The sequence below is a fragment of the Pseudomonas sp. B20 genome (assembly GCF_020515755.1).
GTDB lineage: Bacteria > Pseudomonadota > Gammaproteobacteria > Pseudomonadales > Pseudomonadaceae > Aquipseudomonas > Aquipseudomonas syringae.
Genome location: NZ_JAHPJG010000007.1, coordinates 57,672 through 113,367, shown reverse-complemented (window position 1 = coordinate 113,367; position 55,696 = coordinate 57,672). Strand labels below are relative to the sequence as shown.

Below are 55,696 nucleotides of genomic sequence, written 5' to 3'. Positions count from 1 at the left end.
CGCAGGGTCGATTCGACACAGACATTGGTGGCGATGCCGGTGAACACCAGGTTGCGAATGCCGCGGCTGCGCAGCACGCTGTCGAAGCTGGAATTGAAGAAACCGCTGTAGCGGATTTTCGGCACCACGATATCGCCAGGCTGTGGCGTCAGCTCGTCGACCAGCTGGTAGTCCCAACCACCCTTGGCCAGCAGCTGCCCTTCGAGTTCAGGGCGCTTGCGCATGGTTTTCAGGGCATTGGACTTGTGCCAATTCGGTGAACCGGGGCCACCGGCCTCGACGTAAGCCGGGTCCCAGCCATTCTGGAAAAAAATCACCGGAATGCCCGCCGCACGCGCTGCGGCACAGGCCTTGTTGATATTGGCGATGACCGGCCCGGTGCTGCTCACATCGAACCCGGCGAGGTCCAGATACCCGCCGAGCGACGCGTAGGCGTTCTGCATGTCGACCACCACCAGCGCGGTTTCGCCGGGTTTCATGCGCAGCGGCTCGGGACGGGCGGGCAGCTCGCGAGCGGGCTGCACATCCGGCAGGTCAACGCCTGCGACGGTTGTCGGGGTTGCCATCAGACCACCTCCTTGAGTTGCGCGATGTGCTTGCGGCTGGTCATCAATGGCTGGATCTTCTCGCCGAAATCTTCGACGCCTTTGACGAAATCATCGAACGTCAGCATCACGCCTTGAGTCCCCGGCACACTGGCGACCTCGTCGAGCATTCTTGCCACTGTGGCCCACGACCCCACCAGCGTGCCCATGTTGATGTTGACTGCTGAGGTCGGGTCGGCCATCTGCCGCAGGTTGGAGCCTGCGCTTTTATCTGCCGAGCCTTTTTCGCTCAGCCAGGCGATGGCTTCTTCATCGGCACCGTCCTTGATGTGCTCCCAGCGAGCGCGTGCAGCTTCGTCGGTGTCGTCGGCGATGATCATGAACAGCACGCAGGAAGTGACGTTGCGGCCGGTCTTTTCGTTGGCTTCGAGCAGTTTCTGTGCGGTTGGCGCAAAGGCTGTGGGGGTGTTGACGCCTTTGCCGAAGCAGAAGTTGTAGTCGGCGTATTGCGCCGAGAACGCCATGCCCGCTTCACTTTGACCGGCGCAGATCAGCTTCATGTCGGCCTGTGGGCGAGGGCTGACGCGGCAGTCCTGCATGCTGAAATGTTCGCCCTTGAAGTCGCTGCTGCCGGTGGCCCACAGGTCGCGCAGAACCTGAGCGTACTCGGCCAGGTATTCGTAGCGGGTGTGGAAGAACTCGTCGCCCGGCCACAGCCCCATCTGCTCGTATTCCGGCTTCTGCCAGCCGGTGACGAGGTTGATCCCGAAGCGGCCATTGGAGATCGAATCGATGGTCGAGGCCATGCGCGCGGCAATGGCGGGCGGGATGGTCAGGGTGGCAACGGTGGCGAACAGCTGGATCCGGCTGGTGACTGCGGCCAGGCCGGCCATCAGCGTGAACGACTCCAGGTTGTGTTCCCAGAACTGCGTCTTGCCGCCGAAGCCACGCAGTTTGATCATCGACAGCGCAAAGTCGAAGCCGTAGCCCTCGGCCTTCTGCACGATCTGTTTGTTCAGCTCGAAGGTCGGCATGTACTGCGGAGCATTGCTGGAAATCAGCCAGCCGTTATTGCCGATGGGGATGAAGATACCAATGTCCATATGAGGCCTCTCTGCGTGGGTCGATACGTGCCAAAGCGCGACTGGCGGCACTTGAATCGTCTTTCAATCGTCTCTCGATCACCTTTTGCATTAAGCGGGCCAGAAAATTTTGTTGTTTTTATTCAAAGGCTTGAAAGTTTTCATGGTTTATTTCAGACCATTTGGTCTGAATCAGAGCACTTGGTTTGTGCAGGGCGCACGCAGATGGGGCAGGGCGGACGGCGCAGGCTATCCGTATCGACAAAACAGCTGCGCCCGTTAAGATGCCCGCTCATTTCGGCATCACTGGATGGATGTGCGTGAACAAGAAACCTCCCCTGGCTGACCCGGCGAACAAACGCGTACGCAAGGCCAAGCCAGAGACCGTGGTCAAGACGACCCGCGAACCCAGTGCGACGTCCCTGAAGCGGCGCATGCGCCTGATGGAAGGCAAGCGCACGCTGATTCTCGATGCGGCGCTGGAGATATTCTCTCGCTATGGCGTGCACGGCAGCAGCCTGGATCAGGTCGCGAGCCTGGCGGACGTCTCCAAGACCAACCTGCTGTATTACTTCAGCAGCAAGGACGACCTGTACCTGAATGTGCTGCGTCAGTTGCTCGAGGTATGGCTGAGCCCGCTGTTGCACTTCACCGCCGACAAGGACCCGGTGCAGGCGATCAGCGCCTACATCAAGGCCAAGCTGGAGATGTCCCGCGATCACCCGGCCGAATCACGGCTGTTCTGCATGGAAGTGATGCAGGGCGCACCGCTGATTCAGGGCGAGTTGCAGCACCCGTTGCGTGACACGGTGCAGGCCAAGGTGGCGGTGATTCAGCACTGGATCGACAGCGGCCAGTTGGCCCCCATCAACCCGCACCACCTGATTTTCACCCTGTGGGCGACCACCCAGCATTACGCCGACTTCCGCACTCAGGTCGAGGCCGTGACCGGCAAGACCCTGGATGATCCGGCGTTTTTCGAAGAGGTGCTGGCGAGCCTGCGCAGCATGGTTCTGGACGGGATCCTGCCGCGCAAGGCGTGACCGGGCTTCGCCTGACCTGACCCGCGCACCCCGCTCGCGCAGTGCGCGGGCGTCCTGCACAAACCAAGTGCTCCGATTCAGACCATTTGATCTGTTTTATTCGGCTCGATGGCGTCAGGTCGTTGTTCCATAGCGCTTTTCCTGTAATGGCATGGATGCTGCTAATGCCTGCCTGTGCGGTCCTCATGGCCATTACCCTCAGGAAAACGTCTATGTACAAGAAACTGTTGCCCGGGACATTGTGTGCGGCCGTAGCGTTGGGAGCGGTCAGCCTTGCTCAGGCTGAAGGATTGACCCTCGAAGGGAAGCCGAAAATCGCCATGGTGTATATCAGCCCGCGCAATGATGGCGGCTGGACTCAGGCCTTCGACGAAGCGCGCGTGAAGCTGGAAAAGGATCTGGACACAAAAATCCAGTACGTCGAGAGCGTGCCCGAGAACGCTGCAGCCATTACGCCGGTGGTCGACCGACTCATCGCACGCGGTGCCAACATCATCGTCGGCACTGCATTCGGTTACTCCGACACCTTTCTTGCACTGGCCAGGAAATACCCGAAAGTCGCGTTCCTGAATGGCTCGGGTACTACCAATGCGCCCAACCTCGAATCGTTTTACGGGCGTACCTACGAAAGCCAGTACCTGTGCGGCATGGCCGCAGGTGCGGCCTCGAAGACCGGCAAGCTGGGGTTTGTCGCCGCCAACCCGTTCGGCCAGGTCAACTGGACCATCAACGCCTACGAGCTGGGCGCCCGGCAGATCAATCCGAAGGCCACCGTCAACGTGGTCTATACCGGTGCATGGAACGACCCGGTCAAGGAACGCGCAGCGACCATGGCGCTGATCGACAACGGTGCCGATGTGGTCGGTCAGCACGTCGACAGCCCGACACCGCAGATCGTCGCACAGGAGCGCGGCATTCACGGCACCGGCCACCATCGCGACCTGAGCGAGTTCGCCCCCAAGGCGACGGTCTGCTCGTCGCTGTGGGTCTGGGATCGCTTCCTCGGGCCGGAGCTGAAGAAAATCATTGCCGGCAACTGGACGCCGCCCGCCAACGGCGCGCTGCTCTCGATGCAGCAGGGCGGCACCGATATCAAGCTGACTGCCGACACGATCATTTCCGATGCGGACCGCAAGAAGATCGAGGCCGAGCGCGCCGAGCTGCTGGCCGGCCGGAAAATCATCTACAGCGGCCCGCTGGCCGATCGTGATGGCAAGGAGCGAGTGGCGGCCGGTCAGCAGTTGTCTGACCCGGACCTGTGGAAAATGGACTGGTTCGTCGAAGGCGTGAAGACTCAGCAATGAGTCAGGTCAATGCGCTGCAACTCACCGGCATCAGCAAGTCGTTCGATGGCTTCAAGGCGCTGATCGATGCCGACTTCACCGCCTGTTGGGGTGAAGTGCATGCCCTGCTGGGCGAGAACGGTGCAGGCAAGTCCTCGCTGATGAATATCGCCGCCGGGCTGTACGCACCGGAAACCGGCACTCTGCTGCTGGACGATAACCCGGTTCAGCTTCAGGGGCCGAGGGACGCCAGCCGTTACCGGATCGGCATGGTCCACCAGCACTTCAAGCTGGTGAAGCCGTTCACAGTGGCGCAGAACATTCTCCTGGCACTGCCCGAGCAACCCGGCGAAGGCAGTTATCGCAAGCGTCTGCGTGCGCTGGAACAGGAGATCGTCGGCAAGGCCGAGGCGCTGGGGTTTGCGATTGACCCGGCGCGCACCGTCGACAGCCTGTCGGTCGCCGAGCAGCAGCGCGTCGAGATTCTCAAGGTGCTGCTGGCCGGCGCGCGGATTCTGATCCTCGACGAGCCCACGGCAGTGCTGACCGACCAGGAAGCCGAGCGTCTGCTGCTGACTGTTCAGGCATTCGCCCGGCAAGGCGCGGCGGTGGTTCTGGTCACTCACAAGATGGCTGACGTCAAACGCTATGCCGACCGGGTAACCGTGATGCGTGGCGGGCGCACCGTGCAGACCCTGGACCCGCAGAAGGTGAGTGTCGAGCAACTGGTGCAGCTCACGGTAGGTGAATCGGTGCCGGTTGCCGAGCATCAACCAGCGACACCCGGCGAGGTGCGTTTGCAGGTCAAGGACTTGCGCAGCGTCGGCAGCAGCGCGCTCAACGGCGTCAACCTGAGCCTGCACGCCGGGCAGATTTACGGCATCGCAGGCGTGGGTGGCAACGGTCAGGCCGAGCTGGCCAACGCCCTGATGGGGCTGCCGCAAGCCACTGAGGGTGAAATCCACATGGCCGGGTTTGGCGATTTGCGCGGCGCGTCGGCCGACCAGCGTCGGCAGTTGCGCATTGCCTCGATCCCGGCCGACCGCTACGGCGCAGCGCTGGCCGGGTCGTTGTCGGTGGCCGAGAACTTTGCCATCGGCAATATTCACAGCGGGCAATACGGCTCTTTCTGGCGCCTCGGCTACAAGCGTCTGAAACAGGATGCGCAGCGCGCCGTAGCGGACTTCGACGTACAGGGCGTGCGCTCTCTCGATCAGAAAGCTGCGCTGTTGTCGGGAGGCAATGCCCAGAAGCTGGTGATCGCCCGCGAATTCAGCCGCGATCCGCAATTGGTGCTGGTGCACAGCCCGAGTCGGGGCCTGGATGTGCGTGCCACCCAGGCGGTGCATGCCCGTTTGCGGGCGGCCCGGGACGCGGGTGCTGCGGTGCTGGTGATCAGCGAGGATCTGGACGAAGTATTGGCCCTGGCTGACCGTGTCGGCGTGATGAACGGCGGGCGCATCGTCGCCGAGTTCGCGCACCCTGCTGACCGGCAAGCCATCGGCAAAGCGATGGTGAGCCATGACTGAATCAGTACAACCGATGAAATCCGCACGGCAACCCTTGTTGGCGCGGCGCTACACCCTGGAGCTTCGTCAGCAGACCGGCTGGCTGTTGCAGGCGCTGATCATTGCCCTGGCGCTGCTGATCGGGCTGGCGATCTGCACTGTGATGCTGATTCTTGCCGGCGTGCCTGCCGACGAGCTGCTCAACGAGTTCGTCGTGCAGACAGTGTTCGATGCACAAAACTTCAAGGCAGTGTTGTTTCAGGCATCGCCGATGATCATGGTCGGGCTCGCCGGGTGCATGGCGTTTCGGGCGCGTTTCTGGAACCTGGGTCTGGAAGGCCAGATGATCTGGGGCGCGATTGGCGCCACGGCGATCTCGCTGTTTCAGGTGGGCCCGGAGGCGTTGCGTCTGCCGCTGATGATGGCGGCAGCCGTTATCTGCGGATTGTTGTGGAGCCTGGGGCCGGTGCTGCTGAAGCTCAAGTGGCAGGTCAACGAGATCATCTCGACGCTGATGCTCAATTACATCGCCGCCAATTTCCTCCTGCACCTGGTGTACGGCAGTTGGAAGGACCCGCGCGACAACTTTCCCTATTCTCCCGCGTTTCAGAGCTTCGAGCGGCTGCCCGACCTGTTTGCCGGGTATAACGCGGCGATCCCTCTGGCGCTGCTGGTCACCGGTCTGACCCTGTGGTTCGTCGGTGTTTCGCGGGCCGGGTTGTACCTGCGCTTCGTCGATGCCAACCCGAAAGTCGCCGGGGCGGTGGGCGTGCCGGTGCGCAAGATGATCATCGGCACCGTGCTGCTATCGGGCGCGCTGGCGGGGCTTGCAGGTTTTGTCGTGACCTCGGGACAGGAAGGGCGCCTTACTCAGTCGTTCTATCAGGGCTATGGGTTTTCCGGGATTCTGATCGCCTTTCTGGCCCGCAACAATCCAGTGGCCGCAACCGTGGTCGCGCTGCTGATCGCCATGCTGTTCGTGGCCGGACGCAACCTGCAGGTGTTCTATCAGATTCCGTTTTCGATGGTGCAACTGATCCAGGCGATTCTGGTGATCTGCGTCGCGTCGTCGGACTTTTTCATCCGCCATCGCCTGCGGCGCATCCAGGCAGGAGAACGTTGATGGAGCTTATTTCCCACTGGCTGGGCAGCGCACCGGATTTTGCCGTGCCGTTCGCCCTGGCAGCGCTGGGCCTGATCCTCATCGAGCGCAGCGGTGTACTGGCGCTGGGCGTCGAAGGGCTGATGCTGGTCGGCGCACTGGCGGGCATCGGCATGCAGTTGAGCCTCGCCTCGCCTGGCCTTTCGCTGCTGGCGTCGATGGCGGCGGCAGGTCTGGTGTCGTTGCTGTTTGCGCTGATGGTGCTGGTGCTGCGGATCAATCAGGTGATCGCCGGGCTGGCGCTGGTGTTCTTTTGTCAGGGCTTGACCGGGCTGCTGGGCACTCTGCTGGGCTGGACCAACCGCCCGGTCAGCGGCTTGCAGGCGGTCGAGCTGTGGCCGTTGTCCGAGCTGCCTGTGGTGGGCCGGGTCTTTGTGCAGAACCCGCTGGTGTACCTGACCGTGGTGATTTTCATCGCGGTGGTCTGGCTGCTCGATCGCACGCGCACCGGGCTGCGTCTGCGCGCGGTAGGCGAGAACCCGCAGGCCGCCGATGCCGCAGGCATTTCCGTGCTCGGTTACCGCCTGGCGGCGATTGTCGCCGGTTCCGCGTTGATGGGGCTGGCCGGCGGTTTCATCGCTGTGCTCAGCACCAAGATGTGGATCGCCGACATGACCGGCGGGCGCGGCTGGATCGCGGTTTCGCTGGTGATCTTTGCGCGCTGGTCGCCTTGGCGTGCGCTGGCCGGCGCCTTGCTGTTCGGCGGCATCGAGGCGCTGATTCCGCAATTGGCGGCAACCGGCGTGCGCCTGCCTCAGTATTTCGTTTTGATGACGCCCTATGCGGTAACCCTGTTGGTCATGGTCTGGGTGGCGAGCGGCAAGCGGCAATCGAGCAGCCAGCCCGGTGCGCTGGGCGAACCCTACATTCGCGAGGAGCGCCGCTGAGCGCAGAAGCCCGTAATACGGGCGGTTCAGCACGGGTTAAGGAATTTTTGATAGCGTGTATGCTCTAATCCGGTTACCAGCGTTCGTCAAAACCAGGAGCTCCTGAATGTTTACCTCGCGTCGTTTGATCATTGTCGCCACCGCCGTAGCCATGCTTTCCGGCTGTGCAACATCCAATCCCTATGACAATCAAGGCCAGGCGCAAAGCTCCGGTGGTATGAGCAAGACGGCCAAGTACGGCGGACTCGGCGCATTGGCCGGTGCGGTAGCCGGCGCTGCCATCGATCACAATAACCGTGGCAAGGGTGCCCTGATCGGCGCTGCAGTGGCGGGTGCCGCATCGGCAGGTTATGGCTACTACGCAGACAAGCAGGAAGCTGCGCTGCGCGAGAGCATGGCCAACACCGGTGTCGAGGTGCAACGTCAGGGTGACCAGATCAAACTGATCATGCCGGGTAACATCACGTTCGCGACGGACTCTTCGGCCATTGCCAGCAGCTTCTATTCGCCGCTCAACAACCTGGCCAGCTCGCTCAAGCAGTTCAACCAGAACAACATTGAGATCGTCGGTTACACCGACAGCACCGGCAGCCGCCAGCACAACATGGACCTGTCGCAACAGCGCGCCCAGAGCGTCGCGACGTACCTGACCTCGCAAGGCGTCGATCAAGCGCACCTGTCAGTGCGCGGTGCAGGTCCTGATCAACCGATTGCCAGCAACGCCGATGTCAACGGCCGCGCCCAGAACCGCCGCGTCGAGGTCAACCTCAAGCCGATTCCGGGTCAGCAGTACTGATCGATGCCGCTCCGCTCGCAGACGGGTTAAATGCGGGCAAAGTGGGAGCGAGCTTGCTCGCGAAGGCGATGGCCTCTTCGCGAGCAAGCTCGCTCCCATGAGTCAATATCAATGCCGCGCTGGATACTGCTCATGCAGGCTGTCCAGAAGCCGGTCTTTCTCTTCCCAGAGCGTATTGATCCACTGCTGGAATTCCAGGCGGTATTCGCCGTCCTGGTCGTAATTCTTGCCGAGAAACTGCTGCGGGATTTTGATCTCTTCGAAGTGCGCAACCACTTCCCTCACATTACCGCACAGCAGATCCCAGTAACCGGGTTGTCCGCCAGGGTAGTGGATGGTCACGTTGATGATCGATTCCAGCTGTTCGCCCATTGCATCGAGCACGAAGGCAATGCCGCCAGCCTTGGGTTTGAGCAGGTGGCGGAACGGCGAATTCTGTTGCGCGTGTTTGCCGGCGGTGAAGCGCGTGCCTTCGGCGAAGTTGAAAATCCCCACCGGGTTATGGCGAAACTTGGCGCAGGTGCGGCGCGTGGTTTCCAGGTCCTTGCCTTTCTTTTCCGGGTGTTTGGCAAGGTACGCCTTCGAGTAGCGCTTCATGAATGGAAAGCCCAGCGCCCACCACGCCAGACCGATCACCGGAACCCAGATTAACTCCTGCTTGAGGAAAAACTTCAAGGGGCGAATACGTCGGTTGAGCACGTACTGCAGGACCATGATGTCGACCCAGCTCTGGTGATTGCTGGTAACCAGATACGAGTGCTGGTAATCCAGCCCTTCCAGACCGCTCAGGTGCCAGCGGGTGTGGCACAGCAGTCTGATCCAGGCATTGTTGTTGCCGATCCAGGTTTCATGGATGTGGCTCATCAGCCAGTCGGTGAAACGCTGTGCCGCAGAGAAGGGCAGGCAGATCTTGAGGATCGTGACCGCGAACAGCACCGTGCAGCAGACGATGGTGTTCAGCGCCAGCAGCAGCGAGGCAATGACGCCGCGTAACGGGGCAGGCAGGAAATCCATGAGGAAGATGGCTCCGCAAGTTATCGGAAGCCGCAGACTGCTCTGCGGCACTCGGGTCAGGTATCAGGACAGCGTGTCGGCCTGTATGGCTGTCAGCGCGATGGTGTAGACAATGTCGTCGACCTGCGCGCCGCGCGGCAGATCGTTCACCGGCTTGCGCAGGCCTTGCAGCATCGGGCCGAGGCTTACACAGTCGGCACTGCGTTGCACCGCCTTGTACGTGGTATTGCCGGTGTTCAGGTCCGGGAACACGAACACGTTGGCGCGTCCTGCGACCGCGCTGTCCGGAGCCAGCTGCCGGGCGACCTGTTCGTTGGCGGCCGCATCATACTGCAGCGGCCCGTCGATCAATAGATCGCGGCGGGTTTCGCGTGCCAGCTGCGTCGCTTCGCGGACCTTCTCGACTTCTTCGCCGCTGGCCGAGTTGCCGCTGGAATAGCTGATCATCGCCACACGGGGAGAGATGCCGAACGCAGTGGCCGAATCGGCGCTCTGCAAGGCAATCTCGGACAGCTCGCTGGCACTCGGATGCGGGTTCATGATGCAGTCGCCATACATCAGCACCTGCTCGGGAAAGAGCATGAAGAACACGGAAGACACCAGCGTGCAGCCTGGCGCGGTCTTGATCAGTTGCAGGGCCGGGCGGATGGTGTTGGCGGTGGAGTGAATGACGCCGGACACCAGCCCGTCGACCTCGTCCAGCGCCAGCATCACCGTACCGATGACCACCGGGTCTTCGAGCTGTTGCTCGGCCATGGGCGCGTTCAGGCTTTTGCTTTTGCGCAGTTCTACCATCGGTGCAACGTAGCGTTCGCGAATCAGGTCCGGGTCAAGAATTTCCAGCCCCTGCGGCAGCTCGATGCCGTGCGCCTGCGCAACGGCGTGCACTTCCTCGGGCCTGGCCAGCAACACGCAACGCGCGATACCGCGTGCCTGGCAGATGGCGGCAGCCTGAATGGTCAGCGGCTCGTTGCCTTCAGGCAGCACGATGCGCTTGTTGGCCGCCTGCGCGCGCTGGATCAACTGATAGCGAAACACCGCGGGCGACAGGCGCAGCTCACGCGGTGTGCCGCAGCGCTGGTGCAGCCAGTTGGCGTCCAGATGACTGGCAACGAAATCGGTGATGTTTTCCGCGCGCTCGCGGTCATCGATGGGGATTTCCTTGTTCAACTGATTCAGGCGATTTGCCGTGTCATACGAGCCGCTGCTGACCGACAGCACCGGCAGCCCCGCCTGCAGTGCGCCGCGGCACAGCTCCATGATGCGTGGGTCGGGCACGGTATCGCTGGTCAGCAGGAGGCCGGCCAGCGGCACGCCGTTTATGGCTGCAAGGCTCACCGCCAGGATGATGTCGTCGCGGTCGCCCGGCGTCACCACCAGCACCCCTGGCTTGAGCAGCGGAACCGTGTTGAGCACGGTCCGCGCACAAATGATGATTCTGGTCATGCGGCGCTGATCATAGTCGCCTGCGTTCAGCACCTGCGCGCCGAGCAGCTCGGCCACATCGCGGGTACGCGGTGCGTTGAGTTCGGCGCGATATGGAATGCAGCCCAGCAGGCGAAAGTCGCCACTGCGCAGCAACGGCGAGTGTTCTTTCAGGCGCGAGGCGAAGACTTCCATGCTCTCTTCGGTGCGCACCTTGTTGAGTATCACGCCCAGCACCTTGGGATCCTTGGGGCCGCCAAACAGCTGGGCCTGCAATTCGACCCTGCCCGACAGATCGGCGAGCACTTCGTTTTCCGGGGCAGAGACCAGAATGACTTCGGCGTCCAGGCTCTTGGCCAAATGCAGATTGACCCGCGCGGCGTAGCTCGCGCTGCGGGTCGGGACCATGCCTTCGACGACCAGCACGTCCTTGCCGACCGCTGCCTGCTGATAAAGATTGATGATCTCTTCGAGCAGTTCATCCAGTTGACCATCACCGAGCATGCGCTCGACATGCGCCAGTCCTAGAGGCTTGGGCGGCTTGAGGCCGTGGGTGCGAGCCATCAGCTCGGTCGAGCGCTCGGGGCCCAGATCGCCGGGGTGTGGCTGGGCGATCGGTTTGAAAAAGCCTACTTTCAAGCCGGCGCGCTCCAGCGTGCGCACCAGTCCCAGGCTGATGGAGGTCAACCCCACGCCAAAGTCAGTGGGGGCGATAAAAAAAGTCTGCATACTGGCTTCTCGATTGAGCAGTGCAAGGGGTCGCAGCACATAGGGAACCGCCGCCGACCGAAAAAGTCCGGAAACCGTCTAACGCGATTTCTCTGCGGCAAGACTATCGTTATCTGTGGCATTCGCACACCAGCCGCAACAAAAGGCCTGACCTCTCATCTGACTGCGTTGCAGCGGGTCCAGCACCCAGGGGCGTGACTGCCACGGAGGGTCATGACGCAGGTGCTGGGTATGGCCGCACGACAGCAGCGCAAACCAGTGACCGTGCTCGTCCTGTCTCAAATCGATAACGATTGAACCTTTCAAAGCGGGCCGTCCGTCAGAGTTGCGTTCGCTTTCGGGCGATTGCTTGGTTAAACTTGCCCGTTCTTCAATCTTAAGCAAAAGGTCTTGTCCCCATGCCGATCGCCGCCAATAAGGCTGTCTCCATTGACTATACCCTGACCAACGACGCTGGTGAGGTCATCGACAGTTCTACCGGTGCTGCGCCGCTGGTTTACCTGCACGGTGCAGGCAACATCATCCCGGGCCTGGAAAAGGCACTGGAAGGCAAGGAAGTAGGCGACCAGCTGAACGTTGCCGTCGAGCCCGAAGACGCCTACGGTGAGTACTCGGCCGAACTGGTCAGCACCCTGAGCAGCAGCATGTTCGAAGGCGTCGACAAGCTCGAAGTCGGCATGCAGTTTCACGCTTCCGGTCCGGATGGCGGCATGCAGATCGTGACCATCCGTGATCTGGAAGGCGACGATGTCACCGTTGACGGCAACCATCCGCTCGCGGGTCAGCGCCTGAACTTCGACGTGAAGGTTGTGGCCATCCGTGATGCCAGTGAAGAAGAAATGGCTCACGGTCATGTTCATGGTGAAGGCGGTCATCAACACTGATTTGTGCTGCTAAGCTCAGGCACTGAAAAGGCGCCCTGGCTGTTCTGCGATGACGACTTTCGTTACGCGTGCGGTCACGGTGCCTTTTTTCGGGTTGTAGCCTGGGGCGACTTGTTTCAAAAGGGGTTCTCATGAGTGCTTTTCACGACATCAAATTGAAAGCGCTGGGTGGCCAGGAATTGCCGCTGGCGAATTTCAGGAACAAAGTGGTTCTGGTGGTCAACGTCGCGTCCAAATGCGGGCTGACACCGCAGTACGCAGCACTTGAAAACCTCTATCAGCAGTACAAGGACAAGGGCCTTGAGATACTGGGTCTGCCGTGCAACCAGTTTGCCGGGCAGGAACCAGGTACCGAGCAAGAGATCGCCGAGTTTTGCCAACTCAACTATGGCGTGACCTTTACGCTGGGTGAAAAACTCGACGTCAACGGCCCCAACCGTCACTCGCTTTACCGTTTGCTGGCGGGCGAGGGTGCCGAGTTCCCCGGGGATATCACCTGGAACTTCGAAAAGTTTCTGGTCGGCAAGAACGGTGGTGTAAGCGCACGTTTTTCTCCGCGTACCACTCCGGATGATCCTGCCGTTATCCAGGCCATTGAAAAGGCCCTGGCGCAAAACTGATCGTATAGCCGGGGTAGCATTTCGCGTTCGCCCGGCTTTCTTGCGCGCTCGTCGCTTCTGAACTCAAATCAGTCAGATCAATAGTACTGGGCCAGCGCTGACGCCCGGCGATATTCTGCGCGTCTGATGGCAATCGACCATTTCACAGGAGTTGCGCATGTCGGCAGAAGCCTTGTTCACGCCTTTCCGTCTGGGCAGTCTGGAGCTGTCGTCGCGTGTGGTCATGGCCCCCATGACCCGCTCGTTCTCGCCAGGGCACGTGCCCAACTCGAAGGTCGTTGAGTACTACCGGCGGCGCGCTGCGGCAGGCGTCGGGCTGATTATCACCGAAGGTACTACGGTCAATCACAAGGCCTCCAACGGCTATCCGAACGTCCCGCAGTTTTTCGGTGAAGCGCCACTGGCCGGTTGGCGCAAGGTGGTCGAGGCAGTACATGCGGAGGGCGGCAGCATCGTCCCGCAACTCTGGCACGTCGGCGCAGTTCGTCGTCCTGGCACCGAGCCGGACGGCAGCGTGCCTGCCTACGGGCCGATGGAGAAGGTCAAGGACGGTCAGGTGCTGGTGCATGGCATGAGCAAGCAGGACATCGACGAGGTCGTTGCGGCCTTTGCCCAGGCTGCCGCCGATGCCAGGGCGATTGGCATGGACGGTGTCGAAATTCATGGGGCTCACGGTTACCTGGTCGATCAGTTCTTTTGGGAGGGCAGCAATCAGCGCAGTGACGAGTACGGCGGCAGCCTCGCCAACCGCTCACGTTTTGCCCTCGAACTGATCAAGGCCGTGCGCGCCGCAGTGGGCCCGGACTACCCGATCATTTTCCGTTTCTCACAATGGAAACAGCAGGATTACACCGCGCGCCTGGTGCAAACGCCCGAGGCGCTGGGCGAGTTCCTGCAGCCTCTGGCCGACGCTGGCGTGGATATCTTTCATTGCTCTACCCGGCGTTTCTGGGAGCCTGAGTTCGATGGCTCCGACCTGAACCTGGCGGGCTGGACGCGCAAGCTGACCGGCAAACCGACCATCACAGTCGGCAGCGTCGGACTGGACGGTGAGTTCCTGCAATTCATGGTCAACACCGACAAGGTCGCTCAACCGGCCAGCCTGGAAAATCTGCTGAAGCGGCTGGGCAACGACGAGTTCGATCTGGTGGCGGTGGGGCGCGCACTACTGGTCGATCCGGATTGGGCACTGAAAGTGCGCGAGGGCCGCGAGCAGGACATCCTGCCTTTCAGTCGAGACGCACTGGCGACACTGGCCTGATCTTCTTGCTGGCGACCGGCCTGATCTCTTTGACGCTCGCAGCGTTCTGGCTCGGGCAGGCCTCGCGCAATTGACGTTCGAACTGATCGATGACCGCTGTCCAGCCCTGGCGGCTGGCATGTTGCCGGGCATTGAGGCGCACGCGGCGCAGTGTCTCATTGTCTTCCAGCAACCAGCGCGCCGAGTCGATGAACGCCGCCTCATCCCCCGGCATGGCCAACGCACCGTTGTGGCCGTGGCGGATATGCTGCCCGGCTGCGGCTTCATCGTAGGCGACCACGCCCAGGCCTGAGGCGAGTGCTTCGAGAACCACATTGCCGAAGGTTTCGGTGAGGCTGGGGAACAGAAACATATCGGCCGAGGCATAGTGCGTCGCCAGCACCTCGCCGCGCTGGGTGCCGCAGAAAATCGCATCCGGAATTTGCTGCTCCAGCTGCGGGCGTTGAGGTCCGTCGCCAACCACCACCAGTTTCAGATTACGTTGCGGGTAACTGTCCTTGAGCGCCTCGAAGCAGGCTTTGAGCAGGCTCAGGTTTTTTTCGGGGGCAAGGCGGCCAACATGCAGGACCGCGACATCATCGGCTTGCAGACCCCAGCTCTCGCGCAGAGGCTGCGAGCGTCTGGACGGGCTGAACAGTTGACTGTCGACGCCTCGCGACAACAGCTCGATCCTCTCAAAGCCACGCCGCTCCAGCTCGACCTTCTGACTGATGCTCGGCACCAGCGTCATGCGCGACCGGTTGTGGAACCAGCGCAGGTAGTGCGTCAGCAAACGGGTGATGAAACCCATGCCGTACTGCTGCGTGTACTGCGGGAAGTTGGTATGGAAGCCACTGATCACCGCAATCCCCAAACGCCGCGCTGCGCGCAGTGCCGAGAGCCCCAGCGGACCTTCCGTGGCGATGTACAGCACATCCGGCCGACGCCGTTGCCAGCGCCGCAGCAGCTTGTGCATCGAAGACTGACCCCACTGCAACCCCGGGTAACCCGGTATCGGCCAGCCCCGGCAGAGCAGCAGATCCTCTGCAGTGCCCGCGCCGATCTCGTCGTTCTGACGTGGCCGGACCAGCTCGACCCGATGCCCACGCAACCGCAACCCTTCACACAGCCGCCCCAGGGTATTGGCGACGCCGTTGATCTCGGGAGTAAAGGTTTCAGTGATCAGGGTGACATTAAGAATTTGGCTCATGAGAGCAGTGTCGACTGATTACATTTCGGTTATGTGGCGGTTATGTGATGGATTGGTGATAGGGCGTCGGTAAGGTGAGCAAGTTGGCGTGAGACTGCGCGGAATAGTTAATAGGTAAACGCATAGGCTGTACAACCCAACGGGGTGACATTAGGAAATGGCACAGTATTGTCGGTATGGGTCATTTGAAAGTCACTCGCGCACGTTCCATTGCCGCTGGCATAGGCACGAAGTCTTTATCCTCCACAATGGATCTGCGTTGTTCGATAGTCATGCTATCCATGAAGCGATTTGAGCGGGGGATTGCCGAGCTGCCGAGTGTTGCGGGTAATGCGACTGGAGGTTTTTTCTCCGTCTGTGTGATGGCAGCGTTCAACAGGCTTGCAAACTGACCTGAGCGGTTTTCCGGTAGTCTTTCGAGGGATGCCGGTCGGTAGGAGGAGAGTTGTTCTGCGGCAGATTCTGTTTTTATTTCCATAGCGATTACTCCTGTTTTTTTCAATCAGGAGAGCAAGGATAATGCCATATTTAATGTATTGGTTGTTCCTACGCCGTTGCAGTCTTGTATTAGAGGTCGGGAAGATATGTCCTACACAATATTCCTGCGTGTAATGTTTTTTCATATCTCGGCAAGCAGTGTCTGGTTGCGGCAAGTCGTTGCCGTTACACGGAATGGAGTTCTATAAGCTACTTGTAAGAATGCTGATATATCGCTGTAAGCAGTTTCCCTTTTAATGCTGAAGTGCCGAACAGATAACTCGTTATCTGTTCGGCACGCTCTCAGGCGGAGTCGTCACTCAGCCGGTCAAGCAGGGCACTCAGCCCAGATCACGAACCAGTTGGCCGATCACTTCGCCTACTTTGGCCAGATCCGGTGCCGCCAGACGATGTTCATCGGCATACGAATACGCCACGGTGAACAGGCCGGCGGTGCGGGTGGAATAAGCAGGGGCGTCTTTTTCGAAAACACGGTTCGCGGCTTCGGCAGTCAGCGACGTGGAGCTGATGACGATGCGTTCTTCGGGGTCGTTCACGCCGTTGATGTACACGTTGTCCGGGTTGATCGACCATTCGGCCAGTTCACTGACCAGAAAGGCGCGGATCTTTTCCTGAACGGTTGCGTTGTCAGCGGCCAGTGCAGCAGGATTTACTTGAGCATTCATGATTTAACTTCCTTGTTAAGTTCATGTGTCGCCTGGTTTCATGGAAGGTGGCTTCACATGAACGGATTGATTGAGGCCCCATTTAGCCCCAGCTGGCAGGGTGAGTTGCGGTGCATATTTATATGCGTGTGATTTTTTTCTTCGCGTGTGCCGAACCGCATGGCACGGTCCGGCAGGTTGGTATTCAGCCGCGTGCGTGGGTCACCGGCAACGCATCCGCGCCACGCTCGCGCACCCAGAACAGCGTTGCCCCGGCCACTGCAGCAGGCATCATCAGCAGGTTGACCACCGGGATCAGCAAGGCAACGTAGACGATGCCGCCGAAGCTCAGGCTCTGCCAGCGTTTGCTCTTCAGCCAGCCGAGCATTTCGTTCCAGCCCAGTTTGTGGTTGTCAGCAGGGTAGTCGATGTACTGGATCGCCATCATCCACACCCCGAACAATAGCCACAGCGGGGCGGCGATGATGTTGGCGACCGGGATGAACGACAGGATGAACAGGCCGAGCATGCGCGGCAGCATGTAGCCCAGCTTGCGCGCTTCGCGGGCCAGGGTGCGGGGCACCATGGCGACCAGTTCGGCCCAGCTGAAATCGGGCGATTCGTCTACACCGCGAACCACGGCTTCGACCTTTTCGGACAGAAACCCGTTGAACGGTGCGGCGATGATGTTGGCGACCACGGTGAAGGTGAAAAACACCATCAGCAGCACCAGCGCCACGAACAGTGGCCATAGGATATAGCTGAGAAAGCTCAGCCAGTGGGGCAGGGTCGGCATGAAGGTGTCGACCCACAGCTCGAACTGATGCACCGCCAGATAGATCAGGCCGCAGAACAACACCACATTGATGCTCAGTGGCAGTAGAACGAACAAGCGCAAGCCAGGGCTGAGGACCAGTTTCAGGCCCTCTCTCAGGTATTGCGGGCCGGTAAGGGCGGGAGCGGGCATGGGAGTCTCCGAGTGCTTGAAAGGCGTGACCTTACCGGCTTTGTGATGGCCATGAAAGAGCAGAGCGCCGACGGTTTTTGAGCATGCCAGACTTGTGGCGTATCCTTGGCGAAGGAAGACCATCCGGATGGCTCGCCACCCATGCGCCGCTTTCAAGCGCCTGCGCTATAGAAGTGACCTATAGGGTGGATTGTGAAACGATATTTCCTTAACCTCTGCGGCCCCGATAGGCTGTTCCGCAATTTAAGACCTGTCCTTCAGGTCAGAATTTTCAGGACCTGCCGAACCAAACGACGCTTCCCCAAGCGTTTCGGTGGTCCTTTTTATCCAGCCGTCCCGACCGCGGCGTAAACGGTCGGTCGATAGGAGTGTGTCATGTCAGACGTACGTCATTCCCGAGTGATCATTCTCGGTTCCGGCCCTGCCGGTTACAGCGCTGCGGTCTACGCCGCTCGCGCCAACCTCAAGCCCCTGCTGATCACCGGCATGCAGGCTGGCGGCCAATTGACCACGACTACAGAAGTTGATAACTGGCCAGGCGACCCGCACGGCCTGACCGGTCCTGCCCTGATGGAACGCATGCGTGAGCATGCCGAGCGTTTCGAGACTGAAATCGTCTTCGACCACATCAATTCCGTTGATCTGGCCGGCAAGCCGTTCAGCCTGCAGGGCGATAGCGCAACCTACACCTGCGACGCCCTGATCATTGCCACCGGCGCCAGTGCTCGCTACCTGGGCCTGCCTTCGGAAGAAGCGTTCATGGGCAAGGGTGTCTCTGCCTGCGCAACCTGCGACGGTTTCTTCTATCGCAACCGTGAAGTCGCGGTGGTCGGTGGTGGTAACACGGCGGTGGAAGAGGCGCTGTATCTGGCCAACATCGCCAGCAAGGTGACCCTGGTTCACCGTCGCGAAACCTTCCGTGCCGAGAAGATCCTGATCGACAAGCTGCACGCACGTGTCGCCGAAGGCAAGATCGAACTCAAGCTCAATGCCACGCTGGACGAAGTGCTGGGTGACAACATGGGTGTGACCGGTGCGCGTCTGAAGAACAATGACGGCAGCAGCAGCGAGTTGAAAGTCGACGGTGTGTTCATCGCGATCGGCCACACACCAAACACCTCGTTGTTCGACGGTCAGCTGGCGTTGAAAGACGGTTACATGGTTGTGCAGGGTGGCCGTGAAGGCAACGCCACGGCGACCAGCGTCGAAGGCGTATTCGCTGCCGGTGACGTGGCTGACCACGTGTATCGACAGGCCATTACTTCGGCTGGTGCAGGCTGCATGGCGGCACTGGACGTCGAGCGCTACCTGGACGGGCTGGCTGACGTATCGTTCTGATTTGCTCTCGTGCCCAAGCGCTCAGCGCTATACACAAATCTCATGGGAGAGATTCGCATTGCTCGCGAAGAGGTCAGTACATCCCCCAGAAACAGGGTGTTTGAACCGATGCCTTCGTGAGCAAGCTCACTCCCACAGTGGGCTGTACTCTGCCTCATGCTGTGTTTAACCCCGTTTTCCGGGCTTACCAGGACGTGTGTATAGCGTGGAGTGCCCAGGTATGGGCACTAGAACGATGTGATTTCAACCCAGCCGATCAAGCCTTGCGCTTGAGCGGCTCGCCTTCAAACTTCACACCCGCCAGACCCTTCGCGATCAGCGCACGGATATTGCCGTGGTCGCTGCCTTCAGGCGTGGCTTGTACCGAGCGGTAATGCTCGCCGAACGCCAGCAGTGCCTCTTCGTCAGTCAGGCCTTCCAGTAATGCCAGGCCCAGGGTTTTGCACGACCCTTCGTTTTGCCCGGCAGCATTGTCGACGTCGCCGTTTCTGAAGGCCTGAGGCTGGTAGTCGTAGCCTTCGGCGATGAACGCCAGGGTATCGGCAAACGCATGCTCGCCGCTGCGCAGGCTGGCGCGCAGGGAATTCAGATCAGTCATGTTGTTTGGTTTCCTTGACGAACGCCGCCTGTTGTTCGGCGTTCGCTTCTTTCTGGTAGCGGGCTTTCCACTCGTTGTACGGCATGCCATAAACCACTTCACGCGCATCATCGAGGCTGAGGTCGATCTGCTTTTCGTCAGCGGCGGCCTTGTACCACTTGGACAGGCAGTTGCGGCAGAAGCCGGACAGGTTCATCAGGTCGATGTTCTGGACATCCTTGCGGCTGTCCAGATGCGCGACCAGTCGGCGGAAGGCTGCAGCTTCGAGTTCGAGGCGTTTTTGCTCGGTCATGACGGGCTCTTTTCAGTAGACGGTTGGCGTCATGATAAGAGTTTCAGCGTTGACCGGCGAGCGTGATCGACACCGATTCGGCAAAGCGCAGGGCATGCGGCTTGTCGACTTCCACCTCAGCGTAGGTCACCGCCTCGTGGCTCATCACCAGATCCAGCACTTCCTGGGTCAGCCGTTCCAGCAGGGCAAAGCGATTGCCCTCGACATGCTGGATGATGGCCTTGGTGATGGTGCGATAGTTGAGGGCATGCTCGATGTCGTTATCCCGAACGGCTTCCTGAGCGGCGTAGAGAATCGTCAGGTTGATCAGCACGTCCTGTTTGTTGAGGATTTCGTCCTCGTTGATGCCGATGAACGTGCGCAAGCGCAGGTCCTTGATCCGGATGCGCGCGGTGCCAGGTTCGAGTCTTGCCATTATTGTCTGCTCCGTCCGATCAATTGCAGAAACTCCATGCGCGTGGTGCTCGAGTCCCGGAAGGCGCCCAGCATCACTGACGTGTTCATGGTCGAATTCTGCTTTTCGACGCCGCGCATCATCATGCACATGTGCTGGGCTTCGATGACCACGGCGACGCCGGCGGCTCCGGTGACTTTCTGAATTGCATCGGCAATCTGCTTGGTCAGGTTTTCCTGAATCTGCAGACGTCGGGCAAACATGTCGACGATGCGTGCAATCTTCGACAGGCCCAGCACTTTGCCGGTCGGAATGTACGCCACATGTGCCTTGCCTATGAACGGCAGCAGGTGGTGCTCGCAAAGCGAGTACAACTCGATGTTCTGGACGATGACCATCTCATCGTTGTCGGAGGCGAACAGGGCGCCATTGACGATCTCTTCGACACTCTGGGTGTAGCCGTGACACAGATACTGCATGGCTTTGGAAGCGCGTTTCGGCGTGTCCAGAAGACCTTCGCGGTCTGGATCTTCACCAAGGCCGAGCAGAATGTCTCGATAGTGCTGGGGCAGGGACGAACTCATCAGAATGATCCTCGGGGCGGCTTACTTGACGTGCCGTCCGCCGTTTACGGTCAGTGTTGTGCCGGTGACATAGGTGCTGTCCAGAAGATAACGCAGGCTCTGGTAGATCACCTCTGCACCTGGCTCTATGCCCAGGGCCGACTTGGCCAGGGCGTTGGCGCGGTAGGCCGCATCATCCTTGGGTTGAAACATCAACAGCGCCGGTGCTATGCCGTTGACTTTGACAAGCGGGGCGAACCTGGCGGCGAAGGACAGCGTCAGGCTTTCCAGGCCGGCCTTGGTTGCGCAGTAGGCGATGTGCTTGCTGCTGCCCTTGCGGGTCACGTCGTCGCTGATATGCACGATGTCAGCGACCTCACTGGCGGTCAGCAACGACTCGCAATGCAGATTGATCAGGTAGGGCGCCAGCATGTGCACGCTGAACATGCGGGTGAAGTTGTCGGCTTCATCGCCCGGTGTTTCTGCCAGCCACTCGGAAGCGTTGTGGACAATGGCCCGCAGGCTCGAGGTCTGGGTTTTCAACAGCTCGACAAAGGCCATGATCCCGGCCTCACAGGAAAAATCCCCGTGGATGGCCACTGCTCCAGCCTGGCGCAGCTCCGTCACACTTTCGTGCTCGGTGCGATAACTGATGATCACCCGCTGCCCGTGTTCCAGCAGACGCAAGGCGCAATGCAGGCCCACGCGCTGGCTGGCGCCAGTGATCAGGATCGGTGCAGAAGACATTGCCATCGACAGCTCACGTATCGGTTATCCGTAGTGGACGGGGATTGTACGGTCGATTGTTTCTTCCGGTTTACAGGCAAAGTTATACCAGAGAATTTTTTTGTACAACCCTGGACATCATGAAACTCGCCGACGCAGTGCTCGCAGGCGCTGAGCACAGGGAGGCTGCGGAGACGAGCGGGGCTGGGAAGCGACCAAGACCTGTACCGAGGTGTAAAGGTGTACAGGTCTTTATGAGCTTAACGAGGGGAAGGTGATTGCGTCGGGCGTGCCGGTGCAGGCGTGCTCTGCAGCCAGGGTGCCAGCAGGCGCGTGGACAGCGGGATGAACAGGTAGACCATCAGTGGGGTGAGCACCGCCGTGCTGATCATGATGCGCGGCAACAGGTCCAGATGATTGAGCAGCGGGCCCAGTAGAAAATTGAAGATCAGCGACACGGGAAAAAACGCCAGCCAGATCGCGACAGCCTGTTTCCAGCGTGGCGGGCGCTGGTCGATCGCGCCGAACCAGCCGTCGATGCCGCTGACCCGATGCTCCGAGGGTTGTGCGAAAAGACCGCTGCCGCGCACCAGCCAAGAGCGTCGAGAGGCGGAATGCTCCCAGGCGTGCATGGTGTGCTCATCGGTAAAGCGAAAAATGATCTGAAATTCATCATCGCCGGGCGGGGGCGCCAGTACCCCTGAACCCAGATACCCCGGAAAGTCCGTGGCCAGCTGTTCGCCTTCGTGCAGCCAGGCCATCATTTCATGGTAGCGACCCTGCGCCACGCGGCGGGCAACCATCAAGGTGACGGGTGAGGTAGACATTGTATATCTCCGGTAGAGGCGTGAAATTCCCGGGTAGGGAGGTCACATGCCGCGATCCGGGATGGTGGGTCGCGACAGTTTCACGTGAACAGCAAGCAAGGATTATTCCTGAAACGCTGAGAGACCGGTAGAGCGTTGCCGGGCAGGCGGGTTACTTGTGCAAGGACGGATGTTTGCGACGATGCTCTTGCAGGATGTACTGGCGCAAGCGTTCGGCATCGTCCTTGCCATGTTTGCTGAAATGATAGGCGCCGACGTTTTGCCCGATCATGCGCTCCAGCTTGCCGCGCATCGGAATGGGCGCTTGCCCTGGCGGGTTGAACCAGGCGGAAAAGTTTCTCGGCAGCTTGCCTTCCTTGCGGTACTCGAGCAGCACACCCTTGAACGACAGCTCGTGAACCCAGAGTGCCGTCAGCGCGCCCTTTTCGGTTTCGAGAGGGATCGGCTCTTCCATCACGAGTCGCCATGGGCGGATCTTCGGACCTTCCTCGAAGATACTTGGTGCGCCGAGCTCCAGATGCAGTGCGTGGAATTCGTCCTCGACCAGGTGCAGAGGGAAATTCATCTGCTGATTCTCGAACTGCGCATGGATCGTGACCTGCTCATGAGCGGCCAGCTTCGTCAGCAGATCCTGGATCTGGATGCCGCCATTGACCAGCAGACTGCGCGTACTGTCACGTACGTTCAGCTGGGGGTTGCGCTGCATGCTCTGGATAAAATCCAGCTCAGCCTGGGTGAGAAGTGAATCAGGTTGCATGGGCGGAGGCTCGGTCTAACCGGTTATTGAGAACAAAGACCATTGATTCCGTAAAGTGTTCTGGCCATCCGTCATATTTTTTCATTCAAGTGTTTCAACTCTGCTGTGCTTCTTCGGGCAGATCCGAAGGCAGAATGGTCCGTAGAAAATTCAGACGGCATTCTAAGGCATAATGTTTCACTTTTTTAAGCTGCTGCAGGAATAACCATGAAAGTCGCCATCGTGTGTGGAACGGTCTACGGATCGGCCGAGGAAGTTGCCAGACACGCCGCCGCACTGTTGCGTGCCGCCGGCCATGAGACCCTCGTCAATCCGCGCCTCATGCTGCCGGAGCTGCTCGCCTTCGAGCCTCAGGCGCTGCTTGCCGTGACATCGACTACCGGGATGGGCGAATTGCCCGACAACCTCATGCCTCTTTATGCAGCGCTGCGCGACGGTCTGCCAGGCGAACTGCGTGGATTGCCTGGTGGGGTGATCGCACTGGGCGATGCCAGTTACGGCGACACCTTCTGCGCAGGCGGCGAGCAGATGCGCGAACTGTTCGCTGAGTTGGGCGTCAGCGAAGTGCAGGACATGTTGCGTCTGGACGGAAGCGAAAGCGTCACCCCGGAAACCGACGCAGAGCCGTGGCTGGAAGCGTTTATCAAGCACCTGGGCTGAAAACATCGCGCTCCTTTATGGGGAATGATTCAGCGCAGCAGGTGTTGATTGTGGCTGTGCAGGGCGTGGATGACACTCATCGCAACGTCTTCCTGAGGCATGGAGCCAGCGATGAGCGAGTCAGTGCGTTTTGACGATAAAGTCGTGATTGTGACCGGCGCAGGCGGCGGGCTGGGTCGGGCTCATGCGCTGCTGTTTGCGAAACACGGCGCGCGAGTGGTGGTCAACGACCTGGGTGGTTCGGCGCATGGCGAAGGGGCCAGTGCGTCTGCTGCCGATCGCGTCGTGGCCGAGATTCGCGCGGCAGGTGGCACTGCAATAGCCAATCATGATTCGGTCACCGAGGGCGGCCGCATTGTGCAGCATGCGCTGGATGCATTCGGGCGTATCGATGTGCTTGTCAACAACGCTGGCATCCTGCGTGACAAGACCTTCGCCAACATGGAGGACGCCGACTGGGACCTGGTCTATCGCGTCCATGTCGAGGGCGCTTACAAAGTCACCCATGCCGCCTGGCCTTATCTGCGCGAGCAGAATGACGGACGGGTGATCTTCACGTCATCGACATCCGGTATCTACGGCAACTTCGGGCAAGCCAATTATGCGACGGCCAAGCTGGGGCTTTACGGGCTGACCCGCACCCTCGCGCTGGAAGGCCGCAAGCACCGCATCCTCGTCAATGCCATAGCACCAACGGGCGGCACACGCATGACCGAGGGGCTGATCCCCGCCAATGTCTTCGAGCTGCTCAAGCCCGAACTGGTCAGCCCGCTGGTGGTGTACCTGTGCAGCGAACAATGCCAGAGCAGCGGCGAGCTGTTCGAAGTGGGCGGTGGCTGGATCGGCAAGGTCCGCTGGCAGCGCAGTCAGGGAGCCTGTTTCGATCCGCACACAGTCTTCAGCCCTGAAGACGTTGCGGCACAATGGCAGACGATTGGTGATTTTGCCAACGCTGCGCACCCTGCCGACACTGGCGAGGCGTTGCAGGAAATGATGGCCAACCTGCAGAAGTACGTTAAATAAACAGCCTCTGGCAGTTGCTGCAAGACCGCAGTTATCAGTTGAGCGTGCGCGCTTGTTCACGCTGACGGCTTGATTATGTGTGAGAAGTTTCACCGAGTTATGTAAGTGCTGTCTTTTCGCGCGGTAAGGTAGGTATGGATTTTTCCACGCCTATCAATCATGCCGTGCTGGCCCCGATATGAAGTCTGAACACATTCATATCCGGAGTGACACATGGCCAAATCAATATGGGGCGACTTTCCGCCGGTAAGCGTCGCGGCGCCTCCTGAACGAGTCAAGGTCAAGAAGGCTGCGGCACAGGTAACCCAGGTGCTTCAGGAGGTGGGCGAAAACTCGATTGCGCTCAATTCGCTGGCGATGGAAAAGCGCAAGATGAAACCGCTGTTCAAGGGCTTCAACCCCGAACAGATAACCCCCAAGGATCTCAACAGAGCGGGGATGATCCTGTACAAGTTCGGCATGATCGATAATCACACCGCCGAGTTGATGAGTCGCGCAGGCGATGAGTTCGACAAGCAAGGCAAGCTGGTCGACCCCAGCAAGGAAATCAACGCGCTGGAGTTTTTTGCCAATCGGATCATCGACATGAAAGAGAAAGCGCTGAGCGGTGATCCCTATGCCAACGCGCTATTGCCTGACTACATCAAGACCATCCATATCCTGCAGAATCTTCAGGTGTTTGCCGAGTCGGGTGACAGTTACGAGATGCGCAAGATCAAGGACATGGAAAACAAGGGGCTGATCAAAAGAACGCCGAATGCCAAGGGCTGAGGCACGTTGCACGGCGTAAACGCGCAGCGCGTTAAAACCTGTGGGCAATAAAAAAGGCCGCTGCACAGAGACCTGCACGGCGGCCAAACAAAACGCAGGATCAAGGGAGCTTGCAAATCCACGTCGATTTAACGCGCGCAGGTTAACCGCCATCACGCGCCTGAAAAATCCCCGCGCAGGATATGCAGCATTACCCGGCAAGTAACAATTCACAGCGAATGAGCAGGGTGCTCAATGAACGCGGTGGTTTGCCGGTAAGCGGCTCAGACGCTCGGCCAGCTGGAGTCTTTGCAGTGGGTCTTCACTGAGCAGCAGCGCGCCTTCCAGATCGAAGCGTTCGGCCTGCGGGCATTCGAGAAACTGGTACAGACTGGCGCGGGCCAGGTGATCGCTGCTGGTGGCCTGGCCCAGTTCGACGATGCGGTCGGCATCCTTGAGCGCCGCGAGAACATTATCGTTGATCTGATGCAGGTGCCGCAGGTTGCGTGACAACCGTTGCAGCATGCTGGTCGATGTGGCGCGTGTCATATGCTCGGCGCGCAGCTTCATGGTCGGGCCGAACTGCCTGATCAACAGCTCGCGGCAGTCGGCGGGATAGAGCCTGCGCCCGCTGCAGGGGTCGAGCAGGTGATCGGCACCCGGCACGCGCAGCAGGAAGTGACCCGGGAAGTTAACGCCTTCCATGGCGATGTCCAGGCGCCGTGCGATCTCCAGCGCGATCATTGCCAGCCCCAGCGGCTGGCCTCGACGCTGCTCCACGATCCTGTGCAAAAGGGCCGAATCGGGTTTGGGAGGGTTCCAGTCATCCTGCTGAAAACCCAGCGCGTTGAGCTGCCGCAACAGCGGTTGCGCGAGTTCAGGCGCAGGCAGGACAGGCAGCGCCGCGCTTATCTGGCGTTGCAAGCGATCCATTTCGCTCATTACCTCATGCCACGCGAAGTGCGCGTCATGTTCGGTCGACACCCATAACGCAGCTTCAAACACCAAGGGCGGTGTCTGTTGCAGGCAGGCCAGGCAATGCTGACGTGGCGTCATGGACCACTCCGTGCGGCTCGAAATCCAGTGCGAAGACTCTTTGTAGCCCTGTGCGCGAATTTCGTCCAGCGCCACTTGTTTCTACTTGTTCAGGGCTTCTATCAGGTCGGGTGTCACATAGTGCGGACCGTCGAACAGATACAGCGGATAGCCATCGAAGGCGGCGATCTGCGGTTTCAGTTCGGCCGCCGTTGCCGGGCGGAAGCCGCCACCGACCTGCGGGCGAAAAGCTTCGACGATGATTCTCACGCGATTCTTGCCCAGCCGTTTGCGCAGCGCGTCGGCGTAGGTCCGGGCAACCGGAGCGGTGCGCGCATAGACCCCCACGCCATCCTGAAAGAACACGCCGATATCGTCCGGCAGCCAGGTTTTCAGCCAGTCCGCCGTGGCGGCGGGCCCGATATTGGCGCCATCGTAGACGCTGATCCACAGTGGTCTGGGCAGTTTCGCCAGCAGTGCCGGTAACTCCTTGGCACGACTCCAGCTGGGGTCGACCTCGGCGGGGAAGTACCAGCCGGTGACATTGAGCGGCGTTTTCACCTTGGCCAGTTGTGCCGAAAGCACCGCCAGTTGCTCGATATTGTCCCGTGAGCGGGTTTCGCTGAAGTACCCGGCCAGCCCAAGGATCACCTCCTGCGCCCACGGCTCCTTGCCGATGCGTGTCCAGTCCGGCAACACGGGCACGCTGATCATCGGCGTGCCCGGTATGAACGCCTGGTCATCGACCGCCGTCCACTGCACGAGCAATTGCCGTGCGCCGAGCCTGTCCCAGTTGCCGCTTATGCCAACCGTTGCGTTATCCGGTTGCCAGACGATGCCGAGCACGCCCGGGCCCTTGGGCTGGATCAGCACATACAGCTCGCTGGTGCCGAGGGCGATTGCCCCCACCAGCAGGGCGGCCAGCGAGGTCTTGATCAATGTCGCCTGTCGCAGCAGTGCGGCCAGAGCCTTCAAACATTACTCCCTGATGGGGGACGGGCGCGGGTCACCACGAGAACGTCATGCGTGCGAAGACGCCTTCTGCGCGGTCATCGCCAAACACTTTCTCGCGATACTGCACGGAGAAGTCGACATACGACTGCGGCGCCTTGTACTTATCCTCACGGAACCAGTAACGCACGCCCGTACCGACACCAAGCCCGCCAGCATTACCCGATGATGTGCTGCTACGGCCGAGGCTGTCGACCTCACTGCGCATCTTCGAATCGTAGTCCACTGCAGCGACCACATGGGGAAACACCACCAGCCGCGGGCTGATGCTGTCCAGACGGAAGCTGCGCCCGACCTGCCACTCACTGTTGAAGTAGTTGCGCTTGTCCTGCAAATAGCGCCCGCCTTCAGCGTACAGCTGCGAAGTCCACCAGCTCGGTACATCGACGCGCAGGTCGGTGCCGATGCTCGAGCCATAGCCCAGGCGCACCAGCCAGTCGCCATCGGCGTTGGAGTTGCCCAGCGGGAAGGTGCGTTCGAAGGCGCCGATCACGTTGACTGCGCTGAACGGCTTGACCCGGATACCGAGCGCGCCCTGCAAGGCGTCCGCGCCTGTGTCGGAGTCGCCTTCCTTGCTCCACAGCGTGTCGGTGACGCGTCCGTAAAGCTCGACGAAGCGCGCATTGCGGTAACCGAAGGGGCGCCAGAACACTTCGGTACTGTTCTGCACGCTGTCATTGCTGCCGCCGGGCGCGCCGCTCAGGCCGCTGCTGGTGCTGGCACCCCGATAAGTCGTGGTGTTGGTCAGGCCCCATTCACGGGACAGATCAGAAACGGCACGTCGCGTATCGAACACCTGTTGCGCGGGCATCTGCAGATCGCCGGTCTGCTGATAATCGAGCACGCGCTTGAAGTAGGCGATGGCCTGCGCATCATTCGACGTGCGCATCGCGCTGTAGGCGGCATCCTGCACTTCGCGTGGCTTGAGGCCGGACTGACGGTCGACACGCTTGAAGGTATCCAGCGCGCCTTGATCATCGCCTGCCTGGCTGAGGAAATAGGCAATCTGCACTTCATCGCCGGGTTGCAGTTGGCCCGCATCGCGAGCTTGCTGCAGACGTTGCAGCGCCTCACTCGGCTGGCCCATGGCGGCATACAACGAGGCCTGTTCACGCAGTGGCAGGTTGCCGACCGCCATGGCCTGGGCGAAGTCCTGACGTGCACCGTCCTGATCGCCCAGGCGCTGACGTATTTGCCCGCGCTGGACGAGCAGGGTAGCGTCGTTGCCATTCAGCGCCAGCGCTTCGGTGGCCGCAGAGCGCGCTTCGGCATACTGCCCTTGGGCAATCAGGGCGCTGACCAGCAGCTTTCTGTAGGCCATCTGTTTCGGAAAACTGCGAACGGCCTCGCGCGCCTCGCTGACTGCGGTGTCGTTATCGCCGCGTGCCAGAGCCTTATAGCCGGTGGCTGCCTTGTCGACTGCTACCTGCTCCTGAATCGCCTGCCGACGACGCGTCAGGACCTGTTGCGGCCCCAATGCCTGCTCGGCATCGTTGATGGCTGCCTGTGCTTCGTCCAGACGCTGCTGACGTTGCAGCGCCTCGATCAGCATCATGCGGTAATCGAGGTTCTTTGGTGCCTGGGCAATGGCCTTGCGCGCATGACTGGCCGAGCCGTCATAGTCGTGCCTGGCATAGGCACGCAGCGCCTGATTGCCTTCCAGATAGCCAGGCTTGGGGCGTGTCTTGTAAGCGCGTTGCGGGTGATCGCGGCGGTACTTGTCGCGTTCGGCCAACGTAATGAGGTCACGCAACTGCTGAGCGTCACCGCGCTGACGCAACGCTTCGTTCGCCTTGGCGATGGCCAGGTCGTAATCCTTGCGGTTGTAGGCCATGTAGGCTTCGTTGGCGATGGCATAGGCGGGTCCGGTCAACGGCAGGGGCAGTGTCTCCGCCTGGCTGAGCGGTGCGACAAGACCCAGGCCGCTCACCAGCAGCGACAGGATGAAGGGGCGCTTCATAGTGGCTGCTCCGTTTGATCGTCAGATCGGTAATGGTTGTGCTGACGTGCCACAGCCTGTTCGATGGTTTCTCTGGGCAGCACGCCGATGTCGACCAGGTAGTCGCCGATGCGGCCATGCACATGCGGGCGGTAGCCGAGCATGGCTTTCTGGAACACGTCGCGGTCCAGCAGGCCTTGCTCGATGAGCAGATCGCCCAGCAGTGGTGCTCTGGCTGGAAGCGGCTGACCCTCGACCACCTGAAGCTGACGCAACTGCGCGACGATGTCGCTTTCACGGGCAATCAACTGCACCGGCTCGGCACCCAGCTGTTCGGTAATCTGCTGCAGACCATCAGGCGGCAGCGGGCTGGCCACTGCAATTTCCTGGCGCCCCAGCGCATTCATTTGCAACGGCACGACACGCCAGCGCAGGCAGAACTCATCGGCCAGCACACTGCTGTCGGCACGCTTGCTGGCGATGTCGAACACTCGCGGCAGATCGTTCTGAAAAGCGATGGCCTCGGCAAGGGTTTCATCGTCGAGCCAGCCATGACTCAACAGAATCCTGCCCAGGGGCACCTGACGGGTTTGCTGTTCAGCCAGTGCGGTCTGCAGTTTTTCGTCGTTGATGGCTTGCCAGGACAACAGCACGCTGCCCAGGCGGCGGGGTGCGACGGCAATCAGATCGGAAGACGGAAAGTCGTGCATGGTCTTGTCCCAGACCAGCTTGCGGTTGAGCACCTTGCCCACCAGAAACATCCGCCAGGCCCGCGCCGCAGCCATGAAGTTGACGAAGTTGCCGACCACCATGCGCGGTATCGACAGCAAACCGTGCTGCCAGCCGTAAAGCACAGTGGTGAAGTAGCAGCGATGCAGGATCCGCCACAGCAATGCGATGCCGTTGGCCACCAGCAGATACTGAATCAGCCCGGTGGTTTCAAAAGGTGTCGGAAAGCTGGTGTTCCAGACTCCGCTGGAGCGCAGCACAATCAGCGCCAGCAACTGAATGAGAATGGCATAAGCAAGGATACTGACGAATGACGTGACCACACCCTTGCGGTCCCGAAACAGCAGGTATCGGTTGGCCAGCGAGCCGGTCCAGCCCATTTGCTCCCAGCCTTGCAAGCCGATACCCAGCGTCCAGCGCGCTTTCTGGCGAAAGGCGGTGCGGAAGGTGTCCGGGAAGAATTCGCGCACGCACAGCGGCATTTCCAGCGTCGACTCATAAGGCTTGCGGAACCACGATTTGCGCAGCACCCGAAATTGCACCGGGAAGCGTACGAAGATCGCCTGCATACCGTACTTCGCCAATCGCGCGCCGACGTCGTAGTCCTCGGTCAGGCTTTCGGTATTGAACGGCTGGTTCTGGTTTTCATCCGCCAGCACCATCAGCGCACGTCGCGAGAAACAAGTGCCGACGCCAGCCGAAGGGACGGTGTCAGTCATGCTTTCGCGTACCACCAGGTCCTTGCCGTGCCATTCGGCGAACTCGTCCATGTAGGTGCCGGCCACCCATTCGTACCAGTTGCGTTCCAGCGACACGACCGGCAACTGGATCATGTCCTTGCGTGGCAGCAGGTAATTGAACAGGCGCAGTTCAAGCGGGTGCAGCACGTCTTCGCTGTCGTGCAGGATGGTCCCGGCGAACTGTACGGAATGAGTCTTCTCGTACAGAAAAATCGCCTGGATCACCCAGTTCAGGCAGTCGGCCTTACAGGTGGGGCCGGCGTGCGGCACCTCCACTCGGTGCAACTGCTTGTAGCGGCGACGCATGCGCTCGACTTCATCGATGGTGCGTTGGTCGTTGATGTAAGTGCCGACGAACACCACGTAGTTCTGATAGTCGAGCGTCGACACCATGTTTTCGATCATCGGCGCGATGACGTCGTATTCCAGCCAGGCCGGAACCATGATCGCCAGCGGCTGCTCGTCGCGGGCAATCAACTGCTCGGCAGTCAGCGGCCGGTAGCGGCGTTCGGCGGTGAACTTGCGGTACAGCCGCCGCGACCAGTACCAGATATCGATGAACAGGTCATCGATACTCGATACCAGAATGATCAGCCCGACAACGATCGTCGCGACTTCCAGCACGCTGTAGTAATGGGCCAGCCAGTAAGGCCAATAGAGCGACGTCATTGCGGCGGCCTGTTACGAGCGATTGCGACGGGCGCTACGGCCAGCCAGCAACAGAATGAGAAAAAGTACGATGCCGGCCGGGATCAGCCACAGCAGCGAAGGTTTACGCCAGGCGTCGATGCCGGTGCTTTCCTCCTCCTCGATCATCTGGCTACCGGTCGGGTCCTTGGCGTCGAAGGTGGCGATCGGGCCGCTGTCAGCCAGCACCGCGGCGTTGCCACGTTCCAGCAGTACCGGACGTTCGAAAACCGGGGTCTGACCGCCCAGGGTGCGATAGATCATGCCGTGCTGGCCGCCGGCTTCGATCACTTGCAGCGAAGCCAGGTGATTGAGCGACTTGAGGTCGAGCAGCGTCTGCTCTTTGTGGTTGATCAGCAGATGCCCGTCGTTGCTGGCCTTGACCGACTCCGCGCCGTCCTTGATGGGCAGTTCGAAGGCCAGGAAAGACTTGGCCGGGGCTACGGCTACGCTGGCGTCATCGCTGACGCTGAGCTGTGCGCGCAACGGCGAGACGCCGGAGGCGCTGGCAATACGGATGACTTGCGGCAGGCTGCTGGCCGGGTGCTCAAGGTAGCCCTTGGGTACCATGATCTGCGTGTCGGTGGCGAAGCGTGCCGCCATGCCCGAGAAGTTTTCGTCAGGCGTGACCTTGTCCAGCACGATGTGGCTGGTCGGCAATACCGAGATCGGGAACGCCTGCGGCGTTTCCAGGCACTGGTTGCTGACCGGCTGACGCTGGAAGGACACGCGCAGGACGTTCTGCGCCGCCAGTGCGTACTGCGGAATGCGCGCTTCGATGCGTTCTTTCTTGCCATCGGCCGTCAGTTGCATCGCGCCGATCAGGTAATCGTTGAGGAACAGCGTGGCAACCGGCGGGGTACCCGATGCGCCGGGGGCGGCAGCGATATCGATCATCGCAGTTACCGGCACACGACCGTCATAGGCAACGCTGCCCAGCGGGAACGAGGCGCTCCAGTCGGTTTTTGCCAGCACATCCACCGTGCCGGGCTTGCCGCCCAGACGGGTCAGCGCGACGCGACCGTCTTCGCTCAGAGGCATGGCGGCTTCTTCACCGATGGTCAGCTGGCGATTGCGCGCCAGTTTGTTCCACGCCGAGCTGAACAGGCCAATGGCCTTGTTGGCCGACTCCGGCTTGATCATCAGCAGTGCACGATTGCCCAGCAGGGCCAGACTCACGTCATCCCCGGTGCTGTTGGCGAGCGGCTTCTTGATGTGGCGCTCGCGCCATTGGCCCAGTGCGCTGGCCGCCGAAGCGTCCAGGCCCTGCACCTGCGCCTGGAGAGCGTCCATGGCGTCGTCGATTGCCTTGAGCAGCTGTGGATCGCTGATCGCCAGGTCGGCCTGCAAGGCAGGTGTCTGGCCGAGCATCAGCAATGCACCGATTTCCGCCGGGTCGCGCAGGGTGTACTGGCCCTTGCCTTCGAGCCCTGCAAACGCCGGAATCTGCTTGAGTTCCGCCGGAATGGTCAGGCCGCTCCGGTCCACGCTGTCCTGCACCGCAGGAAACGGCAGGATGCGTGCCTGCTTGCCGATGCGCTCCAGCGCTACGCCCAGACGCCAGGCGGCATCGTAGCTGGCGTTCGACAATGTGCCGGGTGCGACCAGCAGGCCGGGTTTGCCGGGCAGTGCGTTCCATACCGCGCCGACGTCCTGCAACTGGCTGGCGTCATAGCTGTAGGTCAGGCGCGTGTGCGGATCGATGCGCAACACGTTGCCGATCGCGCGTTCGTCTTCGCAGAGCACTTTCGAGATCACCGACGACCAGGCAATCCCCAGCCGCACCGAGCCGTTTTCCCGCGCCGCCTTGTCGACGCCCAGCGTCGCACTGGCGTTGCCCTGTTCTTCATTGAGGCCCAGCGCACGTACCGGATAACCGTCCAGCGACAGCAGCAGCGTGTTGCGGCCTGCCTCGCCGTTCAGGTAGCTGGCATCGAAATTCAGCGTGGCCTCGGTCAACGGCACATTGGCTGGCACCGGCAGGTACAGCTCGCGGCGGGCATCGGTGGCATTGAGGATGATCGGGCGATCGATACCCAGCTCCCTCAGCTCGACCACGCGCTCCTGGCGATTGTCGGCAGTGATTCGGTTGATCGCCTGGGTCAGCGGGCTGTCGGCAGCCAGGGCGAATGCAGGCATCAGAGCCAGCAGGCTCATCCCGCAGGCAAGTACGCCAAACGCGCCCATGTTTACGGCAACGGAAGATTTCATCGTGCAGATCTCGGTAAAGGCTCAAGGCCATTGGGTCTTGATACAGGCTGCCGGTCTGCTACAACGTTTTTCGGGCACTCGGTCTGAACCGGGTGCCCGTATTGTTTGCGGACTGCTTCCTGCGGATTTTTTAGGGTGTGTCTGCGCTATCTGCGCGACCGTTGTGCTAGCTGGCCATCGAGCGCAACTCTGCATGTTCGTGCTGCGGCTTGATTCGTGTATCCAGGTGCCTGTCCATCGAGTCCTGGCGCTGACGCGGCAGCTCGGCGACAAACTCATCCACCGGGCGACCCATCAGGGCATCGACGATCCGTGAACTGGCTTTGCCGTCGCCATAAGGGTTGGCCGAGCGGGAGGCGTTCTGCCACAGGGCATCATCATCAAACAGGGCGTTCACGCCACGAATGATGGCGTCCGTCTCGGTACCCACCAGGCGCACGGTGCCTGCCGCGACCGCTTCCGGGCGCTCGGTGACATCGCGCATGACCAATACCGGTTTGCCCAGCGACGGCGCTTCTTCCTGCACGCCACCGGAGTCGGTGAGGATGACGTGAGCGCGTTGCATCAGGCGCACGAACGACAGGTAGTCCAGCGGTTTGATCAGGTGCACGTTGGGCAGGTCGCCCAGGTGCTCGGTCACCGGCCCCAGTACGTTGGGGTTCAGGTGCACCGGGTAGACGATCTGTATGTCGTCGCGTCTGGCAAGCTCGCCCAGCGCCTTGCAGATATTGAGGAAGCCGTCGCCGAAGTTCTCGCGACGATGACCGGTCACCACCAGCACCCTGCGTTCGGGCACCAGGAACGAAAACTGGCGATCAAGGGCATGGCGCAGCTGACGGTTGCTGTCGATTCGTTGCGCGGTCAGGTGCAGGGCGTCGATCACGGTATTGCCGGTCACGAACGAAATGCCCTGCAAACGCTCGCCCAGCACGTTGCGGCGCGACTCGGCGGTGGGAGCGAACAGGTGATCGGAAATCAGATCGATGCAGCGACGGTTCATCTCCTCAGGCCATGGCTGACGGATGTCACCGGTGCGCAGACCTGCTTCGACGTGGCCGATGGGGATGCGGCGATGAAAGGCCGACATGGCCGCCACCATGGCTGATGTGGTGTCGCCGTGAACCAGCACCTTGTCCGGTTTCATCTCGTCCAGAATCGGGTCGATCGCCGCGTAAAGCGCAGCGGTCAGCGAGTTCAGCGTCTGATCCGGGCGCATGACATCAAGGCTGTAGTCGGCTTTGAGCTCGAACATGTCCAGCACCTGTTGCAGCATGCTTTGATGCTGCCCGGTAATGCAGATTCTTGAGTCGATACCTGGCTCGGCAGCCAGTGCTCTGACCAGGGGAGCCATTTTGATGGCCTCCGGACGAGTACCGAAAATGGAAAGGACCTTCATTCTGGGGTGCAGACCAGCCATTATTTCCTCCCGCGCCCTTAGCGCGTCGCACAGCAGCAAAAACCAGACTGAGAACAGCTTGGTCAGCTTGCGAGTTGATGAGTTTCTCGGGCGGAAAGATCGGAGTTTGTGGCTCGATGTTCACTTCAGTGTGAATGTAGCAATATGCCTTGTTACCCGGATTTGTCAGAATTATTAACAGAACAGGATAATAAAGCAAAACGTTTTATTAAGTATTTTTCAAAGTAACAATGAGTAGGAACTTTAGAATTTCACCACGGTCAGTACAGGGTTAAATTTTTTGAGAGCTGCCGTTTGGGTCAATGAAAACGGGGTTTTCAAGGGCTTCTGGAACGCTTTTTCAGCTGTTTTGAATGCCGGCTTGCCACGCGTAGTTATGAGTGATGGCAAAAAGTTCCAACAAAACTAGCAGGGCTGAGGTGTGCGTCACTACAGCAGAATCCTGACGCCTGTTTAATGACAGGAAGAGAGAAGGGGTTCACAAAAATGACGCTGATATAATGACGGTTGGGAACTTTGATAATGTATCGAGTTTGACACGCTGACGGGGAGACGGGATGTTAGGAACGGGCTTAGATGCTGTTCAAGTTGTGCGGCATATACAGTATTGAGTTGTAGCAGCAATACGGGTGATTGCCCAGCCATTAAATGAGAATGATTGGCGACCCCCTCGCAATGAGGGGAGTCGCAGCCCACAACGGAATCAGTCTTTCGCCTCGGCCGGTTCCGACAGCTCGCTGAGCGCGGTCGCGTTGTTCTTGAACGCCGCTGCGAACACGGCGCGATTCTTCGCCATGTAAATGCTCGCGTCCTCTGCATGCTTCTCCGAGATCCCCGGCACGTTCTTGATCAGGACGTCGGTGAGAAGCTCGGCCAGCTCGAGCATTTGGTCGTGCGCATCGGCGAGTTTACGGTCCACGAAAGTAGTCTCCAGATCGCGGGTACTGCGGTAAAGGGTTTCAACAGCCATTTTGGCCTCGTCGTCTTATCCAGTGTTGAAAGGGCTAGACCCGGGCGTTCAGCGCTTTGTGCTCTGACCAGCGGGTATGCAAAGCATCGATCGTGCATGACCAGCGCGCCGGTCAGGTGTAGCGGGCTCTGCGTGAAGACCTTTAGGGAGGCTGGCCTGCGACGCAACAGCGAAAGCGATTTCTCGATTACTGTGTTTTTATACAGTAAAAGCCATGTGCCAATCAAGCACTGCCTGAATAGTGGCGTTTACGCATCTTTTTTGCGCTGCAAATGTGCCTTGCGACAACCCGCCGCGCTCTCAACCATAGCCTATGGCCCTGTTCCTGCTTTAAAAAGCAGGCCACAAGGGTGTCACGAGTACCCGGCATCATCCGGTCGGCATAAACGAAGGTTCAGAGGTAAGCGTCATGGGGAACAAATGGGCAGTAAAGATAAGACACCGCGTGCATGCGCAGGCCGAGTCACTGGGCAACCTGTGTGTGGAGAGCTTCCACTTTCTGGCGCTGTTCGCGATCGGCGCGATCACTGCCTGGGCGTCAGTGGTTGCATTTCTGGGGATGGTCGAGAAAGGCAACGTCACGGTCGATGACATCCTGCTGCTGTTCATCTATCTCGAGCTGGGGGCGATGACCGGGATTTATTTCAAGACCAACCACATGCCCGTGCGCTTCCTGATCTATGTCGCGATCACTGCACTGACCCGCCTGCTGATTTCCGACGTGTCCCATCACAACCCGCCGGATATTGGCATCATCTACCTGTGTGGCGGCATTCTGTTGCTGGCGTTTGCGATTCTGGTGGTGCGCTATGCGTCGTACAAATACCCGTCGGCGAAGATTCCCGATTCGTCCAGCACTGTCAAAGGCGCGGTGACGGAAGAAAAGGGCGAAATCTGATCGAGGCAGCGGCGGCATCTGTGCACGATGCCGCCAGCACGCTGCTTATCAAAGAAGGCAATCAGTTCAGCCAGACCCCGGCACGCCAGTGCCAGCCGTCACCAGCGCTTTCCCAGTGCGGATGCACATAGTGATAGCCGGGTCGTTCGGTTTCCCAGTGGCCATGCACCGGCACGAATCGCTGGCCGTTCCAGTGCCAGTAACCGCGTGCCCATATATAGCCGGGACGAGGGGCCGGTTCCACCTCGACGACGCGTTCCGGTGGCGGTTGCGGCGCGATCACTTCTTCGACGTATTCATGATGGACGTGCGGTCGTTCATGGACCACACGCTCCTCGACACAGCCTGACGCTATCGCAAGTGATGCGATCAATACCCCATAACGTAAATACATGTTGCCTCCTCGGAATCACCCGCAGGTGCAGTGGCGCTGAACTCAGTGCCCAGTCGCTCGAATGTTTCTGCGCAAGGATTGTTGTAGCAGGATGTATCTGTACTTTTGCTGAAGAGGAGGGAGGGGGAATGATAGCGAAAGGCCGGTTTTACTGGGGGGAAAGCCCGTTCAAGCAGGCTGGAGAGTATTGAAAGGCATCAACCTGTTCTTGCTCCATGCAGCGCCTAAAACGGCACTGCACAGAGGGGGAGGGCAGGCGTGAATCAAGCCCCGGCATTCACTGTTGCCAAGCTCTGCGGCCATAGACCATTGGCCGGAACAGGGGGCTTTTTCAGCGTCGCGCCGTCGGTCATCGCCGCAAGGATCTTGATCGCGCTTTCGCCACGTTCGATGGCGATGCCGAATTGCACGCTTTCTATCAGCTTGCGCAGGCGTTGTGGGTCATTGCGTTGGGCAGCGCTGATCAAACGCTTGGCAACGACTCCGCGTTCGTTGGACAAGGTCAGCATGATGCTGCCATCCAACCCTTGAATGCTCAGATTCACCCGATAGTCTGGGTGAAACGTGTCCGTGATCATCTGAAAAGGATTGTCCATATCATTCACCTGCTCAATGGTCTGCATAAGTTGACCGGGTAGTAGTCCTTTTGGTTCTCGACGACTGATCAGCGGTTGCGTTACTCCTGCGCTTGCTGCTGACGGTGTTGCTGTCGTCTTTCGCGTTGATGACAGGGTTTCGTTTAGAGAAGCTTTGACGCATTCACGACGTTCAGTTCGCGCCAGAAAGTGGCCGTCCTGATGGCCTGCCTCGTGGCGCGTACTACAGGGCTTTGCATGGTTCGGGCCATATTGCAGGGGCGATGCGCCAGAAGCCGCCGAGCGGGAGCACTGCGCAGTCGCTTCCTGGTTGGCTTTGCTGCAGGACGAGCCGGTCAGTAGGGTTGAAAAAAGTGCTCTCCAAACCGGGCGACGAACAGCTCCCGGACATCGCCTGCTCCTCTCGCGAATGCGTTTTGCCTATGACTTTTTCGAGTGATTGTCTGACACTCCGGCAACCGAATCTTGACGTCAGAGATTCGTAAAGACGGGGTCGAAACCGTAATCTCCCACTGTCCAGTTTCTGACGTTGAGCGTCGTGCTGCGGAGCTGTTGAACACCTGTTGGTATGAACGGCAGACCCGCACGCTGATGGAGGAGAAGCGGGATGATTTTTTGCTCGCCGAGGGCGGTCAGGTGCAGCGCTCGGGCTGCCCGACGCTGAATGTTAAATTCGATGGACGGCACCCGGCGATCAAAATGGCTGTGAGGTGAGCGATGGGTCAAGGTGGCCAAAGCTGTGCAGCGACCGTTTGTGGTGCGCTTGCCGGCCCGTGGCAAACAAAAAGGGCGAACCGTTGCCGGTTCGCCCTTTTCTTGCAAAACGTGTCAGTGAATCATCAGGTCAGACGAGCGGCTTCTTTCTCCTGCTCTTTTTCCAGAAATTCTTCTTCGAGCAGCGCGTCCGGGCTGACCGGATCTTCATCCTGTTCGGCGATGGTCGGTGCGGCGCCTCGTTTGCCGCGCAGTTTGCCAAACAGATGCTCGAGGGCATGATCGAGTTTTACAGCAGCGCCATCCACAGCCTGATCTACCGTATCGGCCTTGTGGGAAACAGAAATAGGTTGGTGTCCTTTGGGGCGAGCTTCCATCTGGCACTTGATGTCGTGCGGGCCAGGCTTTTCGCCGTTTTCGTCGCGGATGTGGACTTCCACGCGGGTCAGGTTTTCATCGTAGTGTTCGAGCGTGCTTTCAACGGTGGTACGAACCCACTCCTCCAGTCGGATACTGCTTTCGATGTGATTATCGCTATTGACCTGGATTTGCATAGTTAATCCTTATTAGGGCTTGCTCGTGCGAGGCTGGACTGCGTGATTCCTGTCGGAATCGTTTTCGTTTGCGCTCATTCACAGTGTTGGCGGCAATGGCCTGACAATTCAACCCCAATGTGTAAGAAATATTTCGCAGCAAAAAAGGGTTGCCTTGCCGCGAGGCTGTGAATCAGGAGCGGACGCAGAGCGTCCAGAACGGCATTCCCATGCGAAGCGTGAGGAACGAGAAGTGTCCGGGCGAACACTTCTCTCGCGCTCTGGCGTCCGAAACTAGAACGCGACCGACGTCTGTACGTACACCGTGCGCGGTTCGCCGACGTATTTGCCGCGGTTGTTGTCGTCGAACGAGCGGGTGTAGTACTGCCGGTTGAAAATGTTCTTCATCCCGACCGCGACGTTGAGGTCAGACAGTTGCGGGCCGAAGTCGTAGTTGGCGCGGGTGCTGAATAGCATGTACCCAGGGATCTTGCCTGTGCTGCCGTCGGCGCTTTCAGCGGAGGTATTGGCGTTGTCGGCAAACTGGTCGCTCTGGAACGAGCTGTCGAAATTGAGCTTCCATGGCCCTTCGGTGTAGCTGACGCCCATGGTGCCCTTGTGCTTTGACGAGAACGGCACGCGGTTGCCCTTGTTCGGGCCGTCTTCGCGGATCGTGGCGTCAACGAAGGCGTAGGTCGCGTAGACATCGTAGCCGGCCAGCGCCGGGCTCAGGCCCTCCAGCGCATAGTTGACGCTGGTCTCGATGCCCTGATGGCGCGTCTCGCCACGTGCGATCACCGTGTCGTTGGTCTGGTTGCTGTCGTACTGGTTGTCGAAATTGATCAGGAACGCGCCGATCTCGGCCCGCAGGTTGCCATTGTCGTAGCGTGTGCCCAGCTCCCAGGTGCGGGCTTTTTCCGGTTTGACTTCATCGCCCGTGACGCGGTTAGGCATCTGGCTGTACTGCACGCTGCCGAACGAGCCTTCGGTGTTGGCGTACAGGTTCCAGGTGTCGGTCAGGTGGTAAAGCACATTCAACGCGGGCAGTGCGGTGCTGTAGTCACCCTGGTATCGGGCGTTGGTCAGGTTGTTGTTCTGTGCGGTGTCGATCATCTCGTAGCGAATGCCCGGCGTGATGGTCCACTTGCCGATATCGATACGGTCGTCGATGTAGAACGCATGCGCTTCGGTCGCGCCGCGTGTGTCGCGGTCATTGCGACTGGCGGTGGTCGGCAGGTCGCCGGTGACCGGCTCGCGGTAGCGCAGTTCGTGACCGGCCTCGTTGACGTAGCGATAGCCGATGCCGACTTCATGCCAGGTTTCGCCCAGCGCAAAGCCTTGCGAGAAGCGTGTTTCCAGGCCACGCACCCAGTATTCGCGGGGCGACAGGGAGACGAAGCTGCCCTGATCCAGATAGCCGCTGCGCAGGGTCTTGGTGAAGAACGTGTTGGCGGTGAAGACGCGCGCGTCCTGTTCGTAGCGATAGCCGAAATTGAACATGGTGCGACGGCCCCAGAACTTGTCTTTCAGGCGTGTCGACTGGTACGGATCGGCATCGTAGTCCGCGACGCTGAGGCCACCGGGCATCTGCGCTTCGCCATCGTAGTACTGCGCCATGGCGTTGAGGCTGTTGGCGTCGTCGATCTGGTATTTACCCTTGAGGATAAGGTCATCGATTTCGGTATCGCTGTGCTCGCGCCAGTCGCCGCCGCGCACGCCGGAATACAGAATCGCGCCGCCCAGACCGTTGTCCGCAGTGCCGCCGGCCAGCAGGTTGCCGGTGGTCTTGAAGCCATCGTGGCTGGAAGACGGGCTGGTCTCGGTTTGTATGCCGCCCTTGAGAGTGGGGGCGTCGGGGATCGCGCGGGTCACGAAGTTGACGATGCCACCCACGTTCTGCGGACCGTAACGGACTGCGCCACCGCCACGCACTACATCGACTGCGTCCATGTTGCCCATGCTGATCGGCGCAAACGACAGTTGCGGCTGGCCATAGGGCGCGAACGGCACCGGGATGCCGTCCATCAGCACGGTAGAGCGCGACGCCAGGCGTGGATTGAGGCCGCGAATACCGAAATTCAGCGCCATGTCATGGCTGCCGGTGCCGTTGTTGTCCGGCGCATTCACGCCTGGAATGCGATTGAGCACTTCACGCGCCGACGTCGCGCCGACCCGCTCGAATTCCTCACGACGAATCACATCACGTGCGCCGGCATGTTCGAAAACGTTGGTTTGCTGTGCAGCGCCCAGCCAGTCACCGACCACCGTGGAAACCCCCAGCTCGATCGGCGCGCCAGCCGCATTGACCGGTTGCAAAGTGAAGCCGTTATTGCCATCGGTCGTGGCCTGCAGGCCGGTGCCTTCGAGCAAGGCGTTGAGTCCCTGCTCGGGCGTATACTGACCTTCCAGGCCACGGCTTTTCAGGCCGCTGGTAATCTGCGAACCATAGGAAATCAGCACGCCGGACTCACGACCGAACTGGTTCAACGCCGCTTCAAGCTCGCTCGGCGCAATGTGATACACCTTGGGGGCGACCTCGGCGGCTTGCGCCATAGACAGGCTGCCAACCGAAAGGCTCGCGCCGAAAATGACATGGCGCAATGTGCGCACCAGCGGTGAAAGTTGAGTAGGGCGGGCTGACATGCGGGAGTCCTTTGACCGGAAGGTTGAGAGAGGCTTTCCCTGTCTGTCACGCGAGGATCGAAAAACAGCTCACGCTTTTTGAAAAATTTTAGCCGGCCAGCGCAAATCCACCTGACATCCAAAAACCGCTGTGTGACGCAGGCCGTCACGAACGGCATTACCACGCTGAGTGGGAACGATAGTCAGCGTAGTGTCAGCCCTGCATTTCGGGCTCTCCAAGACGCGTATGTCCACATGAGCACTGAAAAGTGGGAACGAGCAATCACGATCAAACCCGCGCCTGCACGTTCACCCAATACCGCGTGAAGCGCTGCACGCGCACCGGTAGGGCGAGTTCGAGCATATCGAGGATGCGCTCGCTGTCGGCCAGCGGGTAGCTGCCGGAAATCAGCAGCCCTGCAACCCTCGCATCGCAATTCAGACGGCCGCGGCGGTAGCGACTCAACTCTGCGAGAAAATCCGCCAGCCTCATGCGCGACGCCACCAGCATCCCGTCCGCCCAGGCACCACTGCCTGCGTCCAACGGGCGAACCTTGTCCCAGGCATCACGGCTGAACGTCACCTGTTGGCTGGCCTGCAGCATCAAACCGGGGCCGCTCTTGCCGGCAGGGGCTACTTCGAGGGCTCCGGCGAACACGGCCAACTGCGTGCGCCCATTCAGTTGACGCAGGTTGAAACGACTGGCGCCGGTCGAGGCCCTGACCGTGCCTTCCGCGCTCAACAGGTTCAACGGGCGCGTTTCCGCCGAGGCCGTCATGAGGATTTCGCCCTGCAGCAGTTCGATCAGGCGCTGCTGTGCATCGAAACGCACATCCACCGCGCTGACCGTATTCAGTTGCACCTGGCTGCCATCGCTCAACGCCACCTTGCGCTGTTCGCCCACGCCACTGTCGTAGTCGGCCAGCAAAGGTTGCAGGGCGATCTGCTCGCGCAGGCTCCAGCCCGCTGCCGAGCCTGCGCCGAGCAGCAACAGCAGCTTCAACGCATGCCGACGGCTGGCGGACTTCGGCGCATTGAGTGCCGCATGCGCCAGCGGCGAGGACAGTCCGCTCAGGCGTTGATTGACCCGCTGCATGTGCGCCCATGCCCGTTGGTGCTCGGCGTTGCCATTGAGCCACAGCTGCCAGGCGTGCTGACGACGGGCATCCAGCGTGCCTTCCTGCATTTCCAGCAGCCAGCCAACGGCCTGCTGTGCTACGGCAGGCGAGATGTCGGATTTGTTCAGGGACTCGTTGTTCGGGTTCATAGGGCGAAATAGCAGCGCAGGGCGGCCTTGTGCAGATGGCGCTTGACCGTGGCGATGGAAATCCCCAGTTCGGCAGCTATCCGGCCATGGCTCAAACCGTCCACCTGCGACAGCAGAAACGCCCGCTTGACCAAGGGCGGCAGGCCGTCCAGCAGTTGATCGAGTTCGACCAGGGTTTCGAGAATGATCGCCCGCTCTTCTTCCGAAGGCGCCACGCGCTCCGGCAGTTCGGCCAGTGCCTGATAGTAGGCGTGCTCCAGGTCCTGACGCCGGTAGTGATTGCACAGCACGCGTTTGGCAATCGTCGTCAGAAAGGCACGCGGCTCGACGATTTGCGATGTATCGCGTGCGCCCAGCACCTTGATGAAGGTGTCCTGCGCCAGGTCCGCCGCGCTGTGCGGGCAGCCGAGTCTGCGTCGCAACCAGGTCGTCAGCCAGGCGTTGTGTGCCCTGTACAGGCCTTCGACAGTGTGATTGAGAGCGGAGTGGGCGACGGGCATCACGGGGGAACAATCCACGGGGACTCATTGGTGGTGTGGATTCTGGCAGACTCTTTTGCGTATGAGAATATTTATCATTAATATTGCGGTTCATTTATCCCGTTCAGGATCAATGGCGCATACCGCTGGCTTTCGTCGCGAACGGCTTCCCAGGTTTCCTGAACCAATGCAGACCCATTGATGGATGTCACCACCGCAAGCCGCCCGCTGCCGGCAAACGCACGGTAAAAGCCAGAACCCGGGGCGTAACGTGTGGCGAGAGCAACTGCGGCTGGGCAGCGGTGAGTCAGCTATTGGCCTAACGCCGTTCTGTACTCACCCGGTGTCGCCCCCACGGCCTGACGAAAACGGTTGCTGAAATGGCTGGCGCTGGCGAACCCGCATGCCAGCGCGATCTCGCCCAGCGGCTTGCCGGTGCCGCGCAGTAACTGGCGCGCCTGCTCGATACGCCGCGCCAACAGATACTGGTGCGGCGGCAAACCGAAGCTTTCGCGAAACATGCGTGCGAAGTGATATTCCGACAGCGCACACAGGCCGGCCAGTTGACCAAGGCTCAACGGGTCGGCGAGATGCATTTCGATGAAGTCCACCAGATGCCGGCGCAGGTGCGGCGCCAGACCGCCTTTCAAGCGCAGCCCTTCGCGCAGGCCTGCCTGATTGAGCAGCGCATGGCTGACCATCTCGTGCGCCAGGCTGCTGGTCAGCAGGCGCTCGCCCGGTTCTGCCCAGTTCAGGCGAATCAGCTGCCGGAAGCGTGCCGCCTGTGCGGGGTCTTCCAGAAAGGTGTTTTCCCGCAGCTGCATCTCGCGCGGCTCGCGATCCAGCAGGGTCACGCAGCCCAACGCAAACTGTTCCGGGCTGAAATACAGATGCGCCAGACGGATCTCGCCGTTCACTACCCAGGCGGACTCATGGCCGGCAGGCAAGATGCACAACTTGCCCGGCGCGCCTTTCTGGTCGGGTCTGCCGCGGCGAAAGGTCCCGGTGCCATCCTCGATATAGCACGACAAGGTATGGTGGGTCGGTGCGTGATACTCCTGCGAGTCATGCCGATTGTTCCACAACGCCGCCACCAGCCCGTCGCCCAGCGGCGCGCTTTGCTCCAGATTGGCATTGGGTGAACTGTTCAGGGCCTGAAAGACCTGGATGGATTCAATGGCGGGCATGACGATTCCTCTAGGATTTGTATCCTACTCGCTGGCGACGCCGCTGCCAGCAGCGCTTGAAGCAAATGCGCAAGATTGTGCAAGCGCTGGCAGGCCGGCACGCAGCAGACTGATGGCTCATCAAGGAGCCTGCACCATGAACCTCTCGCTTTATCTGCTGACCGTGCTGATCTGGGGCACCACCTGGATCGCCCTGAAACTTCAACTCGGCGATGTCGCGATTCCGGTATCGATCGTCTACCGCTTCGCCCTGGCGGCGTTGGTGCTGTTTGCATTCCTGCTGCTGAGCAAGCGTCTGCAGCCGGTCAATCGTCGCGGCCAGTTGATTTGCCTGGCGCAGGGCGTGTGCCTGTTCTGTGTCAACTTCATGTGCTTCTACACGGCCAGCCAGTGGATACCCAGCGGCCTGATCGCGGTGGTGTTCTCGACCTCGACGCTGTGGAATGCGCTGAACGCACGGGTGTTCTTTCGCCAGAAAATCGCCCGCAATGTGCTGGCCGGTGGCGCCATGGGCCTGTTGGGGTTGGCCTGCCTGTTCTGGCCCGAACTGTCCGGGCACAGCGCCAGCCGCGAGACCCTGATCGGGCTGGGTTTGGCCCTGCTCGGCACACTGTGCTTCTCGGCCGGCAACATGCTGTCGAGCCTGCAACAAAAAGCCGGCCTGCGCCCGTTGACCACCAATGCCTGGGGCATGTTCTACGGGGCGACGATACTGGGCATGTATTGCCTGCTGAGCGGCACGCCGTTCAGCTTCGAATGGAACACGCGCTACGTAGGCTCACTGCTGTTTCTGGTGATCCCCGGCTCGGTGATTGCATTCACTGCCTACCTGACCCTGGTAGGACGCATGGGCCCGGAACGCGCGGCTTACTGCACCGTGCTGTTCCCGATTGTGGCGCTGAACATCTCGACGTGGGTCGAAGGCTACCAGTGGACGCTGGCGGCCCTGCTGGGGCTGGTGCTGGTGATGGTCGGCAACGTACTGGTGTTCAGGAGGATCAGGCCGGTTGCCGTCGTGGTCGGCGGCAAACTGGCCTGAGTCGGTGTCTATCCTGCACAGCGGCCCTGCACTGCGAGAGAGGCGCGGTCTCAGCCTTTCCACACCTGCGGGTTCACCAGGTCCTGCGGTCGTTGACCGAGCAGCGCGCTGCGCAGGTTGCCGTAGGCGCGGTCGGCCATGGCCTGGCGGGTTTCGGTGGTGGCTGAGCCGATGTGCGGCAGGGTCACCGCGTTCTTCAACTGGAACAGCGGCGATTCGCTCAGCGGCTCTTTTTCGTAGACGTCCAGACCGGCACCGCGAATGGTGCCGTTCTGCAGCGCTTCGATCAGCGCAGGTTCATCGACGATCGGGCCGCGGGCGATGTTGACCAGGATCGCGCCGGGCTTCATCAGGCTCAACTCGCGGCGGCCGATCAAGTGTTGGGTCTTTTCGCTCAGCGGTACGACCAGGCAGACGAAATCCGCTTCGGCCAGCAATTGATCGAGGCTGCGAAATTGTGCGCCCAGTTCCTGTTCGAGCTCGGTCTTGCGGCTGTTGCCGCTGTACAGAATCGGCATGTTGAAACCCAGACGACCACGGCGGGCAATCGCTGCGCCGATGTTGCCCATGCCGACAATACCCAGCGTCTTGCCATGCACATCGGTGCCGAAGTGCGGTGGTTCGATGCTGCGCGTCCACTGTCCGGCCTTGGTATAGGCGTCCAGTTCGGCCACTCGGCGCGCGCTGCTCATGATCAGCGAGAAGCCCAGATCGGCGGTGCTTTCGGTCAGTACATCCGGCGTGTTGGTCAGCAGAATGCCGCGCTCGCTCAGGTACTCGACGTCATAGTTGTCGTAGCCCACCGAGATGCTGGACACCACCTCCAGCTTCGTCGCGTTCTGCAGTTGCTCGCGACCCAGCTTGCGGCCTGCGCCGATCAGCCCGTGGGATTCAGGCAAGGCTTCTGCAAACTGCGCGTTGATATCACCCTGCTTGGGGTTGGGCACGATCACGTTGAAGTCTTGCGCCAGGCGCTCGGCCATTTCAGGAGAAACACGGCTGAAGGCGAGTACGGTTTTTTTCATTGGGCAGTCACTCTTGAGCGGTTGAATGAGTAGCACGCTAACATTCCTCCCCGCTCTTTGGCAGCCGCTTTTTGCAGTTGTACGATGTCAGAACGATGACTTGAGGGCCTGCACATGCAGATCCGCTTCATCGGCAGCGAGAATTTCCGGCAGGGAACCGCGCAGGTATTCAACCCAGGTTCTGATCTTCGCATCCAGATACTGGCGTGACGGGTAGATGGCGTACAGGTTCAGCTCTTGCGAGCGGTAATCGGACAGCACGCGCACCAGAGTGCCGTTGCGCAGCCCCTCGATCGCCGAGTAGATCGGCAGGATGCCAATCCCCATGCCGCTGGAAATCGCGGTCTTCATCGCATCCGCAGAGTTGACCAGCAGCGGCGAGCTGTTGATGGTGACCATCTCCTGGCCTTCAGGACCATCGAACAGCCACTTGTCCAGCGGGAACACCGGGCTCACCAGACGCAGGCACGCATGATTCAGCAGGTCGGCAGGCTTGTGGGCCATGCCGAAGGTTTTCACGTACTCGGGCGACGCGCACACGATGCTGTAGGTAATGCCCAGGCGCTGAGACACAAAGCCCGAGTCGGCCAGCTCGCTGGCGAGCACGATCGACACGTCATAGCCTTCTTCCAGCAAGTCCGGCACGCGGTGGGTCATGGTCAGGTCGAACGCGACGTCCGGGTGGTTGCGCCGGTAACGGGCAATCGCATCAATCACATAATGCTGGCCGACGCCGGGCATCGAATGCACCTTGAGCTGTCCGGCCGGGCGGGCATGAGCGTCGCTGGCTTCGGCCTCGGCTTCTTCTACCGAGGCGAGAATCTGTTCGCAGCGCAACAGATAACGCTTGCCTGCTTCAGTGAGGGCAATGCGTCGGGTGGTGCGATTGAGCAGGCGCGTTTGTAAATGTGCTTCAAGGTTGGAGACCGCACGCGAGACGTTGGCGGTGGTGGTATCCAGCACGGCGGCGGCAGCAGTGAAGCTGCCCGCTTGCGCCACGCAGCTGAAGGCACGCATGTTTTGCAGGGTGTCCATGGGTACTTCTCTGAGTAGATGGCAAATTGTGACATGAAGTAACGGATGCATGTATCCAGACCAAAGGATTATCGCCGTTTCAGTAACAAAGATTCACAAATCTCCCCGCTTATCGCCGCGTCGAGTGCCGCCTAGAATCGCCGCCATTCAAGGTGTGTCACCTTCGTTCGGGAACTTGCAGCTGTGCCGCGTCGCATCATCAGAGGGCTCTGGCCCGTCGGTCTTCTGGCTTTTACGCTGGTCCTCAGCGGCTGTATCGGAACGCATGGAATCACACCGCAGGGCAGTGTTCTGCACGCTGACAGCCTGGCCACCGATCAGGCGATTCAGAGCGCTACCCTCGACGCCCATTGGCCCGCAGCGCAATGGTGGCGTGCCTACGGCGACGCGCAACTGGACCGCTGGGTCGAGATGGCGACGCTGGGCAGCCCGAGTCTGGCACTTGCCGCAGCTCGTGTGCGTCAGGCAAAGGCGATGGCACAGGTGGCCGAGTCCGCCGAGTCTGTGCAAGTGCAAGGCGACGCCAGCCTGATGCGTCACGACTGGCCCGAGGATCAGTTTTATGGCCCCGGCGCGCTGGCCGATACTCGCACCTGGGACAACAATGCGTCGCTGGGCCTGAGCTACGCAGTGGACCTGTGGGGACGTGAACGCAACGCCAGCGAGCAGGCCGTTGATCTGGCGCACGTGAGTGCTGCCGAGCAGCGTCAGGCGCAGCTCGAATTGCAGGAAAACGTGGTCCGCGCCTACATCCGGCTGTCCCTCGACTACGCCCGACTGGATATCGCCGAGGCGGCCCTGGCCCAGCAGCAACAGATACTCGACCTGGCGCAGCGTCGCCTCAAGGGCGGGATCGGCACGCACTTCGACGTCAGTCAGGCCCAAACTCCGCTGCCTGAGGCGCATCGGCAGATCGACGCGCTGCAAGAGGCCATCGCGTTGAGTCGCAACCAACTGGCTGCGCTGGCAGGCAAGGGACCGGGGCAGGGCGCGGCGTTGCAGCGGCCTGCGCTGTCGTTGCACACCGCGCTGACATTGCCCTCGGCATTGCCCGCCGAACTGCTCGGTCAGCGACCTGACGTGGTGGCTGCGCGCTGGCAGGTGGCGGCGCAGGCACGCGGTATCGACGTTGCACATGCGGGCTTTTATCCCAATGTCGATCTGGTCGGCAGCCTGAGCTACATGGCCACGGGCGGTGGCATGCTCGAGTTTCTGACCGGCAGCAAGCTGGGTTACAAGGTCGGGCCGGCCATCAGCCTGCCGATCTTCGACGCTGGACGCTTGCGGGCCGAGCTGGGCCGGGCGTCGGCTGCTTATGATCAGGCCGTGGCGCATTACAACCAGACGCTGGTCATGGCGTTGAAAAATGTCTCCGACCAGTTGATTCGGCGCGCCTCGATGGACAAGCAGCAGGCACTCGCCGCCGAGTCGGTGGCGTCGGCGCAAAAGACCTACGACATTGCCCTGATCGCCTGGCAGCGCGGCCTGACCGATTACCTGAATGTGCTCAATGCGCGCACGCAGTTGTTTCGCCAGCAGCAGGTTCAGCAACAGGTCGAGGCCGCGCGGCTGGAAGCCTACGCCGGGCTGGTGGTGGCGCTGGGCGGTGCCGGTGGAGGGAATGGCAATCCCAATGGTCATTTCGCACACACCGTCGCCGAGTCTGAGGGCGGGCAATGATCGCCTCGCTACAGCGCATCACCGACCTGCCGTGGCGTCGCGAATGGCACAGCTGGGCGCGCAGTGACGGGGTTACCTGGGTTTACATCTTCAAGGTGCTGCTCGCCGCATTCCTCACCTACTGGCTGGCACTGCGCCTGGAACTGCCGCAGCCGCACACGGCGATGATCACGGTGTTCATCGTCATGCAGCCACAGAGTGGGCAGGTGTTCGCCAAGAGTTTTTATCGCCTGCTGGGGACGCTGGCCGGCTCGGCGATGATGGTGCTGTTGATGGCCCTGTTTGCGCAGAATCCGCTGCCGTTTCTCGGCAGTCTCGCGCTCTGGGTCGGTCTGTGCTCGGCCGGCGCGGCGCGCTATCGCAACTTTCGCGCGTACGGCTTTGTGCTGGCCGGGTATACCGCAGCCATGGTCGGGCTGCCTGCGCTGGCGCATCCGGAAGGTTCGTTCATGTCGGCGGTGTGGCGGGTAGTGGAAATTAGCCTGGGCATCCTGTGCTCCACGGCCATCAGCGCAGCGGTGCTGCCGCAGAGTTCCAGCGCTGCGATGCGCAACGCGCTGTATCTGCGCTTCGGCGGGTTCGCGCGCTTCGTGGTCAACGGCCTGCGCGGCGATATCTCACGCGCCGAATTTGAAACCGGCAACGTACGCTTTGTGGCCGAGGCCATCGGTCTTGAAGGGCTGCGCAGCGTCACGGTATTCGAAGACCCGCACATGCGTCGCCGCAACGGTCGACTCAACCGTTTGAACAGCGAATTCATGGCGGTCACCACGCGCTTCAATGCCCTGCACCAATTGCTCGAGCGTCTGCGCCTCGAACAGGCCGATCAGGTGTTGAAGCATATCGATCCCGGCCTTGAACACCTTGCAGAGCTACTCGACGGTTTCGCCGACCGCGCCTTGACCAACGATGACGCGGCGCTGCTGGTCACCCGTCTGGAGTCGTGCAGGGCGCACTTTCCCGAGCGGGTCAGAAGCCTGCGCGCCGAGCTGGAGCGCACCTTGCCCAGCGACGCCGAACGACTGGACTTTCACACCTCGTTCGAGCTGCTGTACCGCTTGCTCAGCGAGTTGCTCGACTACGCACGAACCCACGCATCACTGGCCGACCACAGCCATGAGCGTGAACAGTGGAAGGGCTCGTTCGTACCGCGTACCCACTGGATGACCGCGCTGGCAGCCGGCGCCCGGGCGACCTGCGTGGTCGGTCTGATGAGTGTGTATTGGGTGCTGACGGCGTGGCCCAGCGGCGCGAGCATGGTCCTGGCCTCGGCGGCCACCGTTGCGCTGTCGTCGACCACCCACAACCCCAGACGCATGTCGCTGCAAATGGCCGGCGGTACATTGCTCGGCGCGTTGTCGGGCTTTATCGAAACGTTTTTTCTGTTCCCGTACATCGACGGTTTTCCGCTGCTGTGCCTGCTGTTGGCACCGGTGTTTGTGCTCGGCGCGTACCTGGGTTCACGCCCTCAGTGGACAGGATACGGCCTGGGGCTGCTGATTTTTTTCAGCCTGGGCTCGGTGCCGGACAACCTGACGGTCTACGACCCCTACACCTTCATCAACGATTACATCGCGATGGTCGTCGGCATGCTGATCTGTGCCGCTGCCGGGGCAATCATCCTGCCGCCCAACAGCCGCTGGATGTGGCAACGCCTGGAACAGGCCTTGCGCAATCAGGTGGTGTTTGCGATCAGCGCGCCGCTCAAGCGTCTGGGCTCAAGTTTCGAAAGCCAGACCCGCGACCTGATGCATCAGGCGTATGGCCTGGCGATCGGCAAACCGCTGGTTCAGCGCGAGTTGTTGCGCTGGATGTTCGTGGTGCTGGAAATCGGCCACGCCATTATCGAGCTGCGCCATGAACAGGCGCTGCTGCCGATTCACCCTGCCTACGCCGAGTACCAGCCCTGGCGCATCGCGCTGCGAGTCATGGGGCGCGCCTTGGTGCGGCTGTTCATTCAGCCTGATGCGGTCAATCTGCAGCGCTGCCTGTCGGCAGTCGATCAGGCCATCAAGCGGGTGCAGGAGGCTGATGAACCCTTCGCCTCGCATTTCGATACGTCGGTGCTGCGCCGGGTAAAAAGCTACCTGCACTTTATCCGCACCTCGCTGCTGGACCCGCAATCGCCGCTGGCCGTTTACAGCGTTGCGCGAACCGTTTCAGGAGCCGCCCATGCCACGTGAAATAGCCTTCCACGGCCTGTACATGCCGACCCTCACGCTGATCTTTCTGCTGGCCGTGGTTCTGGCATGGGCGCTGGATCGACTGCTGGCCGGTTTTGACCTGTATCGATATTTCTGGCACCCGGCCTTGCTGCGTCTGAGCCTGTTTATCTGCATCTTCGGCGCGTTTGCGCTGGCCCTTTATCGTTGACGCCTGAGTCGGGAAAAATCTCTGGATGAAAAAGTTCTTCAGTCTGTCTGCCACGTTGCTGGTGCTGGCAATCGCACTCTGGATCGGTCGTACGTTGTGGGTCGACTACATGGATAGCCCATGGACCCGCGATGGCCGGGTGCGTGCCGATATCATCAACGTGGCCGCCGATGTGTCCGGCACCGTGGTCGACGTCCCGGTGCATGACAACCAGTGGGTAAAGCGTGGCGATCTGCTGATGCAGATCGACCCGGAGCATTACCGGATCGCCGTGAAGCAGGCGCAGGCGTTGCTGGCTTCACGCAAGGCGACCTGGGAAATGCGCAAACTGAATGCCAGGCGGCGTGCCGACATGGATGAACTGGTCATCTCGGCGGAAAATCGTGACGACGCGAGCAACGTAGCCACCTCGGCCCTGGCCGATTACCAGTTTGCCCAGGCGCAACTGGAGGCGGCCGAGCTCAACCTGTCCCGCACACGGGTACTGGCGGCGGTGGACGGTTACGTCACCAACCTCAATGTTCATCGCGGCGACTATGCACGCATCGGTGAGGCGAAGATGGCCGTGGTCGACATGAACTCGTTCTGGGTCTACGGGTTCTTCGAGGAAACCAAGCTGCCGCACCTGAAAGTGGGTGATCCTGCTGACCTGCAACTGATGAGCGGCGAGGTGCTCAAGGGCCATGTCGAAAGCATCGCACGCGGCATCTACGACCGTGACAACCCGCAAAGCCGCGAACTGATCGCCGACGTGAACCCGACCTTCAACTGGGTGCGTCTGGCCCAGCGCGTGCCGGTGCGTATTCATCTGGATCAGGTACCGCAGGATGTATTGCTGGCGGCGGGGATGACTTGCACAGTGATCGTCAGGCCGGTGGACGGCTGATCAGAGTGGAGGACGCAGAGCGTCCAGAATGGCATGCCAACGCGGAGCATTGGCACGATAGTGACAAGGCTCGGCTACAGATCAGCGTTCAGCCCAAAGCGTTTTCTCAGGCCCATATCCAGCAGCCCTTTGGGCAGCAACCACGCCATCAGCGGCAGCAGCCGTGAGCCGTTGCCCAGGCGCAGCAGGCGTGGCGGATGGGTGTGTTGCGCGGCCTTGAGCAAGTCGCGAGCGAATTCGGTGACGGGGGTAGGGTTGTCCAGAGACGCCCTGGCGCGTGCACGAATGCCTTCGCGAATCGGCCACCAGGGCGATTGCTCGCTGATCAACTGCTCGGCCTCGTGGCTGGCGTTCTGTGCGAAGCTCGACGCAATCGCGCCGGGCTGAACCTCCATCACCTGGACGCCGAACGGCGCCAGTTCCAGACGCAGCGCATCACTGAGCGCATGCACCGCCGCCTTCGACGCACAGTAAGCCCCCGCGAACGGCGTGACCAGCACACCGGATACGCTGCCGATGTTCACCACCAGCCCCTTGTTGCGGCGCAGTGCCGGAAACAGCGCCCGGGTCACCCCGATGACGGAAAACACGTTGGTTTCGAACTGCCGCTGCAAGGCCTGCACACCGCCGTCGAGCAGAGGCCCCATCGCGCCATAGCCAGCGTTATTGATCAACACATCCAGGCCGCTGTGCTCCAGACCGGCGGCCAGTTGCTCCAGCGCCAGGCTGTCGTTGACGTCCAGTTGTACAGCGATGAAACCCGCTGCACTGAGTGCCGCGACATCGTCGGCCTTGCGCGCAGTGGCCCAGACCTCATAGCCAGTGGCCTTGAACGCGTCGGCCAGAGCACGGCCGATTCCGCTGGAACAGCCTGTAATCAAAGCGATGGGCATGTGGGATCCTTGTGGTCAGTCCGAGAAACTGCCTTGTAGATGTTCTGCGCGAAATTCCAGGGTTTGCGGGCGGTATCCATTGCGCAGTGCCGGCACCGGCACGCAATCCTGCCACGTGCCTTTGGCCTGAAGTTCACCGGGGCCGCGATAGCGTGCGGACGCGTAGGTGTTGTCGATCAGATTCACCGAATCACCAGGCGCATAGGCCGCGATTCGCCAACGCAGTTCCTGCAGGGTGACCTGATTGGTGTTGGTGATGCTGACCTGCAACGGACGATCTGCCGGACAGCCTTGCGGGTTGTAACTCAGGCGGATATCCAGATGCTCAAGCTGGCGCGTTTCCCGACTGTCCTGCCAGATGACGATAGCCGCCACCGCCCCGAGCGCGACCGCCGCGGCCAGCGAGACGGGCAAGGCCTTCGCCGGATAACGGAGCAGAAGGATCAGCCAGGTGAGGATTAACAGGATGCCGATCAACATGCGGCGGGTCTCCAGCAAGATGCAATGTCAGAGATACTACAGACATTGGGCAGGCGTTGACCAATGGGCAAGGCGTCGGCGCGGAGAGCGCTGCAGTCTGCCCTTGTTGTGCCACTGGCATAAGTGTCAGTAGGCGCAACGGCGCCACTTATCTAGAGTGTGGGACAGCGCGGAATTTTCCAGCGTCGTCGGACTTGCTGCAGGTGCCAGTCATGGTTGAATGCTCGATTGCCCTTCATCAGCACACGCCGGCATTACAGTTGGTGGATCCACGCGGGTTGCCTGTGGGGTCAATTGCGCTATGCCGTACGAGTAGCGATATCGAGCCGCAAATCCGTACCAGCCATGCGTCCTTCGACATGGCGGGGCGACCTGTCAGCTGTTGGGACCCGCGCCTGTGGGCTGATCGGGCACCCGCCAATCTCAGCGTCATTCATTCGCTCAGCGGTCAGGTGCTGGCCAGTGACAGTGTGGACGCGGGCTGGCGGGTTTTGTTGGCGGGTGAGGCCGGGCAGGTGCTGGAGGCCTGGGACGCTCGGGGCGTTGTGCGACGTACGGGGTATGACGCGCTGCTAAGGCCCATCGAGGTTTTTGAAGATGAACACTGCGTTGAGCGCTTGCTTTACGGCGGCCCTGATTCGATCGCGTATAACCAGTGCGGTCAGTTGATTCGTCATGATGATCCGGCAGGCACGCTGCTTGACGATGAGTACGGTCTTTCGGGAAATGTGATCAGGCAAACGCGGCGCTTTCTGCACTCTGCCAATGAGCCTGACTGGCCCGAGTCGTTGACCGGGCGTGATGCCTTGCTGGAGCCCGGCGACGGCGCAACCACGTGCTGGCAATACAACCCGTTGAACGAGATCACCTGGCAACGCGATGCGCAGGGCAATGTTCAATGTCTGGGTTACACCGTTGCAGGGCAGTTGAAAGACAGTCGTTTACAGCTCAACGGTCAGGCCGAACAGGTTCTGGTCAGTGCCATTCAATACGACGCGCAGCAGCGGGTGGTGTCGGAAACGGCTGGCAATGGTGTGATCAGCACGGCGCGGTATGACACTGAAGACGGTCGCTTGCTGGCGTTGAATGCCACGCGTAGTAATGGGCAGTTGTTGCAGGATTTGCGTTACGACTATGACCCGGTCGGTAATGTAATCCGTGTCGATGATCGTGCTCTGCCAGCCATCTCCAAAGGTCAGCGCATCGACTCGGTTTCGACCTATCAATACGACACGCTTTATCAACTGATCGAAGCCTCGGGCAGGGAATGGGCAGTCGTTAATCACGGCCCGGTGCTGCCTGGTTTCCAGAGTCCTGCCGATCCTTCGACGCTGGCTGATTACACGCAGACGTATCGCTATGATGCCGGCGGCAACCTGCAGCAGCTTACC

At 60.5% G+C, this 55,696-nt stretch carries 55 protein-coding genes (2 of these 55 only partly in view); 21 read left to right on the top strand and 34 right to left on the bottom strand.

Annotated elements, in window-relative coordinates; translation table 11 throughout:
* Together rutB and rutA are read right to left on the bottom strand one after the other, a co-directional pair.
* Positions 1-566: the 5' portion of a pyrimidine utilization protein B gene (rutB, locus tag LIX91_RS09875; RefSeq protein WP_024959488.1), read on the bottom strand. 172 nt of this gene lie to the left of the window's left edge; the window shows 566 of its 738 coding nt (coding positions 1-566); it begins with the start codon at positions 564-566; the stop codon falls past the left edge of the window.
* On the bottom strand, positions 566-1,648 hold the full coding sequence (rutA, locus tag LIX91_RS09870; RefSeq protein ID WP_003408718.1) for a pyrimidine utilization protein A: 1,083 nt from the start codon (positions 1,646-1,648) through the stop codon (positions 566-568). Before rutA ends, rutB begins: the two co-directional genes overlap by 1 nt.
* Before the next feature lie 293 nt (positions 1,649-1,941).
* Here rutA and rutR point away from each other — a divergent pair, with 293 nt between their 5' ends.
* The 6 genes from rutR (at position 1,942) to LIX91_RS09840 (ending at position 8,306) form a co-directional block, all read left to right on the top strand.
* A complete protein-coding gene (gene rutR / locus LIX91_RS09865; protein WP_032702618.1) occupies positions 1,942-2,670 on the top strand; it encodes a pyrimidine utilization regulatory protein R in 729 nt (242 codons plus the stop codon).
* A 212-nt stretch (positions 2,671-2,882) separates the two neighbouring features.
* Positions 2,883-3,974 (top strand): BMP family ABC transporter substrate-binding protein, encoded by a 1,092-nt coding sequence (locus LIX91_RS09860; RefSeq protein WP_024650087.1) that lies wholly within the window; start codon positions 2,883-2,885, stop codon positions 3,972-3,974.
* Complete coding sequence (locus LIX91_RS09855) at positions 3,971-5,482, top strand: ABC transporter ATP-binding protein (RefSeq protein ID WP_003415100.1); 1,512 nt, start codon at positions 3,971-3,973, stop codon at positions 5,480-5,482. The genes LIX91_RS09860 and LIX91_RS09855 overlap by 4 nt, the downstream gene beginning before the upstream one ends.
* Positions 5,475-6,584 (top strand): ABC transporter permease, encoded by a 1,110-nt coding sequence (locus LIX91_RS09850; RefSeq protein WP_100072289.1) that lies wholly within the window; start codon positions 5,475-5,477, stop codon positions 6,582-6,584. Before LIX91_RS09855 ends, LIX91_RS09850 begins: the two co-directional genes overlap by 8 nt.
* Positions 6,584-7,510: an ABC transporter permease gene (locus LIX91_RS09845; RefSeq protein ID WP_226488415.1), complete on the top strand. Its 927-nt coding sequence runs from the start codon at positions 6,584-6,586 to the stop codon at positions 7,508-7,510. Before LIX91_RS09850 ends, LIX91_RS09845 begins: the two co-directional genes overlap by 1 nt.
* 106 nt (positions 7,511-7,616) lie before the next feature.
* Complete coding sequence (locus LIX91_RS09840) at positions 7,617-8,306, top strand: OmpA family protein (RefSeq protein ID WP_024652673.1); 690 nt, start codon at positions 7,617-7,619, stop codon at positions 8,304-8,306.
* A 108-nt stretch (positions 8,307-8,414) separates the two neighbouring features.
* Here LIX91_RS09840 and LIX91_RS09835 read toward each other — a convergent pair whose 3' ends face one another.
* The 3 genes from LIX91_RS09835 to LIX91_RS09825 form a co-directional block, all read right to left on the bottom strand.
* Positions 8,415-9,320 carry an acyltransferase gene (locus tag LIX91_RS09835; RefSeq protein ID WP_003415104.1) on the bottom strand — a complete coding sequence of 302 codons (906 nt, stop codon included), beginning with the start codon at positions 9,318-9,320 and terminating at the stop codon, positions 8,415-8,417.
* Positions 9,321-9,383: 63 nt separating this feature from the next.
* Positions 9,384-11,474, bottom strand: a complete 2,091-nt coding sequence (gene pta / locus LIX91_RS09830; protein WP_003408730.1) for a phosphate acetyltransferase — start codon at positions 11,472-11,474, stop codon at positions 9,384-9,386.
* Positions 11,475-11,552: 78 nt separating this feature from the next.
* Positions 11,553-11,858, bottom strand: a complete 306-nt coding sequence (locus LIX91_RS09825; RefSeq protein ID WP_003346184.1) for a DUF3565 domain-containing protein — start codon at positions 11,856-11,858, stop codon at positions 11,553-11,555.
* A 14-nt stretch (positions 11,859-11,872) separates the two neighbouring features.
* Here LIX91_RS09825 and LIX91_RS09820 point away from each other — a divergent pair, with 14 nt between their 5' ends.
* The 3 genes from LIX91_RS09820 (at position 11,873) to LIX91_RS09810 (ending at position 14,239) form a co-directional block, all read left to right on the top strand.
* Positions 11,873-12,358, top strand: coding sequence for a peptidylprolyl isomerase (locus tag LIX91_RS09820; RefSeq protein WP_003346185.1), 486 nt, complete (start codon positions 11,873-11,875; stop codon positions 12,356-12,358).
* Between the two features lie 131 nt (positions 12,359-12,489).
* A complete protein-coding gene (locus LIX91_RS09815; RefSeq protein WP_003415109.1) occupies positions 12,490-12,978 on the top strand; it encodes a glutathione peroxidase in 489 nt (162 codons plus the stop codon).
* 157 nt (positions 12,979-13,135) lie between these two features.
* Positions 13,136-14,239, top strand: a complete 1,104-nt coding sequence (locus LIX91_RS09810; RefSeq protein ID WP_046271594.1) for an NADH:flavin oxidoreductase — start codon at positions 13,136-13,138, stop codon at positions 14,237-14,239.
* On the opposite strand, the gene LIX91_RS09805 is transcribed toward LIX91_RS09810, so the two are convergent.
* The 4 genes from LIX91_RS09805 to cysZ all read right to left on the bottom strand — a co-directional run bounded on the left by LIX91_RS09805 (position 14,208) and on the right by cysZ (position 17,537).
* Positions 14,208-15,428: a glycosyltransferase family 4 protein gene (locus tag LIX91_RS09805; RefSeq protein WP_003415113.1), complete on the bottom strand. Its 1,221-nt coding sequence runs from the start codon at positions 15,426-15,428 to the stop codon at positions 14,208-14,210. The two genes, LIX91_RS09810 and LIX91_RS09805, sit on opposite strands and share 32 nt — an antisense overlap.
* Positions 15,429-15,609: 181 nt before the next feature.
* Complete coding sequence (locus tag LIX91_RS09800; RefSeq protein ID WP_181017064.1) at positions 15,610-15,906, bottom strand: hypothetical protein; 297 nt, start codon at positions 15,904-15,906, stop codon at positions 15,610-15,612.
* Positions 15,907-16,246: 340 nt separating this feature from the next.
* Complete coding sequence (locus LIX91_RS09795; protein ID WP_003408740.1) at positions 16,247-16,591, bottom strand: hypothetical protein; 345 nt, start codon at positions 16,589-16,591, stop codon at positions 16,247-16,249.
* A gap of 184 nt (positions 16,592-16,775) precedes the next feature.
* Positions 16,776-17,537 carry a sulfate transporter CysZ gene (gene cysZ, locus LIX91_RS09790; RefSeq protein ID WP_003408742.1) on the bottom strand — a complete coding sequence of 254 codons (762 nt, stop codon included), beginning with the start codon at positions 17,535-17,537 and terminating at the stop codon, positions 16,776-16,778.
* Between the two features lie 375 nt (positions 17,538-17,912).
* On the opposite strand from cysZ, the gene trxB reads away from it, so the two are divergent.
* Positions 17,913-18,875, top strand: a complete 963-nt coding sequence (gene trxB / locus LIX91_RS09785; RefSeq protein WP_003316986.1) for a thioredoxin-disulfide reductase — start codon at positions 17,913-17,915, stop codon at positions 18,873-18,875.
* A gap of 256 nt (positions 18,876-19,131) precedes the next feature.
* On the opposite strand, the gene LIX91_RS09780 is transcribed toward trxB, so the two are convergent.
* The 7 genes from LIX91_RS09780 to LIX91_RS09750 form a co-directional block, all read right to left on the bottom strand.
* Positions 19,132-19,473, bottom strand: coding sequence for a HopJ type III effector protein (locus LIX91_RS09780; protein WP_024650093.1), 342 nt, complete (start codon positions 19,471-19,473; stop codon positions 19,132-19,134).
* Positions 19,466-19,765: a DUF1244 domain-containing protein gene (locus LIX91_RS09775; protein ID WP_100072286.1), complete on the bottom strand. Its 300-nt coding sequence runs from the start codon at positions 19,763-19,765 to the stop codon at positions 19,466-19,468. The genes LIX91_RS09780 and LIX91_RS09775 overlap by 8 nt, the downstream gene beginning before the upstream one ends.
* Before the next feature lie 43 nt (positions 19,766-19,808).
* Positions 19,809-20,180 carry a dihydroneopterin triphosphate 2'-epimerase gene (gene folX, locus LIX91_RS09770; RefSeq protein ID WP_226488414.1) on the bottom strand — a complete coding sequence of 124 codons (372 nt, stop codon included), beginning with the start codon at positions 20,178-20,180 and terminating at the stop codon, positions 19,809-19,811.
* Positions 20,180-20,743: a GTP cyclohydrolase I FolE gene (folE, locus tag LIX91_RS09765; RefSeq protein WP_003346200.1), complete on the bottom strand. Its 564-nt coding sequence runs from the start codon at positions 20,741-20,743 to the stop codon at positions 20,180-20,182. The genes folX and folE overlap by 1 nt, the downstream gene beginning before the upstream one ends.
* Positions 20,744-20,764: 21 nt before the next feature.
* A complete protein-coding gene (gene folM, locus LIX91_RS09760) occupies positions 20,765-21,475 on the bottom strand; it encodes a dihydromonapterin reductase (RefSeq protein ID WP_046236635.1) in 711 nt (236 codons plus the stop codon).
* 233 nt (positions 21,476-21,708) lie between these two features.
* Complete coding sequence (locus LIX91_RS09755; RefSeq protein ID WP_003346204.1) at positions 21,709-22,275, bottom strand: antibiotic biosynthesis monooxygenase; 567 nt, start codon at positions 22,273-22,275, stop codon at positions 21,709-21,711.
* 151 nt (positions 22,276-22,426) lie between these two features.
* Positions 22,427-23,032, bottom strand: coding sequence for a hypothetical protein (locus LIX91_RS09750; protein WP_003408751.1), 606 nt, complete (start codon positions 23,030-23,032; stop codon positions 22,427-22,429).
* 207 nt (positions 23,033-23,239) lie between these two features.
* Between LIX91_RS09750 and LIX91_RS09745 the strand changes: the two genes are divergently transcribed.
* The 3 genes from LIX91_RS09745 (at position 23,240) to LIX91_RS09735 (ending at position 25,486) form a co-directional block, all read left to right on the top strand.
* Positions 23,240-23,692 carry a flavodoxin gene (locus LIX91_RS09745; RefSeq protein WP_003408755.1) on the top strand — a complete coding sequence of 151 codons (453 nt, stop codon included), beginning with the start codon at positions 23,240-23,242 and terminating at the stop codon, positions 23,690-23,692.
* A gap of 111 nt (positions 23,693-23,803) precedes the next feature.
* Positions 23,804-24,715 (top strand): SDR family oxidoreductase, encoded by a 912-nt coding sequence (locus LIX91_RS09740; RefSeq protein WP_226488413.1) that lies wholly within the window; start codon positions 23,804-23,806, stop codon positions 24,713-24,715.
* Between the two features lie 213 nt (positions 24,716-24,928).
* On the top strand, positions 24,929-25,486 hold the full coding sequence (locus tag LIX91_RS09735) for a hypothetical protein (protein WP_003415125.1): 558 nt from the start codon (positions 24,929-24,931) through the stop codon (positions 25,484-25,486).
* A 231-nt stretch (positions 25,487-25,717) separates the two neighbouring features.
* Here the strand turns inward: LIX91_RS09735 and LIX91_RS09730 are convergent, their stop codons facing one another.
* From LIX91_RS09730 to LIX91_RS09700, 7 genes are all read right to left on the bottom strand, one after another.
* Positions 25,718-26,521, bottom strand: a complete 804-nt coding sequence (locus tag LIX91_RS09730; protein WP_226488412.1) for a SirB1 family protein — start codon at positions 26,519-26,521, stop codon at positions 25,718-25,720.
* A gap of 81 nt (positions 26,522-26,602) precedes the next feature.
* A complete protein-coding gene (locus tag LIX91_RS09725; RefSeq protein WP_226488411.1) occupies positions 26,603-27,475 on the bottom strand; it encodes a hypothetical protein in 873 nt (290 codons plus the stop codon).
* A 31-nt stretch (positions 27,476-27,506) separates the two neighbouring features.
* Positions 27,507-29,471, bottom strand: coding sequence for a bacteriophage N4 adsorption protein A (locus LIX91_RS09720; protein ID WP_226488410.1), 1,965 nt, complete (start codon positions 29,469-29,471; stop codon positions 27,507-27,509).
* Positions 29,468-31,588 carry a glycosyl transferase family protein gene (locus LIX91_RS09715; RefSeq protein ID WP_003408774.1) on the bottom strand — a complete coding sequence of 707 codons (2,121 nt, stop codon included), beginning with the start codon at positions 31,586-31,588 and terminating at the stop codon, positions 29,468-29,470. Before LIX91_RS09715 ends, LIX91_RS09720 begins: the two co-directional genes overlap by 4 nt.
* Before the next feature lie 12 nt (positions 31,589-31,600).
* A complete protein-coding gene (locus tag LIX91_RS09710) occupies positions 31,601-33,817 on the bottom strand; it encodes a cellulose biosynthesis cyclic di-GMP-binding regulatory protein BcsB (RefSeq protein ID WP_226488409.1) in 2,217 nt (738 codons plus the stop codon).
* A 166-nt stretch (positions 33,818-33,983) separates the two neighbouring features.
* Positions 33,984-35,234, bottom strand: a complete 1,251-nt coding sequence (wecB, locus tag LIX91_RS09705; protein WP_003408778.1) for a non-hydrolyzing UDP-N-acetylglucosamine 2-epimerase — start codon at positions 35,232-35,234, stop codon at positions 33,984-33,986.
* Positions 35,235-35,937: 703 nt separating this feature from the next.
* Positions 35,938-36,204 carry a YebG family protein gene (locus LIX91_RS09700; protein WP_003365454.1) on the bottom strand — a complete coding sequence of 89 codons (267 nt, stop codon included), beginning with the start codon at positions 36,202-36,204 and terminating at the stop codon, positions 35,938-35,940.
* 409 nt (positions 36,205-36,613) lie between these two features.
* On the opposite strand from LIX91_RS09700, the gene LIX91_RS09695 reads away from it, so the two are divergent.
* Positions 36,614-37,102, top strand: coding sequence for a phosphate-starvation-inducible protein PsiE (locus LIX91_RS09695; protein WP_003316964.1), 489 nt, complete (start codon positions 36,614-36,616; stop codon positions 37,100-37,102).
* Between the two features lie 61 nt (positions 37,103-37,163).
* Here LIX91_RS09695 and LIX91_RS09690 read toward each other — a convergent pair whose 3' ends face one another.
* Both LIX91_RS09690 and LIX91_RS09685 read right to left on the bottom strand, forming a co-directional pair.
* Complete coding sequence (locus tag LIX91_RS09690) at positions 37,164-37,496, bottom strand: YXWGXW repeat-containing protein (RefSeq protein WP_046236626.1); 333 nt, start codon at positions 37,494-37,496, stop codon at positions 37,164-37,166.
* 263 nt (positions 37,497-37,759) lie between these two features.
* Positions 37,760-38,092 carry a DUF3509 domain-containing protein gene (locus LIX91_RS09685; protein WP_226488460.1) on the bottom strand — a complete coding sequence of 111 codons (333 nt, stop codon included), beginning with the start codon at positions 38,090-38,092 and terminating at the stop codon, positions 37,760-37,762.
* A 465-nt stretch (positions 38,093-38,557) separates the two neighbouring features.
* On the opposite strand from LIX91_RS09685, the gene LIX91_RS09680 reads away from it, so the two are divergent.
* On the top strand, positions 38,558-38,806 hold the full coding sequence (locus LIX91_RS09680; protein ID WP_226488408.1) for a hypothetical protein: 249 nt from the start codon (positions 38,558-38,560) through the stop codon (positions 38,804-38,806).
* Between the two features lie 125 nt (positions 38,807-38,931).
* Here the strand turns inward: LIX91_RS09680 and LIX91_RS09675 are convergent, their stop codons facing one another.
* The 5 genes from LIX91_RS09675 to LIX91_RS09655 form a co-directional block, all read right to left on the bottom strand.
* Positions 38,932-39,360, bottom strand: a complete 429-nt coding sequence (locus LIX91_RS09675; protein ID WP_003408787.1) for an HPF/RaiA family ribosome-associated protein — start codon at positions 39,358-39,360, stop codon at positions 38,932-38,934.
* A 273-nt stretch (positions 39,361-39,633) separates the two neighbouring features.
* On the bottom strand, positions 39,634-41,982 hold the full coding sequence (gene fecA, locus LIX91_RS09670; protein ID WP_100072281.1) for a TonB-dependent Fe(3+) dicitrate receptor FecA: 2,349 nt from the start codon (positions 41,980-41,982) through the stop codon (positions 39,634-39,636).
* 268 nt (positions 41,983-42,250) lie between these two features.
* Positions 42,251-43,228 (bottom strand): FecR domain-containing protein, encoded by a 978-nt coding sequence (locus LIX91_RS09665; protein ID WP_226488407.1) that lies wholly within the window; start codon positions 43,226-43,228, stop codon positions 42,251-42,253.
* Complete coding sequence (locus tag LIX91_RS09660) at positions 43,225-43,728, bottom strand: sigma-70 family RNA polymerase sigma factor (RefSeq protein WP_100072279.1); 504 nt, start codon at positions 43,726-43,728, stop codon at positions 43,225-43,227. Before LIX91_RS09660 ends, LIX91_RS09665 begins: the two co-directional genes overlap by 4 nt.
* 290 nt (positions 43,729-44,018) lie before the next feature.
* Positions 44,019-44,894 carry an AraC family transcriptional regulator gene (locus tag LIX91_RS09655; protein WP_003408842.1) on the bottom strand — a complete coding sequence of 292 codons (876 nt, stop codon included), beginning with the start codon at positions 44,892-44,894 and terminating at the stop codon, positions 44,019-44,021.
* A gap of 136 nt (positions 44,895-45,030) precedes the next feature.
* On the opposite strand from LIX91_RS09655, the gene LIX91_RS09650 reads away from it, so the two are divergent.
* A complete protein-coding gene (locus LIX91_RS09650; protein WP_226488406.1) occupies positions 45,031-45,933 on the top strand; it encodes a DMT family transporter in 903 nt (300 codons plus the stop codon).
* Between the two features lie 50 nt (positions 45,934-45,983).
* On the opposite strand, the gene LIX91_RS09645 is transcribed toward LIX91_RS09650, so the two are convergent.
* Together LIX91_RS09645 and LIX91_RS09640 are read right to left on the bottom strand one after the other, a co-directional pair.
* Positions 45,984-46,958: a 2-hydroxyacid dehydrogenase gene (locus LIX91_RS09645; RefSeq protein ID WP_003316953.1), complete on the bottom strand. Its 975-nt coding sequence runs from the start codon at positions 46,956-46,958 to the stop codon at positions 45,984-45,986.
* A gap of 87 nt (positions 46,959-47,045) precedes the next feature.
* Positions 47,046-47,993, bottom strand: coding sequence for a LysR family transcriptional regulator (locus tag LIX91_RS09640; RefSeq protein WP_002552240.1), 948 nt, complete (start codon positions 47,991-47,993; stop codon positions 47,046-47,048).
* 183 nt (positions 47,994-48,176) lie between these two features.
* Between LIX91_RS09640 and LIX91_RS09635 the strand changes: the two genes are divergently transcribed.
* The 4 genes from LIX91_RS09635 to LIX91_RS09620 are packed head-to-tail and all read left to right on the top strand — an operon-like array spanning position 48,177 to position 52,932.
* The gene (locus tag LIX91_RS09635) at positions 48,177-49,673 is read left to right on the top strand and encodes an efflux transporter outer membrane subunit (protein ID WP_226488405.1); all 1,497 of its coding nucleotides are present in this window, start codon (positions 48,177-48,179) and stop codon (positions 49,671-49,673) included.
* A complete protein-coding gene (locus LIX91_RS09630; RefSeq protein WP_226488404.1) occupies positions 49,670-51,856 on the top strand; it encodes an FUSC family protein in 2,187 nt (728 codons plus the stop codon). Before LIX91_RS09635 ends, LIX91_RS09630 begins: the two co-directional genes overlap by 4 nt.
* A complete protein-coding gene (locus tag LIX91_RS09625; RefSeq protein WP_226488403.1) occupies positions 51,846-52,046 on the top strand; it encodes a DUF1656 domain-containing protein in 201 nt (66 codons plus the stop codon). The genes LIX91_RS09630 and LIX91_RS09625 overlap by 11 nt, the downstream gene beginning before the upstream one ends.
* A gap of 25 nt (positions 52,047-52,071) precedes the next feature.
* Positions 52,072-52,932, top strand: coding sequence for an HlyD family secretion protein (locus LIX91_RS09620; protein ID WP_226488402.1), 861 nt, complete (start codon positions 52,072-52,074; stop codon positions 52,930-52,932).
* A 74-nt stretch (positions 52,933-53,006) separates the two neighbouring features.
* Here the strand turns inward: LIX91_RS09620 and LIX91_RS09615 are convergent, their stop codons facing one another.
* Both LIX91_RS09615 and LIX91_RS09610 read right to left on the bottom strand, forming a co-directional pair.
* Positions 53,007-53,825, bottom strand: a complete 819-nt coding sequence (locus tag LIX91_RS09615; RefSeq protein WP_226488401.1) for an SDR family oxidoreductase — start codon at positions 53,823-53,825, stop codon at positions 53,007-53,009.
* Between the two features lie 15 nt (positions 53,826-53,840).
* The gene (locus LIX91_RS09610; RefSeq protein WP_004419040.1) at positions 53,841-54,305 is read right to left on the bottom strand and encodes a hypothetical protein; all 465 of its coding nucleotides are present in this window, start codon (positions 54,303-54,305) and stop codon (positions 53,841-53,843) included.
* Between the two features lie 212 nt (positions 54,306-54,517).
* Here LIX91_RS09610 and LIX91_RS09605 point away from each other — a divergent pair, with 212 nt between their 5' ends.
* Positions 54,518-55,696, top strand: partial view of an RHS repeat domain-containing protein gene (locus tag LIX91_RS09605; RefSeq protein WP_226488400.1) — the 5' portion only. 1,443 nt of this gene lie beyond the right edge of the window; 1,179 of the gene's 2,622 nt are visible here — the first part of the coding sequence; its start codon is at positions 54,518-54,520; its stop codon lies beyond the right edge, outside the window.

Coding starts and splice junctions, on each gene's coding strand:
- rutA (WP_003408718.1), bottom strand. CDS start 1,648: ATGGACATTGGTATCTTCATCCCCATCGGCAATAACGGCTGGCTGATT.
- rutR (WP_032702618.1), top strand. CDS start 1,942: ATGTGCGTGAACAAGAAACCTCCCCTGGCTGACCCGGCGAACAAACGC.
- LIX91_RS09860 (WP_024650087.1), top strand. CDS start 2,883: ATGTACAAGAAACTGTTGCCCGGGACATTGTGTGCGGCCGTAGCGTTG.
- LIX91_RS09855 (WP_003415100.1), top strand. CDS start 3,971: ATGAGTCAGGTCAATGCGCTGCAACTCACCGGCATCAGCAAGTCGTTC.
- LIX91_RS09850 (WP_100072289.1), top strand. CDS start 5,475: ATGACTGAATCAGTACAACCGATGAAATCCGCACGGCAACCCTTGTTG.
- LIX91_RS09845 (WP_226488415.1), top strand. CDS start 6,584: ATGGAGCTTATTTCCCACTGGCTGGGCAGCGCACCGGATTTTGCCGTG.
- LIX91_RS09840 (WP_024652673.1), top strand. CDS start 7,617: ATGTTTACCTCGCGTCGTTTGATCATTGTCGCCACCGCCGTAGCCATG.
- LIX91_RS09835 (WP_003415104.1), bottom strand. CDS start 9,320: ATGGATTTCCTGCCTGCCCCGTTACGCGGCGTCATTGCCTCGCTGCTG.
- pta (WP_003408730.1), bottom strand. CDS start 11,474: ATGCAGACTTTTTTTATCGCCCCCACTGACTTTGGCGTGGGGTTGACC.
- LIX91_RS09820 (WP_003346185.1), top strand. CDS start 11,873: ATGCCGATCGCCGCCAATAAGGCTGTCTCCATTGACTATACCCTGACC.
- LIX91_RS09815 (WP_003415109.1), top strand. CDS start 12,490: ATGAGTGCTTTTCACGACATCAAATTGAAAGCGCTGGGTGGCCAGGAA.
- LIX91_RS09810 (WP_046271594.1), top strand. CDS start 13,136: ATGTCGGCAGAAGCCTTGTTCACGCCTTTCCGTCTGGGCAGTCTGGAG.
- LIX91_RS09805 (WP_003415113.1), bottom strand. CDS start 15,428: ATGAGCCAAATTCTTAATGTCACCCTGATCACTGAAACCTTTACTCCC.
- LIX91_RS09800 (WP_181017064.1), bottom strand. CDS start 15,906: ATGGAAATAAAAACAGAATCTGCCGCAGAACAACTCTCCTCCTACCGA.
- LIX91_RS09795 (WP_003408740.1), bottom strand. CDS start 16,591: ATGAATGCTCAAGTAAATCCTGCTGCACTGGCCGCTGACAACGCAACC.
- cysZ (WP_003408742.1), bottom strand. CDS start 17,537: ATGCCCGCTCCCGCCCTTACCGGCCCGCAATACCTGAGAGAGGGCCTG.
- trxB (WP_003316986.1), top strand. CDS start 17,913: ATGTCAGACGTACGTCATTCCCGAGTGATCATTCTCGGTTCCGGCCCT.
- LIX91_RS09780 (WP_024650093.1), bottom strand. CDS start 19,473: ATGACTGATCTGAATTCCCTGCGCGCCAGCCTGCGCAGCGGCGAGCAT.
- LIX91_RS09775 (WP_100072286.1), bottom strand. CDS start 19,765: ATGACCGAGCAAAAACGCCTCGAACTCGAAGCTGCAGCCTTCCGCCGA.
- folX (WP_226488414.1), bottom strand. CDS start 20,180: ATGGCAAGACTCGAACCTGGCACCGCGCGCATCCGGATCAAGGACCTG.
- folE (WP_003346200.1), bottom strand. CDS start 20,743: ATGAGTTCGTCCCTGCCCCAGCACTATCGAGACATTCTGCTCGGCCTT.
- folM (WP_046236635.1), bottom strand. CDS start 21,475: ATGGCAATGTCTTCTGCACCGATCCTGATCACTGGCGCCAGCCAGCGC.
- LIX91_RS09755 (WP_003346204.1), bottom strand. CDS start 22,275: ATGTCTACCTCACCCGTCACCTTGATGGTTGCCCGCCGCGTGGCGCAG.
- LIX91_RS09750 (WP_003408751.1), bottom strand. CDS start 23,032: ATGCAACCTGATTCACTTCTCACCCAGGCTGAGCTGGATTTTATCCAG.
- LIX91_RS09745 (WP_003408755.1), top strand. CDS start 23,240: ATGAAAGTCGCCATCGTGTGTGGAACGGTCTACGGATCGGCCGAGGAA.
- LIX91_RS09740 (WP_226488413.1), top strand. CDS start 23,804: ATGAGCGAGTCAGTGCGTTTTGACGATAAAGTCGTGATTGTGACCGGC.
- LIX91_RS09735 (WP_003415125.1), top strand. CDS start 24,929: ATGGCCAAATCAATATGGGGCGACTTTCCGCCGGTAAGCGTCGCGGCG.
- LIX91_RS09730 (WP_226488412.1), bottom strand. CDS start 26,521: ATGACGCCACGTCAGCATTGCCTGGCCTGCCTGCAACAGACACCGCCC.
- LIX91_RS09720 (WP_226488410.1), bottom strand. CDS start 29,471: ATGAAGCGCCCCTTCATCCTGTCGCTGCTGGTGAGCGGCCTGGGTCTT.
- LIX91_RS09715 (WP_003408774.1), bottom strand. CDS start 31,588: ATGACGTCGCTCTATTGGCCTTACTGGCTGGCCCATTACTACAGCGTG.
- LIX91_RS09710 (WP_226488409.1), bottom strand. CDS start 33,817: ATGAAATCTTCCGTTGCCGTAAACATGGGCGCGTTTGGCGTACTTGCC.
- wecB (WP_003408778.1), bottom strand. CDS start 35,234: ATGGCTGGTCTGCACCCCAGAATGAAGGTCCTTTCCATTTTCGGTACT.
- LIX91_RS09700 (WP_003365454.1), bottom strand. CDS start 36,204: ATGGCTGTTGAAACCCTTTACCGCAGTACCCGCGATCTGGAGACTACT.
- LIX91_RS09695 (WP_003316964.1), top strand. CDS start 36,614: ATGGGGAACAAATGGGCAGTAAAGATAAGACACCGCGTGCATGCGCAG.
- LIX91_RS09690 (WP_046236626.1), bottom strand. CDS start 37,496: ATGTATTTACGTTATGGGGTATTGATCGCATCACTTGCGATAGCGTCA.
- LIX91_RS09685 (WP_226488460.1), bottom strand. CDS start 38,092: ATGGACAATCCTTTTCAGATGATCACGGACACGTTTCACCCAGACTAT.
- LIX91_RS09675 (WP_003408787.1), bottom strand. CDS start 39,360: ATGCAAATCCAGGTCAATAGCGATAATCACATCGAAAGCAGTATCCGA.
- fecA (WP_100072281.1), bottom strand. CDS start 41,982: ATGTCAGCCCGCCCTACTCAACTTTCACCGCTGGTGCGCACATTGCGC.
- LIX91_RS09665 (WP_226488407.1), bottom strand. CDS start 43,228: ATGAACCCGAACAACGAGTCCCTGAACAAATCCGACATCTCGCCTGCC.
- LIX91_RS09660 (WP_100072279.1), bottom strand. CDS start 43,728: ATGCCCGTCGCCCACTCCGCTCTCAATCACACTGTCGAAGGCCTGTAC.
- LIX91_RS09655 (WP_003408842.1), bottom strand. CDS start 44,894: ATGCCCGCCATTGAATCCATCCAGGTCTTTCAGGCCCTGAACAGTTCA.
- LIX91_RS09650 (WP_226488406.1), top strand. CDS start 45,031: ATGAACCTCTCGCTTTATCTGCTGACCGTGCTGATCTGGGGCACCACC.
- LIX91_RS09645 (WP_003316953.1), bottom strand. CDS start 46,958: ATGAAAAAAACCGTACTCGCCTTCAGCCGTGTTTCTCCTGAAATGGCC.
- LIX91_RS09640 (WP_002552240.1), bottom strand. CDS start 47,993: ATGGACACCCTGCAAAACATGCGTGCCTTCAGCTGCGTGGCGCAAGCG.
- LIX91_RS09630 (WP_226488404.1), top strand. CDS start 49,670: ATGATCGCCTCGCTACAGCGCATCACCGACCTGCCGTGGCGTCGCGAA.
- LIX91_RS09625 (WP_226488403.1), top strand. CDS start 51,846: ATGCCACGTGAAATAGCCTTCCACGGCCTGTACATGCCGACCCTCACG.
- LIX91_RS09620 (WP_226488402.1), top strand. CDS start 52,072: ATGAAAAAGTTCTTCAGTCTGTCTGCCACGTTGCTGGTGCTGGCAATC.
- LIX91_RS09615 (WP_226488401.1), bottom strand. CDS start 53,825: ATGCCCATCGCTTTGATTACAGGCTGTTCCAGCGGAATCGGCCGTGCT.
- LIX91_RS09610 (WP_004419040.1), bottom strand. CDS start 54,305: ATGTTGATCGGCATCCTGTTAATCCTCACCTGGCTGATCCTTCTGCTC.